Annotated in this window: 42 protein-coding genes; 30 read left to right on the top strand and 12 right to left on the bottom strand. The window is 51.0% G+C overall.

Annotation, left to right across the window (positions count from 1 at the left end):
- Nucleotides 1-382 (bottom strand): rod shape-determining protein (locus JRI89_05545; protein ID MBW2070703.1); only part of this gene is annotated, 382 nt, incomplete at its 3' end.
- 384 nt (nt 383-766) lie between these two features.
- Between JRI89_05545 and JRI89_05550 the strand changes: the two genes are divergently transcribed.
- Nucleotides 767-1,486, top strand: coding sequence for a DUF4197 domain-containing protein (locus JRI89_05550; GenBank protein ID MBW2070704.1), 720 nt, complete (start codon nt 767-769; stop codon nt 1,484-1,486).
- 387 nt (nt 1,487-1,873) lie between these two features.
- Here JRI89_05550 and cydB read toward each other — a convergent pair whose 3' ends face one another.
- From cydB to JRI89_05565, 3 genes are all read right to left on the bottom strand, one after another.
- Nucleotides 1,874-2,899 carry a cytochrome d ubiquinol oxidase subunit II gene (gene cydB / locus JRI89_05555; protein MBW2070705.1) on the bottom strand — a complete coding sequence of 342 codons (1,026 nt, stop codon included), beginning with the start codon at nt 2,897-2,899 and terminating at the stop codon, nt 1,874-1,876.
- Between the two features lie 18 nt (nt 2,900-2,917).
- Nucleotides 2,918-4,234 (bottom strand): cytochrome ubiquinol oxidase subunit I, encoded by a 1,317-nt coding sequence (locus JRI89_05560; protein ID MBW2070706.1) that lies wholly within the window; start codon nt 4,232-4,234, stop codon nt 2,918-2,920.
- Nucleotides 4,235-4,337: 103 nt separating this feature from the next.
- The gene (locus tag JRI89_05565; protein ID MBW2070707.1) at nt 4,338-4,778 is read right to left on the bottom strand and encodes an Rrf2 family transcriptional regulator; all 441 of its coding nucleotides are present in this window, start codon (nt 4,776-4,778) and stop codon (nt 4,338-4,340) included.
- Between the two features lie 364 nt (nt 4,779-5,142).
- Between JRI89_05565 and JRI89_05570 the strand changes: the two genes are divergently transcribed.
- From JRI89_05570 to JRI89_05605, 8 genes are all read left to right on the top strand, one after another.
- Nucleotides 5,143-5,535, top strand: a complete 393-nt coding sequence (locus JRI89_05570) for a PilZ domain-containing protein (GenBank protein MBW2070708.1) — start codon at nt 5,143-5,145, stop codon at nt 5,533-5,535.
- A 500-nt stretch (nt 5,536-6,035) separates the two neighbouring features.
- A complete protein-coding gene (locus JRI89_05575; protein MBW2070709.1) occupies nt 6,036-6,494 on the top strand; it encodes a hypothetical protein in 459 nt (152 codons plus the stop codon).
- Nucleotides 6,495-6,758: 264 nt separating this feature from the next.
- Nucleotides 6,759-7,145 (top strand): PilZ domain-containing protein, encoded by a 387-nt coding sequence (locus tag JRI89_05580; protein MBW2070710.1) that lies wholly within the window; start codon nt 6,759-6,761, stop codon nt 7,143-7,145.
- 577 nt (nt 7,146-7,722) lie between these two features.
- A complete protein-coding gene (locus tag JRI89_05585) occupies nt 7,723-8,238 on the top strand; it encodes an AAA family ATPase (protein ID MBW2070711.1) in 516 nt (171 codons plus the stop codon).
- A gap of 66 nt (nt 8,239-8,304) precedes the next feature.
- The gene (gene yfcD, locus JRI89_05590) at nt 8,305-8,808 is read left to right on the top strand and encodes an NUDIX hydrolase YfcD (protein ID MBW2070712.1); all 504 of its coding nucleotides are present in this window, start codon (nt 8,305-8,307) and stop codon (nt 8,806-8,808) included.
- Between the two features lie 432 nt (nt 8,809-9,240).
- A complete protein-coding gene (locus JRI89_05595; protein ID MBW2070713.1) occupies nt 9,241-10,416 on the top strand; it encodes an inositol-3-phosphate synthase in 1,176 nt (391 codons plus the stop codon).
- Nucleotides 10,417-10,451: 35 nt separating this feature from the next.
- On the top strand, nt 10,452-11,297 hold the full coding sequence (locus JRI89_05600) for a sugar phosphate isomerase/epimerase (protein ID MBW2070714.1): 846 nt from the start codon (nt 10,452-10,454) through the stop codon (nt 11,295-11,297).
- A 1,229-nt stretch (nt 11,298-12,526) separates the two neighbouring features.
- Nucleotides 12,527-13,717: a hypothetical protein gene (locus tag JRI89_05605; protein ID MBW2070715.1), complete on the top strand. Its 1,191-nt coding sequence runs from the start codon at nt 12,527-12,529 to the stop codon at nt 13,715-13,717.
- A gap of 20 nt (nt 13,718-13,737) precedes the next feature.
- On the opposite strand, the gene JRI89_05610 is transcribed toward JRI89_05605, so the two are convergent.
- Both JRI89_05610 and JRI89_05615 read right to left on the bottom strand, forming a co-directional pair.
- Nucleotides 13,738-14,148, bottom strand: a complete 411-nt coding sequence (locus tag JRI89_05610) for a low molecular weight phosphatase family protein (protein ID MBW2070716.1) — start codon at nt 14,146-14,148, stop codon at nt 13,738-13,740.
- Entirely contained in the window at nt 14,145-15,050 is a 906-nt protein-coding gene (locus JRI89_05615; GenBank protein ID MBW2070717.1) for a hypothetical protein, read from the bottom strand. Before JRI89_05615 ends, JRI89_05610 begins: the two co-directional genes overlap by 4 nt.
- 313 nt (nt 15,051-15,363) lie before the next feature.
- Here JRI89_05615 and JRI89_05620 point away from each other — a divergent pair, with 313 nt between their 5' ends.
- The 5 genes from JRI89_05620 to JRI89_05640 all read left to right on the top strand — a co-directional run bounded on the left by JRI89_05620 (nt 15,364) and on the right by JRI89_05640 (nt 18,751).
- On the top strand, nt 15,364-16,242 hold the full coding sequence (locus JRI89_05620) for a MotA/TolQ/ExbB proton channel family protein (protein MBW2070718.1): 879 nt from the start codon (nt 15,364-15,366) through the stop codon (nt 16,240-16,242).
- A gap of 1 nt (nt 16,243) precedes the next feature.
- Nucleotides 16,244-17,044, top strand: a complete 801-nt coding sequence (locus JRI89_05625) for a flagellar motor protein MotB (protein MBW2070719.1) — start codon at nt 16,244-16,246, stop codon at nt 17,042-17,044.
- Nucleotides 17,045-17,239: 195 nt separating this feature from the next.
- The gene (locus JRI89_05630) at nt 17,240-17,632 is read left to right on the top strand and encodes a PA2779 family protein (GenBank protein MBW2070720.1); all 393 of its coding nucleotides are present in this window, start codon (nt 17,240-17,242) and stop codon (nt 17,630-17,632) included.
- An 88-nt stretch (nt 17,633-17,720) separates the two neighbouring features.
- Entirely contained in the window at nt 17,721-18,263 is a 543-nt protein-coding gene (locus tag JRI89_05635; GenBank protein ID MBW2070721.1) for a C39 family peptidase, read from the top strand.
- Nucleotides 18,264-18,337: 74 nt separating this feature from the next.
- Entirely contained in the window at nt 18,338-18,751 is a 414-nt protein-coding gene (locus JRI89_05640; GenBank protein MBW2070722.1) for a tetratricopeptide repeat protein, read from the top strand.
- Nucleotides 18,752-18,830: 79 nt separating this feature from the next.
- Here JRI89_05640 and JRI89_05645 read toward each other — a convergent pair whose 3' ends face one another.
- Nucleotides 18,831-19,208 (bottom strand): hypothetical protein, encoded by a 378-nt coding sequence (locus JRI89_05645; protein ID MBW2070723.1) that lies wholly within the window; start codon nt 19,206-19,208, stop codon nt 18,831-18,833.
- Nucleotides 19,209-19,227: 19 nt separating this feature from the next.
- Entirely contained in the window at nt 19,228-19,896 is a 669-nt protein-coding gene (locus JRI89_05650; GenBank protein ID MBW2070724.1) for an L-fuculose-phosphate aldolase, read from the bottom strand.
- Between the two features lie 299 nt (nt 19,897-20,195).
- Between JRI89_05650 and JRI89_05655 the strand changes: the two genes are divergently transcribed.
- Both JRI89_05655 and JRI89_05660 read left to right on the top strand, forming a co-directional pair.
- Entirely contained in the window at nt 20,196-21,422 is a 1,227-nt protein-coding gene (locus tag JRI89_05655; GenBank protein ID MBW2070725.1) for a glycosyl transferase, read from the top strand.
- Nucleotides 21,423-21,565: 143 nt separating this feature from the next.
- Nucleotides 21,566-21,931, top strand: coding sequence for a response regulator (locus tag JRI89_05660; protein MBW2070726.1), 366 nt, complete (start codon nt 21,566-21,568; stop codon nt 21,929-21,931).
- A 279-nt stretch (nt 21,932-22,210) separates the two neighbouring features.
- Here the strand turns inward: JRI89_05660 and lptG are convergent, their stop codons facing one another.
- Nucleotides 22,211-23,290: an LPS export ABC transporter permease LptG gene (gene lptG / locus JRI89_05665; GenBank protein ID MBW2070727.1), complete on the bottom strand. Its 1,080-nt coding sequence runs from the start codon at nt 23,288-23,290 to the stop codon at nt 22,211-22,213.
- Nucleotides 23,291-23,511: 221 nt separating this feature from the next.
- Between lptG and JRI89_05670 the strand changes: the two genes are divergently transcribed.
- The 3 genes from JRI89_05670 (at nt 23,512) to nadC (ending at nt 28,040) form a co-directional block, all read left to right on the top strand.
- Nucleotides 23,512-24,369, top strand: coding sequence for a hypothetical protein (locus JRI89_05670; protein ID MBW2070728.1), 858 nt, complete (start codon nt 23,512-23,514; stop codon nt 24,367-24,369).
- Between the two features lie 155 nt (nt 24,370-24,524).
- A complete protein-coding gene (locus JRI89_05675; protein MBW2070729.1) occupies nt 24,525-27,179 on the top strand; it encodes a valine--tRNA ligase in 2,655 nt (884 codons plus the stop codon).
- A gap of 3 nt (nt 27,180-27,182) precedes the next feature.
- Nucleotides 27,183-28,040, top strand: a complete 858-nt coding sequence (gene nadC / locus JRI89_05680) for a carboxylating nicotinate-nucleotide diphosphorylase (protein ID MBW2070730.1) — start codon at nt 27,183-27,185, stop codon at nt 28,038-28,040.
- A gap of 72 nt (nt 28,041-28,112) precedes the next feature.
- Here the strand turns inward: nadC and proC are convergent, their stop codons facing one another.
- Entirely contained in the window at nt 28,113-28,928 is an 816-nt protein-coding gene (proC, locus tag JRI89_05685) for a pyrroline-5-carboxylate reductase (GenBank protein ID MBW2070731.1), read from the bottom strand.
- A gap of 212 nt (nt 28,929-29,140) precedes the next feature.
- On the opposite strand from proC, the gene JRI89_05690 reads away from it, so the two are divergent.
- The 8 genes from JRI89_05690 (at nt 29,141) to JRI89_05725 (ending at nt 34,593) form a co-directional block, all read left to right on the top strand.
- Entirely contained in the window at nt 29,141-29,443 is a 303-nt protein-coding gene (locus tag JRI89_05690; GenBank protein MBW2070732.1) for a YggT family protein, read from the top strand.
- A gap of 44 nt (nt 29,444-29,487) precedes the next feature.
- Nucleotides 29,488-29,991: a DivIVA domain-containing protein gene (locus tag JRI89_05695; protein MBW2070733.1), complete on the top strand. Its 504-nt coding sequence runs from the start codon at nt 29,488-29,490 to the stop codon at nt 29,989-29,991.
- A gap of 133 nt (nt 29,992-30,124) precedes the next feature.
- Entirely contained in the window at nt 30,125-30,979 is an 855-nt protein-coding gene (locus JRI89_05700; protein ID MBW2070734.1) for a pantoate--beta-alanine ligase, read from the top strand.
- A 196-nt stretch (nt 30,980-31,175) separates the two neighbouring features.
- Nucleotides 31,176-31,463 (top strand): YggU family protein, encoded by a 288-nt coding sequence (locus JRI89_05705; protein ID MBW2070735.1) that lies wholly within the window; start codon nt 31,176-31,178, stop codon nt 31,461-31,463.
- Between the two features lie 112 nt (nt 31,464-31,575).
- The gene (locus tag JRI89_05710) at nt 31,576-31,728 is read left to right on the top strand and encodes a hypothetical protein (GenBank protein MBW2070736.1); all 153 of its coding nucleotides are present in this window, start codon (nt 31,576-31,578) and stop codon (nt 31,726-31,728) included.
- Between the two features lie 81 nt (nt 31,729-31,809).
- Nucleotides 31,810-32,640: a transporter substrate-binding domain-containing protein gene (locus JRI89_05715; GenBank protein MBW2070737.1), complete on the top strand. Its 831-nt coding sequence runs from the start codon at nt 31,810-31,812 to the stop codon at nt 32,638-32,640.
- Nucleotides 32,641-32,852: 212 nt separating this feature from the next.
- The gene (locus tag JRI89_05720; GenBank protein ID MBW2070738.1) at nt 32,853-33,869 is read left to right on the top strand and encodes an ABC transporter permease subunit; all 1,017 of its coding nucleotides are present in this window, start codon (nt 32,853-32,855) and stop codon (nt 33,867-33,869) included.
- A complete protein-coding gene (locus tag JRI89_05725; protein MBW2070739.1) occupies nt 33,862-34,593 on the top strand; it encodes an amino acid ABC transporter ATP-binding protein in 732 nt (243 codons plus the stop codon). Before JRI89_05720 ends, JRI89_05725 begins: the two co-directional genes overlap by 8 nt.
- A gap of 98 nt (nt 34,594-34,691) precedes the next feature.
- On the opposite strand, the gene JRI89_05730 is transcribed toward JRI89_05725, so the two are convergent.
- Together JRI89_05730 and JRI89_05735 are read right to left on the bottom strand one after the other, a co-directional pair.
- Nucleotides 34,692-35,720, bottom strand: a complete 1,029-nt coding sequence (locus JRI89_05730) for a rod shape-determining protein (GenBank protein ID MBW2070740.1) — start codon at nt 35,718-35,720, stop codon at nt 34,692-34,694.
- A gap of 211 nt (nt 35,721-35,931) precedes the next feature.
- Nucleotides 35,932-37,338 (bottom strand): GAF domain-containing protein, encoded by a 1,407-nt coding sequence (locus JRI89_05735; protein ID MBW2070741.1) that lies wholly within the window; start codon nt 37,336-37,338, stop codon nt 35,932-35,934.
- Nucleotides 37,339-37,916: 578 nt separating this feature from the next.
- Here JRI89_05735 and mutL point away from each other — a divergent pair.
- The 3 genes from mutL to JRI89_05750 all read left to right on the top strand — a co-directional run.
- Nucleotides 37,917-39,710: a DNA mismatch repair endonuclease MutL gene (mutL, locus tag JRI89_05740; GenBank protein ID MBW2070742.1), complete on the top strand. Its 1,794-nt coding sequence runs from the start codon at nt 37,917-37,919 to the stop codon at nt 39,708-39,710.
- 66 nt (nt 39,711-39,776) lie between these two features.
- On the top strand, nt 39,777-40,703 hold the full coding sequence (miaA, locus tag JRI89_05745; GenBank protein ID MBW2070743.1) for a tRNA (adenosine(37)-N6)-dimethylallyltransferase MiaA: 927 nt from the start codon (nt 39,777-39,779) through the stop codon (nt 40,701-40,703).
- Between the two features lie 174 nt (nt 40,704-40,877).
- Nucleotides 40,878-42,088 (top strand): DUF4388 domain-containing protein (locus JRI89_05750; GenBank protein ID MBW2070744.1); only part of this gene is annotated, 1,211 nt, incomplete at its 3' end.

Raw genomic sequence — 42,088 nt, forward strand, 5'->3', positions numbered from 1 at the left:
CTGACTCGCGTACTGCCCTCTTTTCCACCTGCGTGATCCCGGAAGGAACGCAGACAATGATCCGGGGCCGTATGAGGGTGCGCCGGTTGTGCACTTTCCTGATGAAATGGCGCAACATAGCCTCGGTGATTTCAAAATCGGCAATGACGCCGTCTTTCATGGGGCGGATGGCCACGATGTTGCCCGGAGTTCGGCCCAGCATCATTTTGGCTTCTTTGCCAACAGCCATGACTTTGTTGCCCCGACCGTTTCGGCGCACTGCTACAACAGAGGGCTCATCAAGGACAACGCCTCCGCCTCTCACATAAACCAGAGTGTTGGCAGTTCCGAGATCTATGGCCAGATCATTGGAAAACCAGCCTAGGATGGGATCAAAGATCATGAAAAGGACCTCCCCTGTGCTCTAATGAATCATGCTGTTTGATTTGACGCTCCTATCATGGCCTGGCTCTGAATAATCGAAGAGCTGAACTGCTGATTTTTCCGGCATCCATGCTGGACTCTACTGTCTCGCTTCAGAATCGCTGCCAGGGCTATTCCCTTCAGGATATGCAGACCGGTAGCTAGTTTTGAAGCAAGATACATGCCTACTAGGGAGCGTACTATAACACTGCTGGGGGTCGCGATGAGCGAGCCGATCACTGCTAGTCGATTGTTGTCGCTGTTGCCAGGTGACATTGGCTATACTGATGATTATTCTACATAGACAATGTTGGTGAAACTTGCGATGTTCTGCAGCAAGAACATCCAGTCGAGGAGGTGAAGAATGAAGAAATGGTGGATTTTTGTCATGTTGATAGTTTGGCTCTCTAGCGTTCCCTTACAGGCAGGACTATTGGAGCAGGCCCAGGAAATCATCAGCCCGCAGAAACAGGGAAGCCTGGATGATTCCACGATAATTTCCGGCCTGAAAGAGGCCCTCTCCATTGCTACAGACAAAGCAGTCGCTTCTGTATCACAACTGAATGGCTATTTCGGCAACGAGATGATCAAAATCCTTATGCCGGAAGAACTGGCCAATATGTCGGCGGTGTTGAGCAAAGTTGGCTTCAAAGATAAGGTCGATGAATTTATCCTCAGTATGAATAGGGCTGCAGAACGGTCTGCGCCCAAGGCAAAGCAGTATTTCATTGAGGCCGTGCAAGATATGACTTTCAAAGATGCAGAGAAAATCCTTCAGGGTGGAGACACCGCTGCTACCACGTATTTCAAAGGGAAGACCTATGACAAACTTTATGCTGCCTTCAAGCCAGATATATCGGCGAGTATGAATGAGGTCGGCGTCACTCGTCTCTACAAGGAAATGATGAACAAGTATGCGAATGTTCCCTTTGCCAATCCTCAATCAGTGGATCTAGACCACTATGTAACCCAGAAGTCTCTCGATGGACTATTCTATGTTATCGCTCAAGAGGAAAAAAAGATAAGGACTGATCCTGCTGCCAGGGGAACCGAGTTGCTGCAAAAGGTATTCGGCAGCAAATGATAGGGAAAGGGCTCCGGGCTGGCGGCTGGGGCAAGGCGGCTGGGGTTGCAGTACTAGGACGGTTGTAAAGATAACAGCCCTGAGTCGACAGATTAAAAAACGGCAGGGACCTGCAAAATCAAAAAAACTGCAGTATTGACATTCGTAAAGGCGGAGCATGACATGAAAATACAACTACAGCATTATCTACATCCCCTGCATCTCTGGTCGCGCTTTCGAGGATTTTGTCTTGCTTGTTTTGTCTGGTACGAGCAGCACCTTTGGCAGCCAGTGATGAGACGGCTGTTTTCCACTGCCCTCCTCAATGGCAGCAGGAAAACCTGCTGCAAGAAACAACTTCATTAGATGGAGTTCTTGAAAGTCAGAACGATTGCCAGTGCTCTCTTGTCAATAGGCTTCGTCATAGTCCAGGGTTTCCTCGGTCACCTTGTTCTTGAATAATACGTACACCCATGTTTGGTAGGCAATTACTGCTGGCACAAAGACCAGGGCAACGACCAGCATGATTTTCAAAGTCAGGGTAGAGGAAGAAGAATTATACACGGTCAAGCTGAATGCAGGATTCAAGCTCGAAGGTAGCAGAGCCGGGTAAAGCCCCACAACCCCAAAAAGCGTAGCGGAGACAATGGTTAGGCTGGAGGCGAACCAGGCTTTCAACCAGTCTCCTTTGGCCATGTAAATCCTGGTGGCGAGCAAAGCAATAACCGTAACTACTGGAATGATCAGCAGCACGGGCATCTCGAGATAGTTGTTGTAAAGCTTTGTATAAACACCAGTGGTGGCCAGGAAAATAACCGCAACTCCCAGCAGTGGGATCCAGAGTTTGGCCGCCAGGGAGCCAGCCCGTTCATGGAGTGGTGCTTCCGTCTTGACTGCCAGCCAGAGTGCGCCGTGAACAGTAAAAAGAAACACGAAGAGGAGTCCGCCAATCAAGCCGTAAGGATTGAGAAGGGTAAGGAGATTGCCATGATAAATGCCCTCGGCGTCGATCGGTATTCCCTTGAAGATATTGGCGAAAGCCACACCGAAAAGCAGGGCTGCGGTGAAGCTGCCGATAAACAGACATGTGTCCCACAGAGTCTTCCATCTGGGATCGTCGATTTTGTTGCGAAACTCGAAAGAGACTCCACGGATGATAAGGGCGAATAAGATCAGCAGCAGAGGAGAATAGAGAGAACTGAACATGACAGCGTAGGTTGTGGGGAAGGCAGCAAAAGTAACGCCTCCCGCAGTGATGAGCCAGACTTCGTTGCCGTCCCAGAATGGTCCCATGGAATGATAGACGACCCTTTTTTCTATGTCATTTTTTGCCAGCAGAGGCATGAGCGTGCCAAGGCCCAGGTCAAAGCCGTCCAGCATGAAGTAGACTGCCCATAAAACACCCCAGAGAACAAACCATATTGTTGCTAACATGGCATAACTCCTTTCTCGCTAGTTGGTGGCAGCCGCAGGTTCAGGGCCTCTACGAGCATACCTTGTCATGAAGTAGAAAGCGGTGAGGCCAAGAAGTGAATAGACCACTATAAAGGCAATGAGGGAGGTAAAGACCTGCGAGGTAGCTATAGGCGAGACAGCGTCCTTGGTTTTCATGAGGCCATAGACGACCCATGGCTGTCGCCCGACTTCCGTAAGTGTCCATCCCATGGTACAGGCCAAATAAGGCAGGGGTATGGAGTAGAGCATGATCTTCAGATATCGTGGACTGGATTCAAGCTTTTTTCTTTTGAACCAGCCTATGGCCGTAAGGAGAACAAAGAGGGCGGCCAAGCCGGCCATTAGGCGAAAGGAAAAGAATGTCAAAAATACAGGCGGCCTTTCATCTTTCGGAAACTCCTTGAGACCCTTGACTTCTCCATCTACTGAATGCGTGGCAAGCAGGCTCAATGCCAGCGGTACATTGCCTATCTCTACCTTGTTGCGTTCGTTTTCAGGGTCAGGAATGGCAAACAGGTGCAAAGGAGCCCGAGTTTGGGTGTCCCAATGTGCTTCCATGGCAGCAAGTTTGGTAGGCTGCGTAGTATGAAGGAGAGCACCGTGCAGATGTCCTTCGAATATTTCGAAACAGGAGAAAATCAGGCTGAAGGTGACGGCAAGCCGGAAGGCTTTCACAAAAAGTTCCTTGTCCTGCTTGCGAAGTATATGGTAGGCGCTGATTCCCATGACAAGGAAGCCAGCGAGGATATACGCAGCAGTTAGCGTGTGGAGAATTGTCAGAACGGCAAATTTTTGGGTGATCACCGCAGCAAAATCAGCCAATTCAGCTCGACCTCGTGCCATGATAAATCCTACGGGGTGTTGCATCCACGAATTGGCGATCAGAATCCACACAGCAGATAGACTGGAAGCCCCGGCAACAAGCCAGATGGTGACAGCGTGTGCTTTGGGAGAAAGTCTGTTCCAGCCAAAGGCCCACACAGCGATGAAGGTGGATTCAAGGAAAAATGAAGTGGTAGCCTCAATTGCCAACAGCGAGCCAAAGATGTCTCCCACATACTTGCTATATCTAGCCCAATTTGTGCCGAACTGGAACTCGAGAGTTATCCCCGTTACCACGCCCACGGCAAAGTTGATGAGAAAAATCTTGCCCCAGAACCTGGCCATTCTCCTGTAATCATCATCCATAGTTCTGACATAGATCGTTTCCATGATGGCGATAAGAACGGAAAGACCGAGAGTCAAGGGAACAAAAAGGAAGTGGAAATAGGTGGCCACCGCGAACTGCAATCTAGAGAGGGTCACAACATCCATGGTACCTCCTTGCCGAGTACGAAATACTCCAGCTCATTCGCATGTTGTCAACTCGGATGAAATACAGCTCATGACCAAAGGTGATTCTTGGCAAGTATCCGAGTTACGGGACTTTATTGGGAGAAAACGGCTCCACACAGGTTTGTTCTTCGAGAAGTCTGGCAAAAGTTGCTCTGGCCAGGGTTTGACGCAATTCGGACCTTGCCTTCTGCCATACCTTGTGAACACTACAGTTCTGGACCCGAAAACATGAACTCGGTCTCATGACACAGTCGTTCAAAAAAATTTCTCCCATCACTGATTCAACCACATCCAGCAGGGTCAAGGTATCCGGGGGAACAATGAGGCGATAGCCGCCTTTGGCTCCCTGAATTATTTCGAGTATGTTGGCGCGGGCCAGTTGTTGAGCTATTTTACCTAAGAATTGTGGTGGAATTTCCATAGCCCGGGCAATTTCTCGCCTAGAAACAACCAGACCTGCTGGTTGCTCTGCTAAGTAGAGAACGCAGCGAACTGCGTATTCTCCAGCCCGTGTGAGTCTCAAAAATGGCGCTCCTAGACAGTATATACGACAATTGAGATTACATTTATCTCATATATCAACAGTCGCGGCCAGCTGTCAAGAAAAAATTTGCCTGCTCGTGCCAGCAAGGGGTATTGGCAAATGATATTAAAGCCCGGGTGAGCACCTACCATTGCAGAGCTGCGCACGCTTGTCATTTCTGCTGGATACAGGGCTGTTTCTCCATTGCTGCCAATGACATGCTGGCAGCGTTTCAGGGGAAAAGTCCAGTCTCCTGGCAGCGGCAACACTGATAACTGTCGCCTTTTCCTCAGAACCATTGTTGCAGCTGACTCGCAAATGTGATATAAGGAGGCAACCATCCATTGCAGAATCAGGAGCGGCTATGCTGGTCAGGCAGTTACTGCGCAAACCAATGGAACGACTGACAGTACTCAGAGGTGCACCTGCAGTTCCAGAGGCTCGCAAACATCCTCGGGCAAAGATAAAACTGCCAGTGGTGATGATGGTGGGCGAGAGCCTGATTGATGGCTGGACGCAGAATCTGAGCTGCGGTGGGGCTTTTATTCGCTGCCATCAAGCCCCTGACAGTGAAAATGGCTTTCGCATCGTTATCACTGCCAAGGAACGTCTCATATTGCTAAATGCCCGCGTAGTCTGGTCAGCCGTCAGTTCAGAGGAGAGTGGTGAGCAGATTCGCGGAATTGGCGTGAGCTTTTCCACGGTCTGCGGGCATGACCGCATCTTCCTCAATAATTTGATTGTTGATCACGCCTAGGATGCCATCGAATTATCGCACTCTTTGTCTTTTATACCGCTGTCTTTTATAGCACTGTAAACACTGTACCGATCTCCGCCTGTTTGGCTTGATTTGCTGGCCGGGACGGAGATCAGCCCTACTGTCAAGCAAAGTCAACTTACCCCATCCCCGGAGGGCGGCCACTGTATCGGCCAGGATTCTCGGGCGTCAGCGAACGAATGCAGCAAACAGGCCAGTTTTTCTCCCAATCTACTGCGAGGCCGAACAAAGTCGTTGCCGTACCTCCAACCTTCTGCCATGCCTGCTTGTCAATACTGGTTACCAGGTGCACTTTCATTTTGCCGGTGACCTCTTATACTCTATGGCCGTTTTTTCCTGCGGCGACTCTAATGCGTTAAATATGTATACTGGCAAATATGGGCTGAGCCTCTGTATTTTCCTGTTTGTGCTTCGGGGAAAATACAGGTATTTTTTAACTGCACCGACTACGTTGACTTCATTTCAGGGGGGTAACTGGCATGTTACAGCGAAAAGAGTGGCCCAAGCTGCTGGCACTGTTTCTTTTCCTCATGGTGCTGGGAGCATACTATGACTACCTCAGCCTGGAGATGAGAACCTGGATTTTGCCCCTAGGCATCTTCGGCGCGGCGACTGTGGTAATTGCTCGGTTGAAACAGTCGGAGTATGAGATGCGAACCGCACAGCTGCTGTGTCGTTCCATCAGGACAGAAGAAATTTTTTTAGTCGACTCAAAAGGTTATAATCGGATAACCATATCCAGCACACCACAAGGTGCCAAGTTGGTCCTCTACGATGATAGACAGTTGTCGCGTGCGATCCTGGAGGTCTCTGAGGGCAACCCGACGCTGGAGCTGCTGGGTGAAGAAGGCAAAGTCTTGGTGACGTTTACGGATCAAGGCACAGCTGCGCTCTCTGTCCGTGATGGCGCCAACAAAGTAATCTGGTCTGCACCCTGAGTCTTATAAGAGGTTCTGAAGCAGGGCGAAGAGTTTTCTCGCTGTGCCCGGCAGTTCATTCTGACATAGGGAAGTTTGTGCTGCTGGCAGCGAGTGCCAAACAAGCTGTCCAGGAGATCAGAGAGGCAAACTTGGCCTTTTTTTTGCAAAATGCAGCAGCATCAGCATGGACAGGGCTCGACAGTCGAGGAAGATGCTGCAAAGTGGCTGACTCTGATAAGCTGACTGCTGCCAAGCCTTCTCACTCATCTCCAGGTGGGGCATATGGGGCCTGATAAACGTATTTCTACTAGGCTAAAGCTGCGGTGGGCGGTCACCCTCCTGACTGCCACGGAAAGGGTGGAGGGAATAACGAGAAATCTCAGTGTAAACGGGGCTTTTGTCTATTACTATCGACCACATCGAGACGGCAAGCCGCTTAGACTCTATGAATCTGTGGGCATGGTACTGGAGGTTCCAGACCGCCTGCCTCTGCTCATCAGAGCGGTTGTTGTCTGGTCCGACATATTGAGTTCCGATGAAGGCAATACCCTGCTTGGTGTGGGTCTACACTTTACCGACGTTTTTTACGAAGATCGCAACTATCTTAGAAAGATAGTTGCTCAGGACGAAAAGATGTGCTCGCCGGAGCAAAGCCGGACGCAAGGCTGAGGCACCTGGCCTCTCGTCTGTGCTCTCTATCCCTCACAGGTTCGAAGGCCAACAGCAACCTTGTTATAGGATCTGCAATGCAACAAGCTAGGGGCAGCAGGCCTTGCCGCGTTTCACAATGTCCTTGTTGCAGAGGGACCAGTAGCTGCATTCTCTTTTCGGGCATTCTTCAGTAGCCCGCTTGAAGCAGTCCTGAAGACCATGAAACTGCTGCTTTTCACGAATATATGCAGTGATGCAAGTCTCGCAAAGACCTCCGGATATCTCATCACTACAGTTTTGCACAGTCCATCTGTCGCCACACTTTATGCAAACGTAGATCATGCTTGCTCCAGCGCTAATAGGCAGATCAACAGGCCAACCCTCCAGTTGCCTATCACTGTCTCAGCTGTCAATATGATTTTCTCCGAACCGACTCATTTCCTAAACAGGGTATTGAGTCAGCAGAATGCGAACTATATCCTATCAGCTGAGACGAGGCAAGGAGGTCTGCTGAGTCCAGTGGAAAAAATTTGTCCTGATATCCAAGGAGTGCTGTTGCCTTGTCCTGCAGAGAGCGTGGCAGGATGAGCGGGAAATGGATATGGGAAGCGCAGACAATATTACCTTGATAGGCATGCCCGGAAGTGGCAAGAGTACTCTGGGAAGAGCTCTTGCAGACCGCCTTGGTTACGAGTTTGTGGACGGTGATGAAATCATAAGGTCTATGGGTGGGGCTCTCCAGCATATCATCGATAGCCATGGAGAGAAAAGATTTCTCGAGATTGAAGAGGCAGCACTCCTCTCTCTCGGGGGTAAAGGAAAGGTATTTTCGCCAGGAGGAAGCTGCGTATTGTCATCAGCGGCCATGAACCACTTGCGTTCCATCTCGGTAGTGCTGTTTCTAGACGTAGCGTACGCCAATCTGGTGAAACGATTGTCTCTGGACGGGGTTGAGTTGCGAGGTATAGTAGGTTTGAAAGAACTGGGCTTGCAGGAAGTATACAAGAAGCGCAGGCCGTTGTATCTCAAGTATGCTCATGTGGTTGTTCGTCTGGAAGATAGACCGATCCGGGAGAATGTGGAACTCCTGCTCGCCAGGATTCTACCTTGAATGAAAACTAGTTCCGAGTAAGAACTGCAGAGACAGATTGTACGTGTGAGTTGCAAGGGGATTGCCATGGCTGCTGAAGAAATGGTGACAATTGTAGATCGACACAATAATGAAATAGGTGCTGTGGAACGCTGGAAAATGAGGCAGCAGAAATTATGGCATCGTGCCACCTATGTTCTGGTATTCAACTCCAGGGGCGACCTCTTCGTCCAGAAGCGGAGCTCAACAAAAGACGTCTTTCCAGGCTATTATGACGTAGTGGCTGGCGGCGTGGTTCTGGCAGGAGAAGGCTACCATGAAAGTGCCTGCCGCGAACTCGAGGAAGAACTGGGCATACAGGGAGTACCGCTAGAGAGACTTTTCCTTTTTCCTTATGAAGATCAGTACGTGAAGGTATGGGGGGCGGCTTTTCGCTGTGAGTATGATGGCGAAGTCCGTATCCAGAGGGAGGAAATTGCCAGCGGCAAATTTCTGAGCATGACACATGTCCGAGATTTGCTCGCCTCAGCTGCGTTTACTCCTGATGGACTCTATGTATTGAACCGCTATCTCGGCCGTAACATATCATGAAGCGAGCGCCAGCGGCGTGTGTACAGGCAAGCTTCACCCGACTATTCCAATGAGTGGTTTGTCTGAGCAAATCGTAGGATCACTGGTTCAGAACAGCGGTATCAAAAAGGAAGAACAGTGCTATACCGCGCCACGCTCGGATCGGCACAGGAGGCCTCGGCGGTTTGCGGTTGGGCCCTGCTCAGCCCACAGTTTTCCGGCCATGTGAAGGTCCAGGGAGCTGATCATAAAGCAAGGCTCATTTAGTGGAGCTTCTGGGTAGGATACCGATTGACGGGCAGGGAGGCTTGTTTTAGACTGGCCGTTGCCACGGCAAAGGTAGTAGAGTGATTTTGCCCGGCGCTGGCATGCATACTATTTCAGGAAATGAGACCCCCCAATTTTTCCCGCAAAGATGGTGGCTTGCTACATGGCAGTACAAAGAGTATCACAATGAACAGGAAAGTGAAGGATGCAGGGCAAGGAAAGCGGAGGAGGGCACTTTTGCTCATGGTGGCCGGCGCCAAGGGAGCCGTGGGTTCTACACTGGCTGCGGCAGTGAGTGCCCTCCAGAGCACCCCTGAGATGGTGCTGTCCAGTCTTACCACCAGAGGGAAGTTTCCTCAATTAGGAAATTGCGCTGCAATTCACATGGTGGGTTGGGACTTGAACAGAGCGAGCCTGTTGGAGGTAATAGAGCAGTATGGAATTATACCGGAGAAGTTCTGGCGGCCAGAGGCTGAGAGAATGGAGAGAATTTCTTTGAGAGATGGCGTGCCAGAGAGAGATAGATTTCAGCGTCAGGTGGAAGTGATCAAAGGCGATATTGAGGATTACAAGAGTCGTTATCCTGGCAGCAGGGCTGTGTTGGTAAATCTGTTGCCGGCATCCTCCGGACGAAACCTGAATGCTTGTGCCAGTGTAGCAGCTTTAAACGAAGAGGCAGGCACAGGGGTAATTCCTGATCTTGCTTACGTTGTTGCCGCTGTAGAGTCGAAAGTACCAGTGGTGAATTTCAGTCCAAACGAAGTGGAAATTCCGGCAGTGTTGCGAGCTGCGGTTGAACATGGAGTGCCGGTAGCAGGCCGAGATGGCAAGACCGGCCAGACCTATTTCAAAGTGGTACTGGCCTCGGCTCTCAAGGCGAGGAGCCTTCTGGTAGATGGCTGGTATAGCCTCAACATTCTCGGCAATGCAGACGGCAAAAATTTGATGAACCCCGAGAAAGCCGAAGCCAAAATAGCAAACAAGACCACTGTGCTCGAAGGAATCCTGGGATATCGAGTGGGTGAACAATATGATTCTGCCGCCCATAAAGTCCATATCGACTACTATCCACCGCGAGGTGATGCCAAAGAGGCCTGGGATGTCATTGACTTTTTGGGCCTGTTTGGCTTGCCGATGAGCCTGCGTCTGAATCTGCTGGGCCGTGATTCCATTCTGGCTGTCCCCCTGATTCTCGACCTGGCCCGCTGGGTGGCGGCGCTCCAACTAGCAGGCAGGAGCGGCCCAATTCCTGAATTGGGCTTCTTTTTCAAGAGGCCGATAGGGGACAATCCACCTCTCAGTTTTCAGGATCAGATTGCCGGCATTCTCAAACTGGAAAAAGAATGTACCAGCATGATGTAAGAGGCGACGAACTGGTGCCGGGAAAGGACGGGGCCATGGTATTTGGCTACAGTACCAATGCCTTTGTGAAGATGTCTCTCTATGAAGCGGTTGAGAGAATAGCGGCGCTCGGCTTCAAAGGTGTAGAAATAATGTGCGACAGGCCGCACCTCTATCCAGCCGACTACAGCGAGGAGGATCTCGCCCGCTTGAGTGGACTCATCAAGTCGCATAATTTGAAATTAACAAACCTGAACAGCTTCACCCTGTTCGCTGTAGGAAACACCTACCTGCCCTCGTGGATTGAGCCGGAGGAGGAGAGACGAAAGGTACGGATACATCACACCGTGCGCTGCCTCAAGTTGGCAAAATTTCTAGGTTGTGCAAACATTTCTGTGCCACCAGGCGGGCCTCAGGGGAGCTTGTCAACAAAGGAGGCCCTGGCTCTCTTCCATCAGGGAATAGAACAGGTTGCCCCAGTGGCCGAGGAACTGGGAGTGAAGATTTTGGTGGAGCCCGAGCCGGATTTGCTTCTGGAGAACAGCAGTCAATTTGCTGCATTTATCAATGATGTGGCATCTTCAGCAGTAGGCCTCAACTTTGACGTGGGCCATTTCTTCTGTGTTGGCGAAGATCCCTGTACCGCTTTCGAAAAACTCTTTCAATGGGTCGGCCATGTGCATCTGGAGGACATAGGCGCAGACAGGATGCACAATCACCTGATTGCTGGTCACGGTGTCATTCCCTTTCTGGCAGTATTCGAGACCATCGCCAGATTGGGATACCGGGGCGACATCAGCTTGGAGCTCTATCCTTATGTGGACATGCCTGAGGAGGCGGGAAGGGAGAGTCTGGACTACCTGCGACCAATCTTTCAGGAAGCTGGCTTGCCGATCAGCTAGGGAAGATTGATTAGACCTCAGGTATTCAGGTGCACACAGGCTGGCAGCGCAGATGCCTGGAAAGAGCTTTCGCACATTTTGAACCACAACCCGCGTGGCCGTTGTGAAGAAGTCCTACCCCCCAGAAAATCCCAAGCATTGCCCATGCGGGCATAAGCATGTGTCCTGGTCTCCAGGCGAGGAAACTGTTTATTGCTGGGACTGCGACAAAGAGTATCCTCTGTCATCGTGCTTCAGGGCCCCGGCTGGTGAGGTCAAAGCCCCTTGCCACCATGACAACTGACAGGAGAGCTCGGCTCAGTTCATGCACGAAGCCACCAGATGCTGCTCTGACCCCATGAAATGAGACGCGCCTCCTGCTGTCCTGCTTCGGGCATCTTGTTAATGAGCTGCCAGATCTGATTGCCGGGGCAAACTCCAGACTGGTGGTGAAGGCGACAACGAGCACTAGACTGCTCACGCGTTCTATGGACTCGGGTGCTGTGGTGCCACATGACGACCGAACGGTCTCTCCTCCATCGTGATTCTGGCAGTAGCTGAAACATACAAACTCACGAGGAGATTATACTAGTGCTGAGAGTTTCTCTTGCTATCCCGGGCAATTGTACAGGCACATCGGTGGTAGACAAAGGTTTTGGCGCAGGTGACACAGCCGAAAAAGATGGCGTCGGCAAGCAGGAGACGCTCTTGCAAACTGTTTAGTCGCTGCGTGTATAGTTGAGACATTTGAACGGCGGAAGAGGAACTTCAGTCCAGATTCACATCTTGCGGCCATCTGTTGCCAGCAAAGAGATGGAGTTTTGGGGACAAAGTGTTCTGCAAGAGATTTGGTACAAGAGACTTGCAAATTATTGCAAGTGGGAGTTAAAATTTACGTAGAAATTTTATTGCCACATAGAAACCTCATATATTTTACTTGACAGGGACATGCTTTCAGCATTAATTTCGCCAATGTTATATTGTCGACTCTATTGCGCGAGAGGCATGTGTGGAAGGACAAAGAGAAATAGGAAAACTTTTACACTTCCCTTGAGGAAGAGGAGAATATTCTGCAACAGTTGAGAAAGCTTTTACCCTGCCTCATTCCGGTTCCTTGAAATGTGACAAGAAAAATACCATAAATAACAATTTGTTATTGGCTTGGACTTAATTTGGCATGGAATTTGTTTTTTATCTAGAAACAAGACAAAAGGATGGTGAACTAACAGCCTGAGAGACATGGAAGTGACGTGCGAAAGGGTTGGTCAATGGGCCAGGGGAGCGAAAAAGAGTTCATCGAGTACTCTCTGCAAACACTACGACAACTAGGATCTGATTTTCTTGAAGGAAAGACTCTCGAAGGATCCATAGATAAATTTGCCTTTAGAATAGCCTCCACCATAACGCCCGGAAATGAACAATTTGTAGTCATAAGAATATTAGAGCGTGATATTTACAAGATTACTTACGGTGAACCAGCTGAAAGTGAACGGCATGGAGTCGGCAGTATCGGCCATCTTTTGAAACCAGTAGAAAAAAAAGCTCTCACCAGGGCGATCAAGAATAGAGAAGTGGTGATCGTCAATGATGCAAAGGCCGATCCTCTAACCGCGTATATGTATCAGCATGTGGTAAATAAAGACATCAAGTCCGTAGCAGTTATACCAGTTGGCAACCGTACTGTTAAGTACCTGATTGTCATTGACAAGGCTGGGCCTCAAGAAGGGGGATTCAATGTTCTGGAAGCATCGTTCCTGAAAGAATGTCAGAAAAGTATCAATAGATATATTGATTGCTTAGATACTAATGGTTTCAATAATGGCTGCGATTTCTACGGTATTTTGAATGGTCTCCAGGATATTCTTCGCAATTATCTGCAGATAGCCGGGGGTAGAATCAACAGAATTCTGAAAAACTCGACAGATTTTAATGAGATACAACGCAATGCCGAAATGGCCCTCACTTCTATTGAATCTCTTGAAATGGAAATTGCCAAACTCATGCAGTATATGAGTTATCTCCGGACGAATGGCGATCTAGCCAAAGTAGAATCTCGTACTGTTGACGACTACATGCAAGAGTTTTATCGAAATGCCATGTTTACAGTACAGATAGCAGACGATGTGCGATGGACGGAGACTGAACTGCCTGCGGACTGCGTCTCATTTCTTCTGGCAGAAGTCAGAGATTACGTAATCAGAAACGGTAAACAGGGTTGTAAGGTAGAAGTGAAATCGCAAGGCTGCGAACTGGTCCTCTCTTTTCGCTCCTCTGGATTTCAACCCTTCAAGCAAGACAAGGATGCTATACTCTGCATGATCCAGGCCTTGATCAGGACTTTGGCGGGAACATTTTCACTTGCTGAATATCAGTGCAGAATCACTCTGCCATTGAGGTCTCCAGGAAGATTTCTCTCCAGGGGGGTGACCAAGATCCCCTGAAACTCATGACTGTAATAAAATCACCTTATACCCAGCCACAGCGGTAATTTTTCGAGCACCAGCCATTCTATCGTGTCTCTTGCCTGTCTGAAAGAAGCCAAACTCTCCATATAGGGGTCTCTCACACGCCAATTGATCACCAGTTTCTGCGGGTTCTCGTGAAGCACTTCTTCTGGCAATAGTTGTGAAGTAAGATTTACAATCAGATCGAATCGAGCAATATCCACTTCGGCAATACCTTTGGACCGCAGACCTCGGATAGAAACTGCGATTTCCTGGAGAACCTTTTTGGTCTCAGCGGGGATAGAGCCCAGAGGGCACAAGCCAGCCGAGGCTACCTCCAGTGAACTGCCCCAGTAATGCCTTGTAAGGGCTTCTGCAAGGATACTCCGGCAAGCGTTGCCAAAACAGATAAACAATACCGCCTTCAAGTGGTTAATTCTCCTGTGGTGCCGAACGGGCTGTTGGCTTCTTGCTCGGCGAGGACCTTTTTCAATCGGATAAAAAATGTCTCCAGCTGCTCTTGCGCCTCTTTTTTTGCCTGTGCCGAGGGAAAGGTTGAATCCAGGCAGTGAAATACTGTTTCTACAGAGGCGGTGTAGGTGTCTGTGGCGATGGCACAACTGGAGTCGTGTGCAGCTCTGTCAATCGGCCCTGAGTATAGGCACCCACCGGAAGGAGCAGAACTTCTGTATGGCCAGTCCAATTTCCATCCGAAAAACTGACGTACATAACTCAATGCAGATGGAGACAATAGCTGATTGAGGTGTACCTTCTGGTGGGTAAAAATAGCAAATAAACGGAAGAAGCTGAGAATATAGGCGATGCCCGGCACCACTAGACCATAGAGGTACCAGTCCTGGATTGCCCTGACAACTATTCTTTTCTGCAAGACTGATAGCTTCCTGAAACCGGCACAGAAGTACTTGCTGCAAGCAGCACCACCATGATAGGAGAGACCCCGCCAGTCAATACCACCATTGCCTTGAGCCAGGGGGTTGAGCAAACAGCCGACCAGACGGCTTTCTTTATCCAGAAATCCTATAAATTCACAGGAATAGAAGTCTGGATCTAAGAAGAGCAAGCCTTCCTGCTGCCGCCTCTGTTCAGCATAGGCAATGATATGTCCCACTGTTCGCGGCGTCCGGGCGAAGCAAGCAGTCCTGGCGTGGAGTAGAGAGGCCAAATCTTGTCTGGTCTTTCCCTCGATCTGATAAAGCCCACAACACCAGGCACAGGACTTGTTGTGGTCAGGCTGACAGAGGTGCGGTTCAGTCATCCTGCTGCCGGGGTGCTGGTGTCGCGAAGTGCCGTGGCTGCTGGTCATGGTCATAATGCCCGCTGAATAATTGCCGATTGAGCAAACAGTTGCAGAAGAAGGCGTCAAGAGTTAGCAACCAATCTTATGATAACGAGCATTTCAGCGCAACCTGATGAACCTAGACTATACTTTGAAAAAATGAAATTCCATCCAGTGGTCCAGTACTGTATCAGCAAGCGGCATGACTCCGGTCTGCTTTCTCTACCCAGGTGGAGAGATCTAACCTATTCTCTCCCAGAGCTAGGCAAGTTTTTCCTCGTGCTTCTATGAAAATATTCTCTCTTATTTTGTAATATCAATTAATTACAATTACAACTGGCATGGCATGAGAACTGCTGTCCAGGGACTAAACATCGAAAAAAGGAGGAGACCATTGCTGCAAAAAGTGTGCTTGGCAGCCGCCATACTCTTTCTCCTGTTCCTGGCTGGCAGTGTGGTGGGTGAAACTTCGGTGGCAGTAAATCTCAAGAGCGCTCTACTCGTGCTCGGCGGCAGCATGCTGAGCGTTTTATTGGCTTTTCCAATAAAGACCATCAGAGATCTCTGCCACAGTTTGACGGAACTGTTTCATTATAATGAGAATGAGCGGCTGTCCCTTGTACAGCATATGGAAAGGATTGCCCGTCTCGCTCGTTTACACGGCGCCAGGGTCCTGGAAAATGAAGGAAACAAGACCGCGAATCAATTTCTTCGCAAAGGGCTGGAACTTATTGCCGATGGCTACGACCGCTATGAGATCCGCAACATCATGGAAAAAGAATTCGAACTCTATTTTGCCCGCAGAGAATCTCAGATAAGCATTCTCAAGACCCTGGCAAAACTGGCACCGGTGTTTGGCTTCGTAGGCACCATCATGGGGCTGATCAATATCCTGGGTCACCTGGGGGAGCCAACTGAGATTGGCAAGGGCATGGCTCTTGCTCTGCTCACCAGTTTTTATGGCTTGCTGTTTGCCAACTTTCTCTTCATGCCGCTGGGGAAGAAACTTGCCGAATATGTCAAAGGAGAGGCCACCACGCTGACACTCATCCTGGAAGGAGTGATGGACATTTCAGAGCAGAGAAACTCGAAGGCCATGGCTTATCGACTGAAATCCTACCTGCATGTTGATGGCATGCCCCGTGCCGTGCCTGCAGACAGTGCAAACAGAGAAGCGCCATTGACAGCAAGATTCGCTCTTCGCAAGCTTTTGTTCAAGGAGTAAAGTGGCTCACTTAGACAATGAAGATCTGCTGAGAAGACTTGAAAATTCAGAGCGCAAACGAAGGCCCTGTCACCCTCTGCTGCTGCAAAAAGAAGCGGATGAGGATACACTTCTGTGGAGCCTGGTGGATCTGGTCAGCGTCCTGCTGATATTTTTTGTGCTCCTCTACTCTGATGCTATTACAAAGCATGCACCTCGTTTATCTGAGAAAATTTATCGGACTCATCTGTCACAACAGTCTGCCGGAGCGCCTCAACAGGTGTCCGCCAAAGGCAGTGCTCGCCTGCAACCATATAGGCACATGGCCTCACTTGCAGCGGATGTCCTCCGAGCGAACCAGGGCGCGGTGTCCCTGCGCCAAGAAATACTGGCTACTTTAGAAACCACATCTTCACATGAGTATTCTGTAGCGCAGCGCGATCACAGCCTGGTTATTACCTTCAATGAGAGGATTATTTTCAATCGAGGTGAAGCAGAGCTTCTTCAGAGCTTCAAGCCCATTCTGAGTAAGATTGCTGCACTCGTTGCCCGCAAACAGGAGTTTCTTGTTGAAGTATCTGGGCATACAGATGATACTCCCATCAGCACTACGAGGTTTCCGTCAAACTGGGAGCTTTCAGCAATACGTGCTGTAAATGTGGCCAAATTTCTTACCCAAAACGGTGTAGATCCGCACCGGGTCTCGATCAAAGGCTATGGCGAATACCAGCCACTAGTTGCCAATACTTCCCCTGCTAACAGGCAGATGAATCGTCGAGTAGAAATAGCCCTGATCAAAGGAAGCAATGACTCTGGAGGCTGAATAGCGGGGGGAGACCGCACTAGTTACCTCTGACTGGATGAGCCAAGCCAAAGCCAATGTCGAGGCATGAACCAGGCAGTCACCTGGACATAAACGGCTAACCTCTTGACAAGAAAATGGCCAGCCTGTAATAGACAGTCAACTATGCGTACATGGAGATCTTTTTTCTTGGGCTAACGCAGCAGGGGGTCGACGATGTGGACTAGAAAGAGGTACTTCAGAAGCATTACCCTGGTAATGGTTGTGCTGGTGTCCCTGTTCAGCCTGGTGCCGAGAGTCGAAGCTTCATTTATCAGTTCATCAGAGGGGTTTACTACGGACCTGCGTCAGCACGATTTGGCAACAGTCCAGAAAGTCCTGGAGCAGAAACTGGTAAAGCAGAGGCTTGAAGCACTTGGGTACAGCCAGACGGAAATTCAAGAGCGACTCGGTCAGCTTTCCAACGAAGAGCTCCACAGCCTCGCCACTCAGATTGATACCCTGGCGCCTGGTGGTGATGCCCTCGGCGTTATCATTGCCTTGTTGGTAATAGTGCTGCTCGTGGTGCTGATCCTCAAATTGCTTGATAAAACCATAATTATTTCATAGGGCCACCTGCAGCAAGGAATTGGGAGGACGACTGTATTCGCCAGCAACAGGAAAGCTTTTTCACTATACGGTCCTGACAGCAGCTTCAATGCTTGTAATGGGACTTGCCTTTGTGGGGTGCCGGGCCAAGCAGGGCAGGGTGCTACCCGTTTCACCTGCCGATAATGCTTCTGCCAGGATAGAGGGGGTTCCCTTCTATCCCCAATCTGCATATCAATGTGGCCCTGCTTCTCTAGCCGCTGTCATGAGTTTTCAAGGAGTAAAGGTAACTCCTGGTGAAATTGAGGAGGCCATATTCAGACAAGAGCTGCGGGGAACTCTAGGTCTGGATATGGCCTTGTATGCACGCGGCAGGGGCCTCCTGGCTACCTGGTACAGTGGCACGGTAGAAGACATTTACCAAAGGGTGAGCCAGGGATCTCCGCTTATCGTCATGGTAGACTACGGCATTGGCTCGTTGCGGAAGCTGCATTATATGGTGGTAGTTGGTTATACTGCGGAGGCTGTCGTAGTAAACACCGGGACACATCAAGAGACGAACATTGACTGGCCATATTTCCTTTCCCTCTGGCGCAGAACACATAACTGGACTCTACTGGTGGAAAAAGGAAAAGCCGGCGGGCAACAGTGACTGGAAGAGCATGGTTGAAATCTAAAGGCCGCCGCGCTGCATTCATTTTTCTTTTGGTGCTGACTGCCTGCGCGATGCCACATCTGACAATTGTAGACGACCCATTGTCTGCTGAAGAACACCTGAAACTGGGTCTGGCCTACGAACAGAAAGGTGATTACCATTCTGCTATCAGGGAATACACTAGGGCCGCTAGAGAGTACCCTGTGGCGTATCTGTACATGGGTAATGTCTACTTCTTGCAAGAGAACCTGCCAGAGGCAGAGAGGCACTACAGGATAGCGATTCAAAAACTTCCAGACAATCCACAGCCTTACAATAATCTGGCCTGGCTCTATCTGAGCCGGCGAGTGAAACTCGAGCAGGCAGAATTGCTTGCTCGCAAATCAGTGGGACTGGCTCCTCCGGATAAGAAGGGTGTTTACCTGGATACACTAGAAAAAATCCTGCAACTGAAGCAGCAAAATGCCTCTCAGGAGAGCTATTAGCCAGAACTTCCTCCATATCTGCTTGAATCTGTGCAGCTTGGGGGCAAGCCGCCCTGTACCTTCAACCAGTTGCGACTGCTCAATCAGCATCATGCGGGGGAAACAATTTGCTGGCGATCTCTACCCTCCTGTCGTTGCCATATTTTTGGTCGAATTCTTCCGGTTGATCTCTCCATAAGAGGGCTTTGTAGGGCGCAGATTGCATTGCTTCGTCCAGAGTGCTCAGGTGATCTGCAGAGCAGTGCCCCGGCAGGGCAAATAGTCTGGCTTCGCCAACTATGCGACCGTTCTGATCAAAGGGACGTAGAACGAGGCAAGAACACTCCAAGAAAAGGACGGCCACGCCCACAGCTGCGGGATATGCCTCGTACAATTGTCTCGTTCCAGCTAGTAAGGTCTTGCCATGCTTCGCTCGCAACTCGGCTTCTTTCTGTTGTCTTTCTCGCTCGGCTGCCATGGTAAGTCTCCATCTCTATCTACTTTGGTCCTTCCTGACGGGAAGATAAGAGTCTGCCGTACTGTCTCATTTTTGACTCTGCCAGGTTCATCTCTTCCTGAGAGAGGATCAAGGGCTTTCCCAGGCTTAGAGCTCGGCAATAGAGCTCCGCGCAAAATTCTATCTCTTCAGCCACCAAGAAGGCAGTGGCCAGGTCTGGACCAGCAGCTAGAAGACCATGATTTGCCAGCAGTACAGCGCGTCTGTTGCTCATGGCGGCCAGAACATTTGCCGCCAATTCTTTGGTGCCGAAGGTGGCATAGGGAGCACATGGAACGTTCGGTCCTGCGAGAGCAACAAGATAGTGAATGGCTGGTAATTCCCAACCGAGACAGGAAAGAGAGCTGGCGAAGGACGAATGGACATGGATCAGGGCATCCAGATCATGTCTGGCACGATAGATTGCCGTGTGCATTGGTAGCTCTGAAGAAGGCTTTTTCGATCCGTCCATCTGGATGCCTTCCAGGGTAACCACACACACATCCTCAGGTGTCATTTCCCTGTAGTCCACACCACTGGGAGAAATGGCTACCAGGTTCTGTTGGCGATCGAAGGTGCTCAAGTTTCCACTAGTAGAAGTGGTGAGGTGATGTAGGAGGAGCTTTTGACCATAGGTGACGATCTGTTTGCGCTTTGCTCCCAAAAGCATTGTGGCGTCTCCTTTTCCTCCAGGTAAAATGGCAAATTGGCTTGCATGCACACCTATGAAGGGATTGCCTATCTTGCAGCAGCAGCCTTGTAGCTGCCATTTCAGCGTCAAGATTTTACTCTATCGCAGTCCCTGAGTGGGCAGAATAGTATCTCAGAGAAGAATGTGTCAAGTTCACTGTGGCTTGGCGAAAACAGTTTACTTTTTGCCTGTGATAAGGTAAAAAACAGAAGGTTTGTTTGAACAAAAACTTGGAATTACAGTACTTTTTTAATAGAAAGGCGGGGAAGGTGGAAAAGATTGCAACCATTGACCATGAAGAAAATCCCGCACAGGTGAAACAGGCTGAACTTGTGGTCGGCATACCTTCTCATAACGGAGCGGACTACATAGGCTACGCCACGAGGGAGGCGGCTAGTGGTCTTGTCGAGCATTTCAGTGACAAAAACTCGGTGATCATCAACTGTGACAGTTATTCTGAGGATGGCACTAAAGAGGCCTTCTTGCAGACGCCAACTGAAGTGCCTAAGATTTATTTGACCACCAGCCAGGGCATGGTTGGCCGCGGACACAGCTTGCGTAGCCTCCTGACCAAGGTTGTGGAATTGCAGGCTCGTGCTGTCATAGTGGTGGACTGCAATCTGCAGGCTATTACCCCTCTGTGGATCAAGAACCTCGGGGAACCTTTATTTGCAGGCTTTGGCTTTGTCAGTCCTCTCTATGTTCGTCACAAGTACGATGGTGTGTTGGCAAACAATATCGTCTATCCTCTTACCCGGGCTCTTTACGGCCGACGGGTGCGACAACCGCTTGGAGGTGACTTTGGCTTTTCGGGTGATCTGGCGGAAACCTTTTTGCAGCATCCTACCTGGAATGATGCAGTGGGCAAGGCAGGAATTGATGTCTGGATGACGACTGTAGCGATCAGCAGGGGATTGCCTATTTGTCAATCGTTCTTGGGGAAGCCGAGAACGCAGAGACACAAGGAAGTGCAACCGCCGCGACCAGAAACGTTTTGTCAGGTGGTGGGAACTGTATTCGACTTGATGATATATTTCCAAGATCTCTGGAGCAGGATAAAATGGAGCAAACCCACCGCGATTTTCGGATTCGGTATAGGAGAAATCGAAGCTCCTCCTCCGTTGGAAGTTTCTGAATCAGGTCTTTACGAGGCATTTGTACAAGGATTTGCCTCTTATCGACAGAGATGGGAGGGAATCCTGGAGAGCAACATTTTCAATAAGTTGAATGAAATTAGAGAACTCCCGCTGACACATTTCAGTTTTCCATCACAATTGTGGGCGCAAATTCTTTTCAGATACGCCATTGCGTACAAGAGTGGCGCAGAGGATCGTCAAGCAATGCTGGCATCTTTGCAGCCGATTTTTGTGGGGAAGATCCTATCCTTCATCAAGAAAACAGAAAGGATGTCGATCCAACAGGCAGAAGAATACATTGAAAACGAGTGCATGATATTTGAAGAGATGAAACCTTACCTGTTGAGTGAATGGGATGAATCTAAATGAAGTCTTGCATACGCCAGTGGCGGCTCCTTTTTCGTTTGTGGCCTTTGAACTGATACTCATAACGAATGCGGCAACGTCAGGAGGCCGGCTGCCCCAAAAGTTTGGATTTTTTGTGGTAGCTTCAGCAGTTAAAAGGGGGAATTATGGCAAAGATACTTGTGGTAGACGATGAAGAGCATATCCGGCTGCTCTATTCAGAAGAGCTCAGGGAAGAGGGCTACGAGGTCATCACAGCAGACGGTGGCTACAAGTTGCTGGAGAAAATCAATGACGAAAAACCTGACCTGGTGGTGCTCGATATAAAAATGGTCGACTATGACGGGTTGGATCTGTTGCAAGATATCAGAAACAATTTCTACGACCTGCCCGTTATACTTTCCACTGCCTATGATACCTTCAAAGAAGATATGAAATCCATAGCAGCAGATTTTTATGTAGTCAAATCCTTTGACCTGAGCGAGTTGAAAAGAAAGATCAAGATGGCATTGGAAGCTCGAATGCCAGCCTGACTGCCGGACGTTTCCTCGAAGCTCCAACCGGGAGCCTCGGGACTACCTAGCCAAGACACACTTCTCTTGCAGCCTAGAGGCCCGGCCTTGAAGTCTAGACAATCAGCCAGCGGGACAGGGGATATGACTGTCCCCATCCATCTGGCAGCATAGGCTATCGGCTCCTGCAGCTTTGCCAATCAGACAGCACTCGGCCGTCCTCTTGCCGCATTGTAGTATGCTCGTTGAGAGACACATAGCTTTTCATGAATTGCCGCAGCAGTCGCCAAGAGATCCAGACTAGAGTTTGGCGTGCGCTAACAGGAGCAGGGCTGCCAGACCGAAGAACAGGTTGGGTGTCCAGGCCGCCAGTAAAGGCTGCAGACTGCCGGTGTAGCCCAAGGTGATGAGGACCTGGGAGAGAACCAGAAAGACGAAAGCGAAGGCGATGCTGACCACCACTCCCAGAGCAATGCCGCCTCGTTTGCCCTGGACTAGTATGACGGCTATGCCGAGCAGGGAAAGAATTACTGTAGTGAAAGGGAAAGAGAGCTTGGCCTGGAGGTCGACTCGATAACGGGTGGCGTCGTAACCTTCGCTCTCGATCCTTCGGACATAATGGAGCAGTTCAGCAAAACTCATCTCTTCAGCGGGCTTTTCCAGGCGCTGGAAATTTTGCGGCCTTTCGGGCAAATGCAGGCTGAGTTCTTGAAAATGCTTCAGGTTGAAAATGCCCTTGTCTCCGCGGGTAAGGAGTATGCCTTCTGAAAAGAGCCACTTCTTGCCGTTCCACAGGGCCTTCCTGGCATCCAGTCGTTTTAGCAGATGAAAGTTATTATCGAAGAAGTAAATAGTTACGCCTTCAAGCAAACTACGCTCGCTGTGTAAGACGCGAATGTTATATATGCGAGGGCCGCTCTTGTACCATATTTGTTCATTGGTGAAGCCGCCTACCAGGGGCCGGCCCTTGACCTCTACGTTCCAGATGTAATTGGCTCGGCTAGTGCTGGAAGGAACAATATATTCAGCGAGCAAGAAGTCGCTAAAACCGAACAACAAGGCGAGCAAGATGGCGGGTGTCAAGTAGAGAAGAGGACTTACACCGTGTGCTTTCAAGGCGGTCAACTCATTGGCTCGAGCAATGAGTCCAAGTGCGATGAGCGTACCCATGAGCACAGCAAGTGGGATCCCCTGTTGCAAGGCAAGGGGTGCTTTGAGAAGAAAATATTCTCCAATGCGGCTAAGTGGAAGGCGAACTTCCAGGAAGTCATCAATTCTATCAAGAAGGTCGACAAGAAGGTAAAGAGCCGTAAATGCGGCCAAACATATTGCAATGACCTTTGTCAGTTCTTTTGCTATGTAGCGGCTTAATATTTTCACAGAAGAAGAGAGTTAACAATACCCTGGAGTCAGCTAGCATGATTACTTTTACTGTCAGTACAATTAGAAGGCGGGTACAATATAACGAAAATCTATAGGCTTGTAAATGAGAGCGCCCAATAGGAGAAAGCGGAAAACTCCTTGACAGTAGATGAGGCCATGTGCTATGTGTATTTTTGCGAATAGCCGATTAACATTTTAAATTAACTTAGAAAATTGCTATGACAAACGAAAGTCGAGAAGAAAAAAGCGGCGAGAAGCAGGAGACTTTTAACTCAGATTTTGATCTCCAGCTTGACGACATCGAGGACGAGATTATCGACCTTGTGGATGTAATTGACGAGGGAGATGAACTGGCAGCGGACTCTTTGCTTGAGGAGGTGCCCGCAGCGGATGAAGAGCAGCCATTGTTTTCACTGGACGACCTCGATCTGGACACCGAGCTATCGGACGATTTTTCTTCTGAGGAAGCAGTCATAGAGGAAGTGGCTCAAGAGGAAGACAGTGAAGTCCAATTAGAGATTATGGGCGACCAGGAAATAGAAAGCCATGCTGAGGTTCAGCCGACTGAAGTTGGTGATGAGGACAGGGAAGCATCTGCTGGCGAGGAAAGTGAACTGGAAGCTGAGGATGCTTTAGCTGAACTCTTCGAGTCTGAAGAGATGGATGTCTCCACATTGCTGGCAGAGGCAAGTGACCCGACTGGAGCTGAGGAGCAGCAGGCGGCAGGCACCATTGAGGAAGAAGGGCTGCCGGACGAATTTTTTGCTGAACTGGAAACAGAGGCAGCAAGCGCTGACGAGGCCTCTGATGCCAGGGAGTCATCCTGGGCGAACGAAGAAATCAGCGAAGACTTCCTGGCAGATTTGGAAATAGAGGAGCCTGCTCTGGAGCAGACAACAGAACCGCAAGAGCTGGAAGCTGAGACGACTGTGGCAGCTTCCTCTGAAGAGCTTGCAGACCTCGTCAAGGAGCAGATAGAGGCTGTGGTTACCCGGGTTGTAGAAGAGAAGTTGCCCGAAGTGGTCCAGCGGATCATTCGAGAAGAAATTGAAAGATTAAAAGCAACCTTGGAATAAAGGGTGTTTTTTCCTGGAGATGTTGGCGACAATGGGGGTTATTGGTATAATCCCCATTTTATTTTGGCACATGAATATGACTGGAGAGGCATGGCTGGAGCTGTTGTGTTCTGTCTGTGAAAATTTTCGACTCGAATATGGAGAGTAGTTGGGAAATGGAAAGAGCGATTCTGCCAAAGGCGTACGAACCTGCGGAAGTGGAGGCTGCCTGGTATCGTTACTGGGAGGAGCATAATCTCTTTCGAGCGGATGAACAAAGTGAGGCACCGGCCTTTTCCATCGTTATACCTCCACCCAATGTGACCGGCGACCTCCATATGGGTCATGCCCTCAATAATACTCTGCAGGACATCCTTTGTCGCTTCAAGAGAATGCAGGGCTACAATGTACTGTGGCTGCCCGGGACGGACCATGCCGGCATAGCCACTCAGAATGTGGTGGAAAGAGAGCTGGCGAAGGAAAATATCGATCGTTATCAGCTCGGGCGCGAGGAGTTTATTGCGCGTATCTGGCAGTGGCGAAGCATCTACGGTGGTAAAATAATCAATCAGCTCAAGAGACTCGGTTCGAGCTGCGACTGGAGTCGTGAGCGTTTTACCATGGATGAAGGACTTTCCGCTGCTGTCCGCCGGGTGTTCGTCTCGCTCTACCAGGAGGGGCTCATCTACCGGGGTCACCGCATCATCAACTGGTGCCCCAGGTGTGTAACGGCACTGGCGAATCTGGAGGTCGAAGCCGAGGAACACAGAAGCTATCTCTATTACGTTCGCTACCTCCTGGCCGAGGGTGATGGCAGTCTTATGGTAGCCACCACCAGACCTGAAACCATGCTCGGGGACACTGGCATCGCGGTACATCCCGAGGATGGCAGGTATGAAAACTTTATAGGCAAGAAGGCAATTCTGCCCATAGTAAACCGAGAGTTACCCATAATTGCCGATAGCTACGTGGATCGTGAGTTCGGTACGGGCGCTCTGAAAATTACCCCGGCCCATGATCCCAATGACTTTGAGATCGGCCGGAAGCACCAGCTGGAACTGCTCAGGGTAATCGATGATCATGGGAAGATGAACAGTGAGGCCGGTCCGTACGCGGGTATGGACCGCTACGCTTGCCGCGACAAGCTCGTGGATGACTTGCGGGCGCAGGGTTATCTGGAGAAGATTGAAGACTATCAACACCGAGTGGGACATTGCTACCGCTGCAAGACAGTCATAGAGCCGACGCTCTCCGAACAGTGGTTTGTGGCAGTGAAACCACTGGCAGCTGAGGCTATGGCTGCAGTGCGGAATAAGAGGACGCGCATCATACCGGCAAACTGGGAGAAAAATTATTTCGAATGGCTCGAGAACATTGAAGACTGGTGTATATCAAGACAGATATGGTGGGGACATCGAATTCCTGCCTGGTACTGTCAGGAGTGCCAGGAAGTTATTGTGGCGTTGACGGATCCTGCTGCATGTGAAAAGTGCGGCAGTTCAAGGCTCAATCAAGACGAGGATGTCCTGGATACCTGGTTCAGTTCGGCCCTGTGGCCCTTTTCCACCATGGGCTGGCCAGAACAAACCCGGGAACTGGCTATCTTTTACCCCACCTCTGTCCTGGTGACAGGATTTGACATTCTCTTTTTCTGGGTTGCTCGTATGATGATGATGGGCCTGCACTTCATGAAAGATGTGCCCTTCCGAGATGTGTACATCCACGCCCTGGTCCGAGATGCAGAAGGGCAAAAAATGAGCAAGTCCAAAGGGAATGTAATTGATCCTCTGGTGATTATGGATCGCTACGGCACGGATGCCTTTCGTTTTACTCTGGCTGCATTTGCCGCCCAGGGCAGAGATATCCGCCTCTCTGAGGAGAGGATCGAGGGATATCGCCATTTTGTCAACAAGATATGGAATGCCAGCCGCTTTACCCTCATGAATCTGGATGGACTGACTCCGCCGCAGCATGTACCCGCCGTCAAGACGCTAGCTGATCGCTGGGTGTTGTCGCGCTTGCAGCGAGTTACCGACCAGGTAACTAGAGCCCAGGAAAGTTACCATTTCAATGACGCCGCCAATGTGCTCTACCAGTTTACCTGGCACGAGTTCTGTGACTGGTATCTGGAGATGATCAAGCCAGTGCTCTACAGTGGAGATGAGGAAAACAGGCACCTTACCCAGCAGGTGTTGGCCCACTGCCTCTCTGTGTTGTTGCGTTTGCTTCATCCCATTATGCCCTTTGTTACAGAGGAACTGTGGGCTCACTTGCATCCGGATGAGGGGAGCATAATGACAGCGCCTTTCCCAGTGGTGGCCTCCCAACTAATCAATGAGCAGGCCGAGGAAAAGATGAATCTCTTGATGGGGGTGATTACGGCAATCCGCAATATTCGCGGAGAAATGAACATAGCCCCTGCTGCACAGGTTGAGGCAGTGGTGCTTGGCTCTCAGGCTGCCGCCGAGGTTGTGGCGGCGCATGAGCAGTACGTCAAAGATCTAGCGCGGCTAAAAGACATCAAAGTGGGAACAGATCAGGAGAGACCAAGAGTTGCGGCCTCAGCTGTAGTGGGGCAGCTGGAAATATTTGTGCCGCTGGCAGGGGTCTTGGATTTTGCTGAAGAGAGAAAGAGGCTGCAGAAAGAGATTAGCAAGCTGGAGCCGCAATTGACAAGAAGCACGCAGAAACTGGCCAATGAAGACTTCATTAATCGAGCCCCTGGAGATATTGTGCAAAAAGAACGGCAGAAGGCTGAAAGACTCTCCCTGAAACTGCAGAAACTCAAAGGCCAGTTAGACAGGCTGGCCAGCATAGAGGCGGAAAGATGAGCCATGTTGACCCCGCAGCTAGAATCTCTGATCCGTTGGGCTCTTGTTGAGGACATTGGTCCAGGTGACATTACTACCACGAGTACTGTGCCGAGCGGCACTGCTGCCCGCGGATGTATATCAGCCGGCGAGCCTCTGGTGGTTGCGGGCATTGAAGTTGCCTGCCGCGTATTCAGCATGGTGGACCGGGAGTTGCAAATTTCCGTATTGCTGGATGATGGCAGTGTTGCCAACCCTGGCGACAGGATAGTTGAGCTGCAGGGCGAGGCTCGGGCCATGCTCAGCGCAGAAAGGACTGCTCTCAACTTCCTGCAAAGGCTTTCCGGTATTGCTACTCTGACCAAAAAATTCGTGCAAAGTGTGCAGGGATCCACAGCGCGCATCGTTGACACCCGCAAAACTACTCCGGGATGGCGGGTGTTGGAGAAGGCTGCTGTTCGTGCCGGCGGTGGAGCCAATCATCGCTTTGGCCTCTATGATGGAGTGCTCATCAAAGACAACCACCTTGCCGTGGTGGGCGCCATATCAGAAGCGGTAAGGGCAGCTCGCAATCGCATTCCCCACACTGTGAAAGTGGAGGTGGAAGTGGAGACTCTCGAGCAGCTGGAAGAGGCACTGGCAGCAGGCGCCGATGCGGTTTTGCTGGACAATATGCCAGTGAGCATGATAGCTGCAGCGGTCCAACGCACAGGAGGTCGGGTGCTGTTGGAAGCCTCAGGGGGAGTTACCCTGGAAAATGTCAAGGAGATAGCGGCGACCGGCGTAGATTTCATTTCAATAGGCGCACTGACCCATTCTGCTCGGGCAGTGGATATGAGTATGGAAATAGTAACGGAGACACCGCAAGTAGTTGTGGTCTGACAGCGCTGGGGCACACAGCAGTTGCCAAAATGCCATCCATATAGTTGTTAGAGGAAACAGAGGCAGGCTGCCTCATTTTTTTCCCAGTGCTCGAGCGCGCTCAGTCGCTGCAGCCACCGCATCTATCAGGGTGGCGCGCAGGGCGGCCCGCTCCATCACCTGCAACCCATTTATGGTGGTCCCTGCCGGCGAGGTAACCCTGTCTCTGAGTGTTGCTGGATGTTCATCGCTCTGGGCGAGAAGTCTTGCTGTGCCCAGAGTTGTCTGGACGACGAGATCGCGGGCCACAGAGCGCGACAGACCCAGGAATACTCCTGCATCGATAAGCGCTTCCATGAAGAGGAGAATGTAGCCGGGGCCACTGCCGCTCAAACCTGTAACGGCATCCATATCGGTTTCTTTTACTTCCACAACCTTTCCCACGGATTCGAACAGGACGCGGGCTGCTGCCAGATGTTCTGCAGTGGCATGCTCTCCCGGAGCAATAGCCGAAGCACCCTCGAGAACAAGAGCAGCTGCATTGGGCATGACCCGAACCATGGGTATGGCTGCGACCAGGCCGGACTGCAAGCGATGCAGGGAAACGCCGGCCACAATGGAAATCAGCAGGGGGGAATGTGCCAGGTTTCCCTTTAGCTCGGCGACAACTTCTTCCAGATTCTGCGGTTTGACCGCCAGGATCATAATGTCTGTGTCTCTGGCGAGGCTGCCATTGTCTTCCGTGGTGTGCACCCCGTAATTGTTCTGCAGGTAAAGGAGGCGGTCATGCCGCACATCACTTACCGAGATTTGCTCGGGCGCCAGACGTTCTGAGGTTAGCAGTCCTTTGATCAGAGCTTCTCCCATATTTCCCCCGCCGATAAATCCGACCTTACTGGCAGCCAGCATTGTCTCCTCCTCGCTGAATGAAGCTGCGGTATCTTCTATCCTGACAGAGTGGTGTCATTATTGGACAAAGAGTTCCTCTCTGTCAATGGTAACGGAAAAACACAGAGAGTGTTTCACTTTATCTTCCTGAAAAGTATAGGTATTTCTCTTGACAGTTGCAGACATTCACGGTAAGCTGACTTCCAGCCTTCTCTGACAGCGTGGGAAAGAATATGTTTATCCTGGCCAATCTACTAGCTGCTCTTTCTAGCGTTATCGGCTTTGTGCTGACGGTATATATGTGGATCATTATTGCCAGGGCATTGATATCCTGGGTGAATCCAGATCCATATAATCCCATTGTGCGGTTTCTTTATAATGTGACTGATCCTGTTCTACTAGCCATTCGCCGCCGGCTGCCTCTTTTCTTTGGAGGCATCGACTTTTCGCCCGTGATAGTCATTCTGGTTATCGTGTTCTTGCAGCAGTTCCTGGTCGGCTCACTTCGCGACTTGGCTTTTCGATTGGCACACTGAGCAAGAATGTCTGCATGAGCGCAACTTCAACACAGGAGGAAGCCATGCAACTCACACCCCTTGATATTCAACAAAAGCAGTTTCGCCTTCGTCTTTTTAGAGGCTTTGACGTGAAGGAGGTGGAGTCGTTCCTTTACCAGTTGGCGGAGCAGTTCAGTATCGTGCTGCGGGAAAAGGATGAACTGCGCAAAGAACTTGCAGAAAAGAACAGGCAAGTGCAGGAGTATCGTGATCGAGAGAGAATACTGAAAAGCACCCTGATCAGTGCTCAGAAAGCTGCCGAACGCATGAAGGCCAACGCAGAGAAGGAGGCCAAGCTCATCGTTTCAGAAGCAGAGGTCAAGGCGGAACGCATACTTAATAATGCTCACAACCGGCTGGCCCAAATTCACGAAGACATCGCTGAATTGAAGCGACAGAGAACACAATTTGAATTCAAAGTGCGTGCAACGGTTGAGAGTTATATGAAGATGCTGGACATGCAGAAGGAGGAAGAGGCAGAAGCAGCGGACATAGAGAGCAAGGTAAAATTTTTCCCCAAGCCCTGACAATGCCTCCAGTAAGACAAGCCCACCTTGCCCCCAGGAGTCAGGTCTATTGTCATAGGCAGCAGAGAAAATCTTTCGGGGGACCACTAGGGGAGATAGACAGATATTGTCGCCGGAGAGACGAGGACGCCGCATGGATGTCTTTCGTACTATTGAAGCCATGAACAGTTGGCGGAAAGAACGCTGGCGAAGCGGCCAGAGAATAGGTTTGGTGCCAACTATGGGTTATTTGCACCCGGGTCATCTGGCTTTGATGGAAGAAGCACTGCGTCGTTCTGATGAAGTGGTGGTCAGTATCTTTGTCAACCCTACCCAGTTCAGCCCGGGTGAGGATCTGGATGACTATCCCAGAGATATGGCCAGAGATCTGGAGCTCTGCCGAGCTCTGGGTGTCCACGTGGTTTTTGCCCCAGAGGGGGCAGAAATGTATGGCCCCGGCTTTCAGACCAAGATTATCGTCGAAGAGCTCAGCAAGAATCTTTGTGGTAGATACAGGGCCAATTTTTTCACAGGGGTAGCAACAGTTGTGGCCAAGCTGTTCTGTATAGTCCAACCTCATCTGGCTGTTTTTGGAGAAAAAGATTTTCAGCAGCTGGTGGTGGTGAAGAGACTCAGCCAGGATCTGAATCTGGGCGTGGAAATTATTGCTCATCCCACTGTGCGTGAACCAGACGGCCTTGCCATGAGTAGTCGCAACCAGTACCTTTCTGCGGAGGAGCGGCGGTCGGCACTGAGCCTCTATAAGGCCCTGCTCGAGGCCCGAGAGCTGGTGGCAGGGGGTGAGCGGTCTGCAAAAACTGTCATAAAGCGAGCCAGAGCTATTATTGAAGCGCAGCCTCATACCGAGATACAGTACGTGCAGGTGGTGGATGAGGAGACCATGGTTGACCTGGATGAGGTTACTGACAAGGCCCTCATGGCCATAGCCGTTTTTGTGGGTAAGGCCCGCTTGATCGACAACATGAGACTTTGGCCTGACAGGAGTTGATCGGGGTCGTTTTTTGCGGCCGGCACTCTGAAAGCAGGGGGATGGCGCCGGTCTCAAACATTTTCAATCAGTGCCGAAGAACGAGTCGTCACAGCTGAGATTGTTCAGCTCTTGCCAACAGTGGTGTTTGCTAGCGAATCCTTTCGCAGTTCTCTCCAATGTAGAGTCCATTGTTCAACATTGAGTTTTTCGGAAAATGGCCTCCTATGTAACCAATGGCTCTGAAGGGGCAATACTGAAAGTGCAGGTGCAGCCGCGCGCCTCGAGAGACGAGGTGGCAGGGCCCAGGGATGAACAATTGAAAATCAGGATAACTGCATCGCCTGAAAAAGGAAAGGCAAATAGACACCTGGTCAAGTTTCTCGCCAAGCAACTTCGGCTGTCGCCCTCACAGGTAGAAATCGTCTCTGGCTTTACTGCCCGAAAAAAAGTGGTCCTTCTTCGAGGGGTCTCGGCTGCTGAAGTGGAAGAATGTTTTGGCTGAAATCCCCATGGCCTCCAGCTAGGCCCGAGATGAAGGAAGGAGAAACTCTGGGCTTTTGAGTTGTGGAACACCTGGCTGTCATGGTAATAATTTCTAGTTTGGAGGGAATCTCATGCGAGACAAGAAGGAAGCTGTCCAAATAAAGTGTCCAAAATGCAAAAGGACCCAGATAGTATACATTCCTGACGAGGAGATACCCAGGTGTCCAGATTGTAAGATACAGATGGTCATCGAGGAGTTGCTCGATGAAGGAAAGTCTTACTAGTAATGAACAGGGAGGAGGTGAGAAAAATATCAGAGTGCTCATTGCTATGGTCAATTAGACTATTTTAGAAAGGAGAACGTCATGAAAAAGATTCTAGTTGCCTTTGTTGCAAGTATTACTCTTGGGTTGTTCTTCATGCAGTTGCCGGTTATGGCCGCGGACATCGAGCTTGCCAAAAAATCAACCCTGGAGACCATTTTGAAGAGAGGAGAGCTGCGAGTCGGCTTCGAGTCGGGCTACATGCCCTTCGAGATGACCAATAAGAAGGGGCAGTTTATTGGCTTTGACATTGATATGGCCAAAGAGATGGCCAAGGCCATGGGAGTCAAATTTGTGCCCGTGAATACAGCCTGGGATGGCATTATTCCTGCGCTGACCACCAATAAGTTTGACATCATTATGAGCGGCATGACCATCACCCAGGAGCGAAATCTCAAGATCAATTTTGCCGAACCTTACATCATCGTCGGGCAGGCTATCCTGCTCGCCAAGAAGCACGAGGGCAAGGTCACCTCTTACAAGGACCTGAACAACTCCAAATACATCATTACCTCCAAACTGGGGACCACTGGTGAGCAGGCAGTAAAACGGTTGATGCCCAGGGCCAACTACAAATCATTTGAGACCGAACCGGAAGCGGCACTGGAGGTGGTGAATGGCAAGGCCGATGCCTTTGTCTATGACCTGCCCTATTGCGCTGTGTTCAATGCCCAACAGGGCAAGGGCAAGCTGGTATTTCTGGACAAGCCGTTCACCTATGAGCCGCTTGCCTGGGCCGTGAACAAAGGAGACCCGGACTTTCTGAACTGGCTGAACAACTTTCTCAGGCAGGTAAAGAATGACGGCCGCTATGACCGTATTTACAACAAGTGGATTAAAGGCTCGGAATGGCTCAAGGAAGTACAGCAGTAAGTAGTTCACTGCATGCTGCAAGAGCCCTGTCCTGACGGCGAGCAGCGTAAGTCCAACGAGAAGACAGTGTGTTCATGCTGGCCTTCTCGTTGGATTTGAAATTACTGCTTGCAAGAATCGGAGGCGTACTCTGTAAATTCATACATGCCGCTTCTCGGATTTGCCAGAATAGCCGGCGGGAAGCTGCGAGGATAGGAAAGAGCGCAGGTCAGATGCAACACTTTTCTCTGAATGAATACCTTCGGACGCGGGGGTGGCGCCATATCTCCATCATAATATTTTTCCTTATGGTGCTTGGGGTGATTGCCGCTTTACTTTATGCAACTCAGAAGGTGGAGTATGTCTGGCGATGGTATCGGATGCCGCAGTATTTCTTCTACAAGGATACCATCGAGACAAAGTCAGAAGTTGAGGGCGAAGTTCGTTCCCTGGTGAGCAAGGATGGGCAGACGGAGATCGCCATTCAGGGAGTTGAAGGGGAAGAAGCTCGCTACACAGTGCCGACGAAGTCGGTGCGGGTGGAGGAAAACGATTTTGTCTATCCAGGGGATGTCCTGGGATCGTATCAAAAATGGAAGGTTGGTATCTTGCTGGAAGGGCTCTGGCTTACCCTCAAGGTAAGCATTATTGCCGTTCTTCTAGGTATATTGATCGGCCTTTTTACTGGGCTGGCGAGGATTTCTGACAACCCTGCCCTCAAATGGTCGGCCATTACTTACATCGAGCTCATCCGGGGTTCGCCGCTGCTGGTGCAGATCTTTATCTGGTACTTCGTTCTAGGCACTATGATCAATGCCATTCTGGCGCAGAAAGGAGTGCAGCAGCTGCCGCCCCTGTGGTTCGGTGTGGCGGCCCTGGCAGTTTTTGCTGGGGCCTACGTGGCCGAGATTGTCCGGGCTGGAATTCAATCAATTCATCGGGGCCAAATGGAGGCGGCTCGCTCGCTGGGCATGACGTATGCCCAGTCAATGCGGCACATCATCCTGCCCCAGGCCTTTCAGCGTATCCTCCCGCCCCTGGCAGGACAGTTCATCAGCCTCATCAAAGACTCCTCCCTTCTGGGGATTATAGCTATTCGCGAGCTTACCAAGGCGACCAGAGAGGTGGTTACCTCGAGTCTGCAGCCCTTTGAATTGTGGTTTGTGTGCGCCCTGCTCTATCTGGTGCTCACCTTTACCTTGTCCATGTTTGTCCAATATCTTGAAAGGAGAACTGCAATCCGTGGTTAGAACAGAGAATGTGTGCAAGACTTTCTATACCACTCACAAGGTGGATGCCCTTGTAGATGTCTCCTGTGAGATAAAGAAGGGCGAGGTGGTAGTGGTTATCGGCCCTTCCGGCTCGGGGAAAAGCACTTTCCTCCGTTGTCTGAATCGTCTCGAAAAGGCCGACAGCGGCCATATCTATATTGACGGCGTAGACATTCTCCATCACAAGACCGACATCAACAAGGTGCGGGCAGATCTGGGCATGGTATTTCAGTCTTTCAATCTCTTCCAGAACAAGAACGTTCTGGAGAATATCACTCTGGCCCAGATGGTAGTGCGCAAGCGTTCGAAGGCAGAGGCAAAAGAGAAGGCCATGGCCTTGTTGGAGAAAGTGGGCATTCCAGAAAAGGCAGAAAGCTACCCGGATAATCTTTCCGGCGGCCAGCAGCAGCGGGTAGCCATTGCGCGGGCTCTGGCAATGGATCCGAAAGTGATGCTTTTTGATGAACCAACCTCTGCACTCGATCCTGAAATGATCGGTGAGGTGCTGGAGGTGATGAAGACTCTGGCCCGGGAGGGCATGACAATGGTTGTGGTAACCCATGAGATGGGCTTCGCCAGGGAGGTGGCCGACCGGGTAGTGTTCATGGACTACGGCAGGATTGTGGAAGAGGGGACCCCCGAGCATTTCTTCAAGGATCCCACCCATGAACGAACCAAGCTCTTTCTGAGTCAGATCCTGTAGAGCGGATATACTTCAGAGGTCAGCAGGGAGAAATCCCAGGAGTTGTAGCTCAGATTCTCCTCAGCCTGGTAACTGCAGCAAAGAGAAGCGCAAAGCGGCTAGTTGAGAAATACCTGCCTGTAGTCGGACAATGATTCCATAACCTGGCCGGCGCCGCGGGCCACTGTGGTGAGGGGATCTTTTTCCACGTATACCTTGAGGTCCAGCATGGAGCTCAGCAGGGTGTCTAGCCCCCGCAGAAGGGCTCCGCCGCCCGCGAGCCAGACGCCGTTGCCATAGATGTCAGCAGCCAGTTCTGGCGGCGTCTTCTCGAAGGCTCGCTTGACGCTTTCGGTGATTACATTGACAGGCTCTTCCAGAGCCTCTCTTACCTGCCGATCAGTAATCTTGAAAGATCTCGGCAGACCTGTGAGGATCTCTTTGCCGCTGCCTTCCATGGTCATGGGCTCCGGCAAAGGGGTGGCAGAACCGATGCGCAGTTTGATCCGTTCTGCCTCGTTTTCGCCGATGGCTATCTGGTAATGTTGCTGAACATAGCGGCTGATGGCTTCATTGGCCTCATCCCCCGCCACTCTGACCGATTCGGCGTAGGCTATTGCTGACAGAGAGATTACCGCCACCTCGGTGGTGCCGCCGCCAATGTCCACCACCATGTTTCCCACCGGCTTGCTTATGGGAAGGCCGGCGCCGATGGCAGCAGCCATAGGTTCTTCGATCAAATGCACCTGGCGAGCGCCAGCCTGCTCAGCCGACTCTATGACAGCTCGCTTTTCCACCTGGGTGATGCCAGTTGGCACCGCTACGATCAGTCGGGGCCGAAAGAGGCGAGAACGCTTGTGCACCTTGCCCAGAAAGTACTTGATCATGGCACTGGTGACCTCGAAATCAGCTATAACCCCGTCTTTCATAGGCCGAATGGCCACAATTTTTTGTGGGGTCCTGCCGAGGAATTCTTTGGCCTCCCTACCTACGGCAATTACTCTGCCATTGGTGCGGCTGATGGCCACCACCGAAGGCTCATTGAGGACGATGCCTTCACCCTTCATGTAGATGAGGGTGTTGGCTGTACCTAGATCCATGGCCAGATCTTTTGAAAATAGGCCAACGAGGTAATCGACGAGTTTCATAACCATCTCGATTTGAAGCAAAGGCAAACTAGTAGAGGGGCATTGTCCGCAGAGCCCCAATAGTTCATACGGATGATGCTCATCGACTAGGCGAAGTTACCATGCCAGTCGCGGTTCCCTGGGGAAAGCCAAAGTCAGCCCTCTAGTTGCCTGCTCAACTTTTCTGACGCAATTGTTCTTGCTTCCTTGCTCTCCTGTCAATAGGCAGCCCTCAACGAAGATCATCGGCCAGGCCTCGAAAGGCCTTGATCCAGAGTTCACTCACTTCGGAAGAGTCATGTGGGAAAATACTAAAAGCGAAGCGTGGCTGCAGGCCAGTAGAGCCATTCAACTGCTCCAGGAGGTGCTGGTGCAGAGCAGAGGCCAGCTCCTGCATGCGGGCATGTATTGCCCTGGGGCTGGCATTCTCAAAAAGAAGAGCAAAGCGCATGGGCTCGATGCAGCCCAGGAGTTGTCTCCCTCGAAGCTCCTGGAGGAGGAACCTGGAAACACTCTGGCGCAGCGGCATCAAATCAGGAAGTGCCACCCTGGTGTTGAGTTGCTCCATACCATCTATACTCATAATGGCAAGAGCAAGTGTGCCGCCAACCTTACTGCAGCGTTGTATTCGTTTGCAGAGGATCTTGTCAAAAGCATCCAGATTACAGGTCTCGGTCACCGGATCGAGGTTGCGGGCAAGCGCCAGCTCCCTTTTCAAGGTAAAATTCTGCAGTACAAGGGTGGCGCGCCTGACAATGGCAGTGACTGCCGCCTTTTCCTCTTTGTTCCATTCAGTGGCCCTCTTGGCAAAAAAGACAATCACTCCCCCTACCCTGTGAGGGTCCCAGGCTAGCGGCAGTCCTATAAGGGCGCCGAGTTCTCCTATGCCGTCTGAGGGGCCAAACAGGTATGCCAGCCGACGGCGATTTCTTACCTTAGGAACAAAGAGAGCTTTGCGGTTCCTGAAAATCCAGCCAACAATGCCTTTGTCGACTGGCTTGGCTCTCTGCAGTAAAGACAGTGGTACCTTGCCAGCAACGGCAACGATTTGCAGGAAGTTGCCATCGGGCAGCGCTAGAATGGCACCATCGAGCCGCAGATAGCGGCAGCCCTGATCCAACAGTTTGGTAAAAAAGGGCACTGGATCTTCGGCATCTGCGGGCAATGGATCAGAACGGTGCCAGAGAGCTAGCAGCTGACGAAGTTGACTGTGACGCTGGAACGCCTGCTCATTGTCAAGAGTATTACAGATCACCTTGGCAAAGCCATGGAGAAGCTTTTGCTCTTTGCTGGTGAATACATACTGTCGCTTGCTGTCCACAGAGAGAACTCCCCTGTCCATAGGCAGGGGTACAGCCGCGAAAGACTTGATATTTTCATCGTCGCGATAATAGGGCAGGGTATTGATATCACGGTCGAAATGATCGATGCTGACAGGTTGTCTATTCCTGGCGACCCAGCCGATGAGACCGCCGTCATCCGGAGAAAAACTGGCGTCTGGAATCACATTCTTGCTGAGAGTGTGGCAGGCACGCAAGCGGAGACGGCCCCCCCGGGCTTCTGCAACAAAAAGAACTGAGGTAAAGGCGTCGAGGCAATTGCTCAGCAAGGCTATGATGTCATTTAGTTCAGGGTTCACAGACATCACGTTTGCCAGTCAGAAAAGGAGAAATGAAACCGTGCCCTACATCCTGCAAAGGCAATGGTGGTGGTCGAAGGAAGCGGGACATAATATTATCAGTTTTTCCCATTAGTTACCACCATAGTTTGCGAAGACGCACCATGAATAGCCTATTTAAGAAACTGTGTCAACTGTATAGGAGCAGAAACGAGCCAACAGTTTCTGCTGAGCCCGAACAAGCTACTTCGATAGAATAGCACGTTCTTCGCAAAGGTAAAGCGCAGATAAGCACCTGCCTGAACCAGACCATAACCATTGTGGGGATGAAGACCCACTCTAGAGCCTCCTTGTGCAAACCCCCGCCCAGTTCTGGCAAGAAACAGTTGCTGCTTTGCCTGAGCGAGCTGTGAACAGCACCTCTGCCCGGCAGTGAGTTGTGAAATGTGGCTGAGGTTCTGGAGAAGTACGGGCGAGGTTTTCTCAACAGTCCAGCCAGAGCAAATGGTGAAAGATAAAAGAGAAATCCTCTAGCAGTTTCCAGTTCTTGTCAAAAAGGCGTGAATGGGATAAGGAGGGGAGGTGAAATGGAGGAGAATATGACAGCCATAAGAGTGATGCCCGAGTCTCTAGCCAACAAGATCGCCGCTGGTGAGGTGGTGGAAAGGCCTGCCTCGGTGGTCAAGGAGCTCGTCGAGAACTCAATAGATGCGGGTGCGACACAGATCAGTGTGGAAGTAGAAGGAAAGAGTTGTTGCCATGTGAGGGTTGTCGACAACGGCCATGGCATGGCGAGTGATGATGCCCTGTTGGCGCTCGAGCGGCACGCCACCAGCAAGATTTTTACTGAAGCAGACCTGCTCAACATAAACAGCCTTGGTTTTCGTGGAGAAGCCCTGCCGAGTATTGCCGCGGTGTCAAAGTTTGTGCTCCGCACGAGAAGGCGTGACAGCACAGCAGGTACTGAGATTCAGGCGACTGGTGGAGTACTGCGACAGGTAAGAGAGTGCGGCTGTCCTGCAGGCACACTGGTAGGAGTTCGGCATCTTTTTTACAATCAACCAGTGCGTCGCAAGTTTCTTCGCACAGAACGGACTGAATTTGGCCATATCCTGGATGTCATGACCAGATTGGCGCTGGCGCGACCAGAAATTCATTTCAGCCTCAGTTCTCGGGGTCGGGTGGTTGGCGATTGGACTGCGGTCGAGAACCTGGAGCAGCGGTTGCACCAGGTGTATCAGACAGATATAGGCAGCTCCTGGCTGCCGGTGACCTACAAGGGCGAATCCCTGGCAATTGACGGCTTCCTCAGTCCACCTGAGCTGCATCGGGCAAATGGCAAGATGCTCTTTTTCTATGTCAACCGGAGAGCGGTGCGCGACCGGTTGCTGCTGCACGCTCTCATGGAGGCCTACCGAACCCTGCTACCCAAAGGCAGGTTTCCCCTGGGAGTGCTCTTCATTGCTGTGCCTGCAGCACAGGTGGACGTCAATGTCCACCCGAGCAAAGCTGAAGTGCGCTTCCAGGATGCCCGGGGTGTGACCGAGGTGGTGAAGGCCGCTGCACGTCGGGCTCTGACACCTCTCAAGAGCCGAGGATGGCGGCGGAGCCTTGTCTCGGCGGTTCCCGGCAGAAAAGAGCCCCAGTGGATCCAGACAAAGATGCAGCGGCCATGGTCGGAGAGTCTAGAAGTGAGAGAAACCCCGGCTGCACTGCAGCCAGCAGCTGATATTTCAGCCGCCGCTGCTGCTGCGGAGCTGCCCAACAGGGAGGCAGCGAGCGAGGCGAGAGAGCAGAGGGATACTCCTCCTCTGTTTGGCAGGCTTACTGTCATAGGGCAGCTGCACCACACTTACATCCTCTGTGAATCGGAGGATGGGCTTATTCTAATTGATCAGCATGCAGCTCATGAACGTTGCCTCTTTGATAAACTGCGGGCAGAAGTTGCCTCCTCACCATTGCCGAGTCAACAATTGCTTGCTCCGGCAACCCTCGAGTTCTCGGGAGAGGAAAGCGGCTGGCTGCAGGGCGCCATTGAACTTTTTGCCAAGCTGGGCTTCGCTGTAACCCCTTTTGGCTCCAACACCTTCATAGTGAGATCAGTACCCGCTGTGGCAATGAGGGCAGATCCACTGGAGATGTTCAAGGATATGGTTGCCGAGGCATATGAGTCAGGAGCAGGCCCTGATCCAGATCGGCTGTTGGAAAGGGCCTTGCAATCCATGGCATGTAAGCTGGCAGTGAAGGCCGGACAAAAATTGACTGTTGCAGAAATGACCTCCTTGCTAAGCCAGCTCGATGAAGTGGACTATTATGCCACCTGTCCCCATGGTCGTCCCTTCTGGTGGAAGTTGACCACCTATGAAATCGGCCGATTCTTTGGCAGACTCTAAAGGGCAGATCGTTGCTGGACATGGCGGCAGTGCCTGCAGCACGCGGCCAGTGAGGTGCAATTATTCATGAGTGCCGAGAGAGATAAAATAATCGTTCTGGTGGGACCTACAGGCGTGGGCAAGACAGGTGTGGCAATAGAAGTGGCAAAGGAGTTGGGCGGAGAGATTGTCAATGCAGATTCCATGCAGGTCTATAGATACATGGATGTGGGCACTGCCAAGCCGACAGCCAGAGAGAGGGCTGCAGTGCCGCACCATCTGCTGGATATACTGGATCCGGACGAAGATTTCGACGCCTTCATTTATGCAGAGATGGCCAGGGCTGCCATTGCTGAGATCCGCCAGAGAGATCGCCTGGCAGTGGTGGTCGGTGGCACCGGCTTATATTTGAAAAGTCTCCTGTACGGACTTTTCCCTGGAGCTGCCAAGGATGCTGAAGTGCGTCAACGACTCCGCAAGGAGGCTGCAGATAAAGGAGACACCTTTCTCTATCAGCGACTACAGGAAGTCGATCCCGAGACTGCCAGGCGACTGAACCCTCGTGATCTCGTGCGTGTCGTACGTGCTCTGGAAGTGTGGGAATGCACCGGCACACCCATATCCAAGCTGCAAAAGGAGCACGGCTTTAGCCAAAGCATGTACAGGGCACTAAAGATCGGCTTGCATTTGCCCCGCAATGAACTCTATGCGCGCATTGAACGCAGGGCAGATGAAATGCTAACAGCTGGACTTGTTGCCGAAGTGCAAGACCTTCTGCAGCGCGGCTACGGTCCTGAGCTCAAGAGCATGCAGGCCCTGGGCTATCGGCATATGGTGCGCGTTGTCAAGGGTGAGATGGTGCTCGAAAAGGCGGTGGACAGCATGAAAAGGGATACACGGAGATACGCCAAGAGACAGCTGACCTGGTTTCGCCAAGACCAGGAAATCCACTGGTTCACACCTGCAGAAAAGGATTCCATTGTTCGCTTGGCGCGCGAATATCTCGAATCATAGGGAAGCGGCGCTATTTCGTTGGGCGGCAGGCGTGATGCAATGGGATGCCTGTCTGAAGAGTTGGCTTCAATTTTGCTATAGGCACTCTTTGGAGCAATCTCACCCGGATGTTTAGCCAAGCCCACAACGGCCTCGATTGGAAAAATGTTCGGGTTCATGAAAAGGGTGGTGTCCATGGCTCTTAAAGGAAACATTGAGACCTTTTACCTCTCGAGCATCTTCCAACTGCTGTGCGGAGACAAGAAGACCGGCGTCCTGACCATACATGATCAGGGCAAAACAGTGAAGGTGTACTTCAAGAACGGCACCATTGTGCATGCCACGGGAACGCAGAAGGAAGTCCGCCTTGGCTACCTGTTGCGCACCAAGGGCATCATTTCAGCTAGAGAACTCCAGCAGGCTCTGGCAGTAGCCAAACGAAGGAAGGAGCGACTTGGCAAAATCCTGGTGGAGAAGGGGTTTATTTCCTCTGAGACTCTGAAGAGATTTATTCACCAGCAGGTACGTGAAGTTCTCTATGACCTTTTTTTATGGAAGCGTGGCGATTTTGAATACCAGGACCAGGAAATATCCCTTGATCCTGAGTACACTACTGAATTCAATCACATGGAAATCATTCTGGAAGGGAGCCGCCGCATTGATGAATGGGCACTGCTCACCAAACAGATCCCTCATCCTCACATTGTCTTTCGCCTCAGCAAGAATATCGAGCAGAAAAAGGGTGCCATAGAACTGAACGCTAATGAGTGGCGCATCCTGTCCCTGGTAGACGGCAAACGATCAGTGACAAAGATTATTGCTGACAGCGGCCATGAGGAGTATGCTGCCTACCGGATTCTCAACTCGCTTATCAGCTCCGGTCTCATCGAGAAGGTGGGAGGCGGCATGACGCCGTCCATCGGAGGTGGCAATGGTCAGGTCTCGGCGATAGTGCAGGTCTATCTGGAGATTTTTGCCAGCATGCGTAAATTCCTGGAGAAAGCAAAAGGCGATGGGGCTGTTGCTATCCTGGAGCAGGCAAAAAAGGATCTGCCTGCGCATGAAAAGAGAATGCTGGACGGATTTTACTTCGACAAAGATGTACAGAGCAATGTGCAGCGATTGTTGCACCCGGAAGGGAGTGAACCTCCGCCTGGAAAAGAAACACTTATTGCTTGTTTCAATTCCCTTGTCTATGCTGCTTTTTGCAAACAGAAAGAAATTCTCGACAGCAGGTTGTTGACAGCAGTTCTGGAAGACTTTGTCAAAATGATCAACAAATGGCAGGAGCAGCCAGGTAAGAGCGAGCTGCAGTACACGGTTCTTGCCAGTGTGGCACATACTGCCGAGAGGTTTCAGAAAGAAGTGTCCACAGGTGCCGGCAAACAGAAGGGCGGCGGCTTGTT

The sequence above is a fragment of the Deltaproteobacteria bacterium genome, from assembly GCA_019309045.1.
In the GTDB taxonomy this organism is placed as follows: domain Bacteria; phylum Desulfobacterota; class Syntrophobacteria; order BM002; family BM002; genus JAFDGZ01.

Bases quoted from the DNA above. Each gene is read 5' to 3' on its own strand.
- JRI89_05550 (MBW2070704.1), top strand. From the start codon at position 767: ATGAAGAAATGGTGGATTTTTGTCATGTTGATAGTTTGGCTCTCTAGC.
- cydB (MBW2070705.1), bottom strand. From the start codon at position 2,899: ATGTTAGCAACAATATGGTTTGTTCTCTGGGGTGTTTTATGGGCAGTC.
- JRI89_05560 (MBW2070706.1), bottom strand. From the start codon at position 4,234: ATGGATGTTGTGACCCTCTCTAGATTGCAGTTCGCGGTGGCCACCTAT.
- JRI89_05570 (MBW2070708.1), top strand. From the start codon at position 5,143: ATGCTGGTCAGGCAGTTACTGCGCAAACCAATGGAACGACTGACAGTA.
- JRI89_05575 (MBW2070709.1), top strand. From the start codon at position 6,036: ATGTTACAGCGAAAAGAGTGGCCCAAGCTGCTGGCACTGTTTCTTTTC.
- JRI89_05580 (MBW2070710.1), top strand. From the start codon at position 6,759: ATGGGGCCTGATAAACGTATTTCTACTAGGCTAAAGCTGCGGTGGGCG.
- JRI89_05585 (MBW2070711.1), top strand. From the start codon at position 7,723: ATGGATATGGGAAGCGCAGACAATATTACCTTGATAGGCATGCCCGGA.
- yfcD (MBW2070712.1), top strand. From the start codon at position 8,305: ATGGCTGCTGAAGAAATGGTGACAATTGTAGATCGACACAATAATGAA.
- JRI89_05595 (MBW2070713.1), top strand. From the start codon at position 9,241: ATGAACAGGAAAGTGAAGGATGCAGGGCAAGGAAAGCGGAGGAGGGCA.
- JRI89_05600 (MBW2070714.1), top strand. From the start codon at position 10,452: ATGGTATTTGGCTACAGTACCAATGCCTTTGTGAAGATGTCTCTCTAT.
- JRI89_05615 (MBW2070717.1), bottom strand. From the start codon at position 15,050: ATGACCATGACCAGCAGCCACGGCACTTCGCGACACCAGCACCCCGGC.
- JRI89_05620 (MBW2070718.1), top strand. From the start codon at position 15,364: ATGAGAACTGCTGTCCAGGGACTAAACATCGAAAAAAGGAGGAGACCA.
- JRI89_05630 (MBW2070720.1), top strand. From the start codon at position 17,240: ATGTGGACTAGAAAGAGGTACTTCAGAAGCATTACCCTGGTAATGGTT.
- JRI89_05635 (MBW2070721.1), top strand. From the start codon at position 17,721: ATGCTTGTAATGGGACTTGCCTTTGTGGGGTGCCGGGCCAAGCAGGGC.
- JRI89_05640 (MBW2070722.1), top strand. From the start codon at position 18,338: ATGCCACATCTGACAATTGTAGACGACCCATTGTCTGCTGAAGAACAC.
- JRI89_05645 (MBW2070723.1), bottom strand. From the start codon at position 19,208: ATGGCAGCCGAGCGAGAAAGACAACAGAAAGAAGCCGAGTTGCGAGCG.
- JRI89_05650 (MBW2070724.1), bottom strand. From the start codon at position 19,896: ATGCTTTTGGGAGCAAAGCGCAAACAGATCGTCACCTATGGTCAAAAG.
- JRI89_05660 (MBW2070726.1), top strand. From the start codon at position 21,566: ATGGCAAAGATACTTGTGGTAGACGATGAAGAGCATATCCGGCTGCTC.
- JRI89_05670 (MBW2070728.1), top strand. From the start codon at position 23,512: ATGACAAACGAAAGTCGAGAAGAAAAAAGCGGCGAGAAGCAGGAGACT.
- JRI89_05675 (MBW2070729.1), top strand. From the start codon at position 24,525: ATGGAAAGAGCGATTCTGCCAAAGGCGTACGAACCTGCGGAAGTGGAG.
- nadC (MBW2070730.1), top strand. From the start codon at position 27,183: ATGTTGACCCCGCAGCTAGAATCTCTGATCCGTTGGGCTCTTGTTGAG.
- proC (MBW2070731.1), bottom strand. From the start codon at position 28,928: ATGCTGGCTGCCAGTAAGGTCGGATTTATCGGCGGGGGAAATATGGGA.
- JRI89_05690 (MBW2070732.1), top strand. From the start codon at position 29,141: ATGTTTATCCTGGCCAATCTACTAGCTGCTCTTTCTAGCGTTATCGGC.
- JRI89_05695 (MBW2070733.1), top strand. From the start codon at position 29,488: ATGCAACTCACACCCCTTGATATTCAACAAAAGCAGTTTCGCCTTCGT.
- JRI89_05700 (MBW2070734.1), top strand. From the start codon at position 30,125: ATGGATGTCTTTCGTACTATTGAAGCCATGAACAGTTGGCGGAAAGAA.
- JRI89_05705 (MBW2070735.1), top strand. From the start codon at position 31,176: ATGGCCTCCTATGTAACCAATGGCTCTGAAGGGGCAATACTGAAAGTG.
- JRI89_05710 (MBW2070736.1), top strand. From the start codon at position 31,576: ATGCGAGACAAGAAGGAAGCTGTCCAAATAAAGTGTCCAAAATGCAAA.
- JRI89_05715 (MBW2070737.1), top strand. From the start codon at position 31,810: ATGAAAAAGATTCTAGTTGCCTTTGTTGCAAGTATTACTCTTGGGTTG.
- JRI89_05720 (MBW2070738.1), top strand. From the start codon at position 32,853: ATGCAACACTTTTCTCTGAATGAATACCTTCGGACGCGGGGGTGGCGC.
- JRI89_05730 (MBW2070740.1), bottom strand. From the start codon at position 35,720: ATGAAACTCGTCGATTACCTCGTTGGCCTATTTTCAAAAGATCTGGCC.
- mutL (MBW2070742.1), top strand. From the start codon at position 37,917: ATGACAGCCATAAGAGTGATGCCCGAGTCTCTAGCCAACAAGATCGCC.
- miaA (MBW2070743.1), top strand. From the start codon at position 39,777: ATGAGTGCCGAGAGAGATAAAATAATCGTTCTGGTGGGACCTACAGGC.